Annotated in this window: 34 protein-coding genes; 19 read left to right on the top strand and 15 right to left on the bottom strand. The window is 72.2% G+C overall.

Annotated features, from left to right (window positions below):
• Window positions 1-101: 101 nt before the first annotated feature.
• Window positions 102-503 (bottom strand): VOC family protein, encoded by a 402-nt coding sequence (locus tag ACZ4NT_RS35880; protein WP_121404694.1) that lies wholly within the window; start codon window positions 501-503, stop codon window positions 102-104.
• A 14-nt stretch (window positions 504-517) separates the two neighbouring features.
• Window positions 518-877, bottom strand: coding sequence for a VOC family protein (locus ACZ4NT_RS35875; protein WP_121402536.1), 360 nt, complete (start codon window positions 875-877; stop codon window positions 518-520).
• A gap of 99 nt (window positions 878-976) precedes the next feature.
• Here ACZ4NT_RS35875 and ACZ4NT_RS35870 point away from each other — a divergent pair, with 99 nt between their 5' ends.
• The gene (locus ACZ4NT_RS35870; RefSeq protein WP_467729417.1) at window positions 977-1,477 is read left to right on the top strand and encodes a CGNR zinc finger domain-containing protein; all 501 of its coding nucleotides are present in this window, start codon (window positions 977-979) and stop codon (window positions 1,475-1,477) included.
• A 114-nt stretch (window positions 1,478-1,591) separates the two neighbouring features.
• On the opposite strand, the gene ACZ4NT_RS35865 is transcribed toward ACZ4NT_RS35870, so the two are convergent.
• Window positions 1,592-2,935 (bottom strand): UDP-glucose dehydrogenase family protein, encoded by a 1,344-nt coding sequence (locus ACZ4NT_RS35865; RefSeq protein WP_121404695.1) that lies wholly within the window; start codon window positions 2,933-2,935, stop codon window positions 1,592-1,594.
• 186 nt (window positions 2,936-3,121) lie between these two features.
• On the opposite strand from ACZ4NT_RS35865, the gene ACZ4NT_RS35860 reads away from it, so the two are divergent.
• Window positions 3,122-4,279: an acyl-CoA dehydrogenase gene (locus ACZ4NT_RS35860; RefSeq protein ID WP_121402538.1), complete on the top strand. Its 1,158-nt coding sequence runs from the start codon at window positions 3,122-3,124 to the stop codon at window positions 4,277-4,279.
• A 71-nt stretch (window positions 4,280-4,350) separates the two neighbouring features.
• Here ACZ4NT_RS35860 and ACZ4NT_RS35855 read toward each other — a convergent pair whose 3' ends face one another.
• On the bottom strand, window positions 4,351-5,610 hold the full coding sequence (locus ACZ4NT_RS35855) for an LCP family protein (RefSeq protein ID WP_121402539.1): 1,260 nt from the start codon (window positions 5,608-5,610) through the stop codon (window positions 4,351-4,353).
• Between the two features lie 107 nt (window positions 5,611-5,717).
• Here ACZ4NT_RS35855 and ACZ4NT_RS35850 point away from each other — a divergent pair, with 107 nt between their 5' ends.
• Entirely contained in the window at window positions 5,718-6,284 is a 567-nt protein-coding gene (locus ACZ4NT_RS35850; RefSeq protein ID WP_121402540.1) for an acyl-CoA thioesterase, read from the top strand.
• Between the two features lie 18 nt (window positions 6,285-6,302).
• Here the strand turns inward: ACZ4NT_RS35850 and ACZ4NT_RS35845 are convergent, their stop codons facing one another.
• Window positions 6,303-7,775: an LCP family protein gene (locus ACZ4NT_RS35845; RefSeq protein WP_183116826.1), complete on the bottom strand. Its 1,473-nt coding sequence runs from the start codon at window positions 7,773-7,775 to the stop codon at window positions 6,303-6,305.
• Window positions 7,776-7,900: 125 nt separating this feature from the next.
• Between ACZ4NT_RS35845 and ACZ4NT_RS35840 the strand changes: the two genes are divergently transcribed.
• On the top strand, window positions 7,901-8,929 hold the full coding sequence (locus ACZ4NT_RS35840; RefSeq protein ID WP_467729413.1) for a glycosyltransferase family 2 protein: 1,029 nt from the start codon (window positions 7,901-7,903) through the stop codon (window positions 8,927-8,929).
• Between the two features lie 61 nt (window positions 8,930-8,990).
• On the opposite strand, the gene ACZ4NT_RS35835 is transcribed toward ACZ4NT_RS35840, so the two are convergent.
• The 4 genes from ACZ4NT_RS35835 to ACZ4NT_RS35820 all read right to left on the bottom strand — a co-directional run bounded on the left by ACZ4NT_RS35835 (window position 8,991) and on the right by ACZ4NT_RS35820 (window position 15,085).
• Complete coding sequence (locus ACZ4NT_RS35835) at window positions 8,991-10,736, bottom strand: LCP family protein (protein ID WP_467729411.1); 1,746 nt, start codon at window positions 10,734-10,736, stop codon at window positions 8,991-8,993.
• 104 nt (window positions 10,737-10,840) lie between these two features.
• Window positions 10,841-12,580 carry an LCP family protein gene (locus ACZ4NT_RS35830; protein ID WP_467729409.1) on the bottom strand — a complete coding sequence of 580 codons (1,740 nt, stop codon included), beginning with the start codon at window positions 12,578-12,580 and terminating at the stop codon, window positions 10,841-10,843.
• Window positions 12,581-12,817: 237 nt separating this feature from the next.
• Entirely contained in the window at window positions 12,818-14,176 is a 1,359-nt protein-coding gene (locus ACZ4NT_RS35825) for an LCP family protein (RefSeq protein ID WP_467729407.1), read from the bottom strand.
• Between the two features lie 153 nt (window positions 14,177-14,329).
• Window positions 14,330-15,085: a TIGR03089 family protein gene (locus ACZ4NT_RS35820; protein ID WP_467729405.1), complete on the bottom strand. Its 756-nt coding sequence runs from the start codon at window positions 15,083-15,085 to the stop codon at window positions 14,330-14,332.
• A gap of 128 nt (window positions 15,086-15,213) precedes the next feature.
• Here ACZ4NT_RS35820 and ACZ4NT_RS35815 point away from each other — a divergent pair, with 128 nt between their 5' ends.
• Together ACZ4NT_RS35815 and manB are read left to right on the top strand one after the other, a co-directional pair.
• Window positions 15,214-16,527 carry a peptidoglycan recognition protein family protein gene (locus tag ACZ4NT_RS35815; protein ID WP_467729403.1) on the top strand — a complete coding sequence of 438 codons (1,314 nt, stop codon included), beginning with the start codon at window positions 15,214-15,216 and terminating at the stop codon, window positions 16,525-16,527.
• Window positions 16,528-16,645: 118 nt separating this feature from the next.
• Window positions 16,646-17,728: a mannose-1-phosphate guanylyltransferase gene (gene manB, locus ACZ4NT_RS35810; RefSeq protein ID WP_467729401.1), complete on the top strand. Its 1,083-nt coding sequence runs from the start codon at window positions 16,646-16,648 to the stop codon at window positions 17,726-17,728.
• A gap of 5 nt (window positions 17,729-17,733) precedes the next feature.
• Here the strand turns inward: manB and ACZ4NT_RS35805 are convergent, their stop codons facing one another.
• From ACZ4NT_RS35805 to ACZ4NT_RS35790, 4 genes are all read right to left on the bottom strand, one after another.
• Window positions 17,734-18,735, bottom strand: coding sequence for a DNA-3-methyladenine glycosylase family protein (locus ACZ4NT_RS35805; protein ID WP_467729399.1), 1,002 nt, complete (start codon window positions 18,733-18,735; stop codon window positions 17,734-17,736).
• 108 nt (window positions 18,736-18,843) lie between these two features.
• Complete coding sequence (locus ACZ4NT_RS35800) at window positions 18,844-20,169, bottom strand: coenzyme F420-0:L-glutamate ligase (protein WP_467729420.1); 1,326 nt, start codon at window positions 20,167-20,169, stop codon at window positions 18,844-18,846.
• A gap of 8 nt (window positions 20,170-20,177) precedes the next feature.
• On the bottom strand, window positions 20,178-21,137 hold the full coding sequence (gene cofD / locus ACZ4NT_RS35795; protein ID WP_121402551.1) for a 2-phospho-L-lactate transferase: 960 nt from the start codon (window positions 21,135-21,137) through the stop codon (window positions 20,178-20,180).
• 34 nt (window positions 21,138-21,171) lie between these two features.
• A complete protein-coding gene (locus tag ACZ4NT_RS35790; protein WP_121402552.1) occupies window positions 21,172-21,684 on the bottom strand; it encodes a cysteine dioxygenase in 513 nt (170 codons plus the stop codon).
• A 685-nt stretch (window positions 21,685-22,369) separates the two neighbouring features.
• Between ACZ4NT_RS35790 and ACZ4NT_RS35785 the strand changes: the two genes are divergently transcribed.
• The 3 genes from ACZ4NT_RS35785 to ACZ4NT_RS35775 all read left to right on the top strand — a co-directional run bounded on the left by ACZ4NT_RS35785 (window position 22,370) and on the right by ACZ4NT_RS35775 (window position 27,992).
• The gene (locus ACZ4NT_RS35785; protein ID WP_030377564.1) at window positions 22,370-22,633 is read left to right on the top strand and encodes a WhiB family transcriptional regulator; all 264 of its coding nucleotides are present in this window, start codon (window positions 22,370-22,372) and stop codon (window positions 22,631-22,633) included.
• Between the two features lie 182 nt (window positions 22,634-22,815).
• A complete protein-coding gene (locus ACZ4NT_RS35780) occupies window positions 22,816-26,496 on the top strand; it encodes a glycosyltransferase family 2 protein (protein ID WP_467729395.1) in 3,681 nt (1,226 codons plus the stop codon).
• Entirely contained in the window at window positions 26,493-27,992 is a 1,500-nt protein-coding gene (locus ACZ4NT_RS35775; protein ID WP_121402555.1) for a DUF5719 family protein, read from the top strand. The genes ACZ4NT_RS35780 and ACZ4NT_RS35775 overlap by 4 nt, the downstream gene beginning before the upstream one ends.
• Window positions 27,993-28,015: 23 nt before the next feature.
• Here ACZ4NT_RS35775 and ACZ4NT_RS35770 read toward each other — a convergent pair whose 3' ends face one another.
• On the bottom strand, window positions 28,016-28,465 hold the full coding sequence (locus tag ACZ4NT_RS35770) for a metallopeptidase family protein (protein WP_121402556.1): 450 nt from the start codon (window positions 28,463-28,465) through the stop codon (window positions 28,016-28,018).
• A 329-nt stretch (window positions 28,466-28,794) separates the two neighbouring features.
• Here ACZ4NT_RS35770 and ACZ4NT_RS35765 point away from each other — a divergent pair, with 329 nt between their 5' ends.
• The 9 genes from ACZ4NT_RS35765 (at window position 28,795) to ACZ4NT_RS35725 (ending at window position 39,149) form a co-directional block, all read left to right on the top strand.
• Window positions 28,795-29,169, top strand: coding sequence for a DUF3499 domain-containing protein (locus ACZ4NT_RS35765; protein ID WP_183116827.1), 375 nt, complete (start codon window positions 28,795-28,797; stop codon window positions 29,167-29,169).
• Window positions 29,170-29,326: 157 nt separating this feature from the next.
• The gene (locus ACZ4NT_RS35760; RefSeq protein ID WP_467729392.1) at window positions 29,327-30,943 is read left to right on the top strand and encodes an L-lactate permease; all 1,617 of its coding nucleotides are present in this window, start codon (window positions 29,327-29,329) and stop codon (window positions 30,941-30,943) included.
• 103 nt (window positions 30,944-31,046) lie between these two features.
• Complete coding sequence (locus ACZ4NT_RS35755; protein ID WP_121402558.1) at window positions 31,047-32,408, top strand: phosphomannomutase/phosphoglucomutase; 1,362 nt, start codon at window positions 31,047-31,049, stop codon at window positions 32,406-32,408.
• Window positions 32,409-32,821: 413 nt separating this feature from the next.
• Entirely contained in the window at window positions 32,822-32,992 is a 171-nt protein-coding gene (locus ACZ4NT_RS35750) for a Trm112 family protein (protein ID WP_121402559.1), read from the top strand.
• 28 nt (window positions 32,993-33,020) lie between these two features.
• Window positions 33,021-34,145: an SIS domain-containing protein gene (locus ACZ4NT_RS35745; RefSeq protein ID WP_121402560.1), complete on the top strand. Its 1,125-nt coding sequence runs from the start codon at window positions 33,021-33,023 to the stop codon at window positions 34,143-34,145.
• 114 nt (window positions 34,146-34,259) lie between these two features.
• Complete coding sequence (gene manA / locus ACZ4NT_RS35740) at window positions 34,260-35,411, top strand: mannose-6-phosphate isomerase, class I (protein ID WP_121402561.1); 1,152 nt, start codon at window positions 34,260-34,262, stop codon at window positions 35,409-35,411.
• 117 nt (window positions 35,412-35,528) lie between these two features.
• Window positions 35,529-36,506 carry a cation diffusion facilitator family transporter gene (locus tag ACZ4NT_RS35735; RefSeq protein ID WP_121402562.1) on the top strand — a complete coding sequence of 326 codons (978 nt, stop codon included), beginning with the start codon at window positions 35,529-35,531 and terminating at the stop codon, window positions 36,504-36,506.
• A 440-nt stretch (window positions 36,507-36,946) separates the two neighbouring features.
• Complete coding sequence (ahcY, locus tag ACZ4NT_RS35730; protein ID WP_121402563.1) at window positions 36,947-38,404, top strand: adenosylhomocysteinase; 1,458 nt, start codon at window positions 36,947-36,949, stop codon at window positions 38,402-38,404.
• Between the two features lie 130 nt (window positions 38,405-38,534).
• Window positions 38,535-39,149, top strand: coding sequence for a hypothetical protein (locus tag ACZ4NT_RS35725; RefSeq protein ID WP_467729388.1), 615 nt, complete (start codon window positions 38,535-38,537; stop codon window positions 39,147-39,149).
• 62 nt (window positions 39,150-39,211) lie between these two features.
• Here ACZ4NT_RS35725 and ACZ4NT_RS35720 read toward each other — a convergent pair whose 3' ends face one another.
• Window positions 39,212-40,294 carry an RDD family protein gene (locus ACZ4NT_RS35720; protein ID WP_467729387.1) on the bottom strand — a complete coding sequence of 361 codons (1,083 nt, stop codon included), beginning with the start codon at window positions 40,292-40,294 and terminating at the stop codon, window positions 39,212-39,214.
• Window positions 40,295-40,413: 119 nt separating this feature from the next.
• Here ACZ4NT_RS35720 and ACZ4NT_RS35715 point away from each other — a divergent pair, with 119 nt between their 5' ends.
• Entirely contained in the window at window positions 40,414-41,421 is a 1,008-nt protein-coding gene (locus ACZ4NT_RS35715; protein ID WP_121402566.1) for a stage II sporulation protein M, read from the top strand.
• Window positions 41,422-41,737 lie beyond the last annotated feature (316 nt).

Below are 41,737 nucleotides of genomic sequence, written 5' to 3'. Positions count from 1 at the left end.
CCCCCCCCCCCCCCCCCCCCCCCCCCCCCCCCCCCCCCCCCCCCCCCCCCCCCCCCCCCCCCCCCCCCCCCCCCCCCCCCCCCCCCCCCCCCCCGAGCCGGTTACGTGTGGTCGATCCGGCAGAGGCAGAACGGATGCCCCGCCGGGTCGGCGTACACGCGCCAGGCGCGCTTGCCGCCGTCGTCGTCGAGGTCGAGCGGGCGGGCGCCCAGGGCGAGGACCTTCTCCTCGGCGGCTTCCAGCGCCTCCTGCGTGCTGCCCGCGTCGAAGTCGAGGTGCAGTTGCTGCTGCTGGGCGCCGCCGTCCGTGCGGGGCCACTCGGGGGCGGTGTGCTCCGGTGCCTGCTGGAAGGCGATGCGGTGACCGCCGGGTGCGGTCAGCACGGCCCAGGTGTCGTCCTCGACGCTGATCTCGCCGCCCAGGACGCCGGCGTAGAACTCGGCGAGGGAACGCGGGTCGGGGCAGTCGAGTACGACGGAACGCATGCGTGCGGCGGGTGCCATGGCTTCCTCCTCGGTCAGCAGGCGCACAGGCAGAACGGGTGCCCCGCGGGGTCGGCGTACACACGGAAGGTGCGTGCGCGGTCCTCGGTGTCCAGCGGCCTGGCGCCGAGCGCCAGCACGCCCTTCTCGGCCGTGTCCAGGTCGTCGACGGTCAGGTCCAGGTGGAACTGCTGGGAGCCCTCGGCGGCGGGCCATTGCGGCGGTACGTGTCCGGGGGCGGCCTGGAACGCCAGCGACTGTCCGCCGGGCACGTCGAGGTCGATCCAGTCGCCCTCGCCCTCGACCGTGCCGCCGAGCACCGCGGCGTAGAACTCGGCGAGCGCGCGGGGATCGGGACAGTCCAGGACGACGACACCGAGTGCGGCGAGAGCCATGACTTCCTCCTACGTCACCAGGGGAGTGCGGTTACCGGTAAAGCCGAGTAACCAGTAACGGTTACTGCATGCTGCCCTATTGGAGGTAACGTCGCAACCATGAACGACCGTGCGCCCGCGCCCGGCGGCCTGGCCCTGGTCCAGTCCCTGGTGAACACCCTCGACCTCGAATCGGGTGCCGACGCGCTCGACACGGCCGAGGGCCGGGTGCCCTTCGGCCTCGCCGAGCGGGACGTGCCGGCCGCGCGCGAGCTGCGGGAGTCGCTGCGTGCGGTGTGCCTGGCCCACGCGGGCCATTCGCCGCACACCGAGGTGACCCCGCTCGACCCGCTGCTGGCCCGGGCGCCCCTGCGGGTGAGCGTGGACGGCGCCGACGGGGCGGCGTCGCTGGCACCCGTGGAGCCGGCGCCGCTGGTCTCCCGGGTGGCCGCCGCGATCGCGCAGGCGCTCGTCGAGGGCACCTGGCTGCGGCTGAAGGCCTGCGAGGCGCCGACCTGCCACTGGGCGTACTACGACCGCAGTCCGGCCTGCCGGGGCCGCTGGTGCACGATGTCGGTCTGCGGGGCCCGGGCGAAGATGCGCCGCTACCGCGCGAAGTGACGGCTTGTGGCCCCGTTCCGCGGCGCGGCGGGGGAGAATACGAAAAGGACGCCGGTCCGGCCGACTGAGCCTCGGCCGGACCGGCGTTCTCCTGTGCCGGGAGGGGACGCCGCGCTAGGCGGTGGGACGGCCCATCGCGCGGTAGGTCCAGCCCGCCCGGCGCCACAGCTGCGGGTCGAGCGCGTTGCGGCCGTCCAGGACCACGCGTGCGGTGACCGCCTCGCCGAGTATCGCGGGGTCGAGGTCGCGGAACTCCCGCCACTCGGTCAGGTGCAGTACGACGTCGGCGCCGCGCACGGCCTCGACCGCGGAGGCGGCGTAGCCGAGGGTCGGGAAGAGCCGGCGGGCGTTCTCCATGCCCTTGGGGTCGTAGACGGTGACCTGGCCGCCCTGGAGGTGGATCTGCCCGGCCACGTTGAGCGCGGGAGAGTCCCGTACGTCGTCGCTGTCGGGCTTGAACGTCGCTCCGAGCACGGCGACCCGCTTGCCGAGGAAGGAGCCCCCGCCGAGCGCCTCGCGCGCCAGCTCGACCATCTGGCCGCGCTGGCGCATGTTGATCGAGTCGATCTCGCGGAGGAAGGTCAGCGCCTGGTCGGCCCCCAGCTCCCCGGCGCGGGCCATGAAGGCGCGGATGTCCTTGGGCAGGCAGCCGCCCCCGAAGCCGATACCGGCCCGCAGGAACTTCTTCCCGATCCGGTCGTCGTGACCGATGGCCTCGGCCAGCTTCGCGACGTCGCCGCCGGCGGCCTCGCAGACCTCGGCCATGGCGTTGATGAAGGAGATCTTGGTGGCGAGGAACGAGTTCGCCGAGGTCTTCACCAGCTCGGCGGTCGGGAAGTCGGTCACCACGAAGGGCGATCCCTCGGCGACGGGCGTCGTGTAGACCTCGCGCAGCAGCTTCTCGGCCCGCTCGCTGCGGACGCCGACGACGATGCGGTCCGGGTGCAGCGTGTCCTGGACGGCGAAGCCCTCGCGCAGGAACTCGGGGTTCCAGGCCAGCTCGGCCTCCTCGCCGGCCGGCGCCAGCTCGGCCAGCCGGGCCGCCAGCCGGTCCGCCGAGCCGACCGGCACGGTCGACTTGCCGACGACGAGCGCGGGTCCTTGCAGGTGCGGGGCGAGCGACTCGAAGGCGGCGTCGACGTAGGACATGTCACAGGCGTACTCGCCGTGCTTCTGCGGGGTGTTCACGCAGACGAAGTGGACGTCGCCGAACGCGGCGACCTCGGCCCAGTCCATGGTGAAGCGCAGCCGCCCGGTGGAGCCCTCGATGCCCGCGACGTGCTTCTGCAGCAGCTCCTCGAGACCGGGCTCGTACATCGGGACCTCGCCCCGCTGGAGCATCTCGATCTTCTCGGGCACCACGTCGAGACCGAGGACCTCGTAGCCGAGCTCGGCCATGGCCGCGGCGTGCGTGGCGCCGAGATAGCCGGTGCCGATCACGGTGATCTTGAGGGCCATGCGGTGCTCCCGTGCTTCCAGGCGGACTTCGTTCGGCAGTGCGGGCCCGAGCATAGTCGGGGCGTGACGGGGCCCCTCACCGGGCAACTTCTCCGTTGTCACCAAGCTCACGTATCACTCGCGCGGGCAGACCCCTAAAATTCGGGTTACTTAACGGTAATTAGCATCCTTGGAGCGTGAGAGACCTTGGCCGGATCGGCTGATTTCGACCTGTACCGCCCGTCCGAGGAGCACGACATGCTCCGTGACGCGATCCGGGCGCTGGCCGAGGCGAAGATCGCGCCGTTCGCGGCCGCGGTCGACGAGGAGGCCCGTTTCCCGCAGGAGGCGCTGGACGCGCTGACCGCCAATGATCTGCACGCGGTGCACGTGCCGGAGGAGTACGGCGGCGCGGGCGCGGACGCGCTGGCCACGGTGATCGTGATCGAGGAGGTGGCGCGGGTGTGCGCGTCCTCGTCGCTGATCCCGGCGGTGAACAAGCTGGGCTCGCTGCCGGTGATCCTGTCCGGTTCCGAGGACCTGAAGAAGAAGTACATGACGCCCCTGGCCAAGGGCGAGGGCATGTTCTCGTACTGCCTGTCGGAGCCGGACGCCGGTTCGGACGCGGCGGGCATGAAGACCCGGGCGGTCCGCGACGGCGACTTCTACGTCCTGAACGGCGTGAAGCGCTGGATCACCAACGCGGGCGTGAGCGAGTACTACACGGTGATGGCGGTCACCGACCCCACCAAGCGCTCCAAGGGCATCTCCGCGTTCGTGGTGGAGAAGTCCGACGAGGGCGTCTCCTTCGGCGCCCCGGAGAAGAAGCTGGGCATCAAGGGCTCGCCGACCCGCGAGGTCTACCTCGACAACGTGCGCATTCCCGCGGACCGCATGATCGGCGAGGAGGGCACCGGCTTCGCCACGGCGATGAAGACGCTGGACCACACCCGCATCACCATCGCCGCGCAGGCGCTGGGCATCGCCCAGGGCGCGCTGGACTACGCCAAGGGCTACGTCCAGGAGCGCAAGCAGTTCGGCAAGCCGATCGCGGACTTCCAGGGCATCCAGTTCATGCTCGCCGACATGGCCATGAAGATCGAGGCGGCCCGTCAGCTCACCTACGCGGCGGCCGCGAAGTCCGAGCGCGGGGACAAGGACCTCACCTTCCAGGGCGCCGCGGCCAAGTGCTTCGCCTCGGACGTGGCGATGGAGGTCACCACCGACGCGGTGCAGCTGCTGGGCGGTTACGGCTACACCCGTGACTACCCGGTCGAGCGCATGATGCGCGACGCGAAGATCACCCAGATCTACGAGGGCACCAACCAGGTCCAGCGCATCGTCATGGCACGCAACCTGCCGTAACCGCGACCAGCGCACACGAAGGGCCCCGCCGGTGCGACCGGCGGGGCCCTTCGTGTGCGGTGCGGCCGGGCTCAGTTGTTGCCCGAGACCGTCACCTTCTCGTCGTTCTTCAGCTCGTTCACCAGGGTCTTGACCTTGGCCTTGTCCCAGACGAGGTTGCCGCCGGTGGAACCCGAGATCGGCATGTTCATGGACGTGCCGTCCCCGCCGCTGACGCTCTTCATGGCCCAGAACATGTCGCCGAGGTCGAACAGGCCCATGTCCTTGTCGACGATCAGGGTGTCCAGGCCGGCGCTCATCGTCGGGTAGAGCTTGAAGGGGTTCAGGATCGTGCTCGGGGTCGCCACCTGGTTGGCCAGCGCCGAGAGGAACTTCTGCTGGTTCTTCGTGCGGTCCAGGTCGCTTCCGGCGAGCGCGTACCGGGTGCGCACGAAGGCGAGGGCCTGCTGCCCGTCCAGGGTCTGCTTGCCCGCCTCGAAGTCGGCACCGGACTTGGTGTCCTTCATGCCGCCCTTGGGGATCTCGATCTCCACGCCGCCGACCGAGTCCACGATGTTGGCGAAGCCCGCGAAACCGATCTCCACGTAGTGGTCGATGTGCAGGCCGGTGTTGAACTCCACCGTGCGCACCAGGAGCTCCGGCCCGTCCTCGGCGTAGGCCGCGTTCAGCTTCACGTGGCGGCCGGTGCCCTGGTACGTCTTGCCGGACTCGGAGCCCTTGAACGTCGGGATCTCCACGTCGGAGTCGCGGGGGAGGGAGATCAGCGTGGAGCCGTTGCCGCCGGTGTGCAGGATCATCATCGAGTCCGTGCGCTTGCCCTCGGCGGACCCGGTGTGCAGCTTCTTCTTCTCCTCGCTGGACATCCCGGCGCGGCTGTCGGAGCCGACGATGAGGTAGTTCGTGCCCTCGCCCGCCTCCGGCCGGTCGATCACCTTGGAGAGGTCGACCTCACGGTTGAGCTTGGAGTCGGCCCAGAAGTAGGTGCCGACGGAGACCACGACCAGCAGCGTGACCAGCGTCAGCGCGGTCCACTTGATGCGCCGCCGCCAGTCCGGCGCGGAGCGCGGACCCCGGCCGCCCGGCCCCTGCGGGCCACCGCCGTAGACCTGGCCCGTGTTGTAGCCGTCGTCGTAGCCCTGCCCGTCGACGTACGTCGGCTGCTGCGGAACCCCGCCGCCGTACGGCGGTGCGGACTGGCCCGGACCCGGCGCCGCCGGGCCACGCCGTACCTGGCGCATCACGCGCGCGCTCTCGGGCTGGGCGCTCGCGCTGCCGCCGCCGTACCGGTTGCTGCGGTTGTCGTCGGACCACCCGTCGGGCCAATCGTTCATGCCGCCCAGTGTGCAGTGCCGGACCAGGTGCCTTACAAGGTTCGAAGGAAAATAGGACCAGGGCTGTTGCGAAGCTGACACAAATCGCCCCGGCATAAGGTGGGGCCATGACAGACCAGGTGCCCTCTCCGGAATCCGACGCTCCGGACGGCATTCCGGGCAAACCGACCTCGGCGTCCCGGACCACGCTCAGCCACATCATGACCCACGCCGACACCAACCTGCTGGGCACGGTGCACGGTGGCGTGATCATGAAACTGGTGGACGACGCCGCGGGCGCGGTCGCCGGCCGGCACTCCGGCGGCCCCGCCGTCACCGCCTCCATGGACGAGATGGCCTTCCTGGAGCCGGTCCGCGTCGGCGACCTCGTCCATGTGAAGGCCCAGGTGAACTGGACCGGACGCACCTCCATGGAGGTCGGCGTACGCGTCCTGGCCGAGCGCTGGAACGAGTCCGCCCCGGCGACCCAGGTCGGCTCGGCCTACCTCGTCTTCGCGGCCGTCGACGCCGACGGCAAGCCCCGCCGGGTCCCGCCGGTGCTGCCGGAGACCGAGCGGGACGAGCGCCGCTACCAGGAGGCGCAGATCCGCCGCACGCACCGGCTCGCCCGGCGCCGCGCGATCATGGAACTGCGGGAGAAGCGGGCCTCCGAGGGCCTGGACGACGCCCGCTAGGCCCCGGGGCGTGTCCGCTCACGGACACACCACCTGGTCGCCGGTCACCACGCCGAACTCGCCCTGGTACGGGTCCGCGGCCTTCACCCGCCGCACACCCCGGTAGTCCGCCCCCGTGATCACCTTCAGCGTCGGCCCCTGGCCGCGGACCGCCCGCAGCTCGCTGCCGGGCAGGGCGGCCGCCAGGGACTTCGCCGAGCGGTCCCAGCGCGGGTCGTAGGCGACGACGGTGCGCTTCAGGGTCCGGTCGGCCGCGTTCGCGGGCAGCCGGGTGGTGAGGAAGCCGGTACCGGCGAGCGCGCTGTCGACCCGCTTGCCGAGGCCCTCCGCCGGCGTCCCGTTCTCCACCTGGACGCGGATCTGCTGCGGTGCCACGTCGACCCGCAGCGCCTTCTGCCCGGCCCGGTGCCGGGCCAGCGGCCTGTCGTCCCGCAGGGCCCGGAAGAGCTTGGCCGCCCTGGCCCGGTCCCACTTCAGCGTCGAGCCGATGCCCTTCACGGCGTACGCCATCTCGCCGATCGGCACGGTGGTGAACTCGGAGGAGGAGGGCGAGAAGTTCCGCATCGCGCGCCCGAGGTCCAGCAGCTCGTCCGTGCCGAACGCCTTGTCCGCGCGCACCGAACCGAGCACGGCGTGAGTGATGTCACGGAACTTCATCGGGTTCAGCAGCACGCCGGACGACGTGGCCTTCTCGATCAACGCGGCGAGGAAGCGCTGCTGGCGCTGCATGCGGCCGAGGTCGGAGGCGCTGTCCACGTGCCGGGAGCGCACGTACTGCAGGGCCTGACCGCCGCGCAGCGCGTGCGAGCCGGCCGGCAGGTCGAGACCGGTGTACGAGTCCTTCAGCGGATGCGTCGTGCAGATCTCCACCCCGCCGAGCACGTCCACCGTCTTCATGAAGCTCGTGAAGTCGACCTCCAGATAGTGGTCGATCTTGACGTGCGTCATGTTCTCGACGGTGCGCACGGTCAGCTGCGGTCCGCCCTCCGCGTAGGCCGCGTTGAGCTTGACCGGGTGGGGGTCGTGCCGTTTGCCGGTGATCTGGTCGGTGTGCGCGGGCGTCTCCGCGTAGGAGTCGCGCGGCAGGCTCACGATGCTGGCCCGCTCCCGGTCCTCCGAGATGTGCACGATCATGACCGTGTCGGTGCAGTGGCAGGGGGCACCTCCCAGCCGGTACCTGGCCTTCTCCTCCGGCGTGATCCTGTCCCGGCCGTCGGTGCCGACGAGCAGGACGTTCATGCCGTTGCCCGCCTCCGGACGGTTCTTCATGTCCTTGAAGGGGTCGACCCGGGCGATGTCGGCGTCGAGGTTGGTGACCACCGCGTGCCCGATGCCGGCGGAGGCGAGGACCACCACGGACAGCGTGGTCACCGTCCGCATGGCCCAGCAGGGCTTCTTGCGCGGCACGGGAGGCCGCCGGGAACGGGGCGGCTTCGGTGGGCTGGGCTTCGGTGCAGCGGGCGAGCGGGGCGGCGTGGGCGGCGTGGGCAAGGGGGGCCTCCGCGAGGGCCGGGCGTGGGAATCCGTGAGCACCGTAGGCCGATACGATCTGCGGCCCGGTTCCGCACCCCCGCGGCGCGCACCGGTGTCCCCCGTTCGCGGTAACGTGACGTCCGATGAGCGAGAAGTCTGACGTGCGGCCCCCCGCCGTTTCTGTGATCATGCCCGTCCTCAACGAGGAGCGGCATCTGCGCGGGGCCGTCCAAGCGATCCTGGCGCAGGAGTACGACGGCGAGATGGAGGTGGTCATCGCCCTCGGTCCGTCATCGGACCGCACGGACGAGATCGCCGCCGAGCTCGTACGCGAAGACCCGCGCGTCCACACGGTGCCGAACCCGACCGGTCGCACCCCCGCCGCGCTGAACGCCGCGATCAAGGCGTCCAGGCACCCCGTCGTCGTCCGCGTCGACGGGCACGGCATCCTGTCGCCGAACTACATCGCGACCGCCGTGCGCCTGCTGGCGGAGACGGGCGCGCAGAACGTCGGCGGGATCATGCACGCCGAGGGGGAGAACGACTGGGAGCGCGCCGTCGCCGCCGCGATGACGTCGCGGATCGGCGTCGGCAACGCCGCCTTCCACACGGGTGGCGAGGCCGGCTCCGCCGAGACGGTCTACCTCGGCGTCTTCCGGCGCGAGGCCCTGGAGCAGCAGGGCGGGTACAACGAGGAGTTCATACGGGCCCAGGACTGGGAACTGAACTTCCGCATCCGGGAGGCGGGCGGCCTCATCTGGTTCTCGCCCGAGCTGCGGGTGTCGTACCGGCCGAGGCCCTCCGTGCGCGCCCTCGCCAAGCAGTACAAGGACTACGGGCGCTGGCGCCACGTGGTCGCCCGCTATCACGAGGGCTCCATCAACCTGCGCTATCTCGCCCCGCCGACCGCGGTGTGCCTGATCGCGGCGGGTGTGGTGGTCGGCCTCGCGGTGACGCCGTGGGGCCTGCTGGTGCCCGGCGGCTACCTCGCGGCGATCGCGCTCGGTTCGCTGCCCGCGGGCAAGGGGCTGCCGCTGAAGGCCCGGCTGCAGATTCCCCTCGCCCTCGCGACGATGCACATGTCGTGGGGCTGGGGCTTCCTCACCAGCCCGAAGGCGCTGGCGAAGAAGGTCATCGCCTCCCGCCGCCCGGCGGTGCCGAGCCCGAACTGACCCTCTCCGTCCGATGTTCCGGCCCCTCCCGCGGCGACCGCCGGGGAGGGGCCCCGCTGCGTCAGGACCAGGTGAAGTTCGGGTTCACGTGCATGCAGGCCCCGGCGTCCGCGCCGTTGAGGGCGTCCGCCGTCTTCGGCGTCTTGTCGTCGTCCGCCTTGGCCTTGTACGTCGTGCCCTCGCGCCAGTCGGCGCCGACCACGAGCGTGATGCCCGAGACGTCCGTCGACTTCTCCACCGAGCTGAACGGGATCTTCAGTGCCTTGGCGACCCGCTGTGCGTCGCCCTCCAGGTCCGCGCTGGGGTAGCGGATCACCGTCTCGTCCTCGGCGGTCGCCGTGGTGGTGTCCGCCGTGGTCCGGAGGAAGCCCTTCCCGGTGAGCAGCCCGCTCACCTGGCTCGCCCGGCCGGCGACCGGCGCCAGCGTGGACGTGCGCGTGCCGTTCTGCACGACGACGCCGATCCGGTCGTCTGCCGAGGCCGGGTCCGAGGACGCCTTCTCCCCGGCGTTCTTCTTGTTCTTGCCGTCCAGCGCGATGTCCTCGCGCACCAGGCGGAACAGCTTCGTCGCGTCGTCCGTCGGCTCGACCCGCGCGCCCACGTACCGGTTGGGCATCGTGGTCATCGTGATGCGCTCGGGCGAGACCTTCTTCAGCTCGTTGCCGAGGTCGTAGAGCTTCTTCACGGTGCCGAGGCCGTCGTCGACGGTGAGCGCGCTGGTGGCCGTCTCGGCGAGCTTGCGCAGCTTGTTGGGGTTGCTGACGGTGGCGTTCTCGCGCAGTTCGCGGACCATCGAGTTCATGTACTGGTGCTGGGCCCTGGCGCGGGCCAGGTCGCTGCCGTCCTCGAAGCCGTAGCGGGTGCGCAGCCACTGCAGGGCCTGCTTGCCCTTGATCGAGGTGGTGCCCTTCTCCAGCTTCAGCCCGGAGCCGTGCCCCAGGCTGTCCTTGGAGTGGATGTTGGCGTCCACGCAGACCGGAACACCGCCGATGGCGTCCGCCATCGACACCACACCCGCGAAGTCGATCTTCATGAAGTGATCGATGTGGATCTTGGTCAGCTTCTCCCAGGTGGCCACCGTGCAGCCCGGACCCCCGCGCCCGAGCGACTGGTTGGTCATCACCCGCCCGACGGTCGCCTGGTACACGTGCTGGTCGTCCGGGTCCGTGCACTTGGGTATCTGCACCAGGGTGTCGCGCGGCATGCTGACCACCGACATGTTGGTGCGGTCCGCCGAGAGGTGCAGCAGCATCTGGACGTCCGCCAGCGGAGTGCCGCCGAACGTCTCCTTGGCGCCGCCGAGCTTCTGGTTCTCCTTGGTGTCCCGCGCGTCCGAGCCGATCAGCAGGATGTTCAGCGGGGTCTGGCCGGCGGCGTTCGGCTTGGGGCTCGCGGCCCTGTCCTTGGCGTCGCCGATGTTCAGGTCGTCCTTCTCGATGTTGTCGTTCAGGTGCTGGTAGTAGAGATAGCCGGCACCCGCGGTGCCGAGTATCAGGACCGCCAGGACCGTCGCGGACCAGCGCAGGGCCCTGCGTCTGCGCCGCGGCCGGGAGTCCTCGCCGCCCGGGCCGCCCCGCCCGCCGTGCCGGCCGCCGCGTCCCTGGGTCTGCGGGGACGGCCCGTCGCCGTCCTCCCGGACCGCGGCGTCCGGCTTCGCCGCGACGGGTTCGCCGGCCCCCCGGACGGAATCGCCGCTCTCTTGAACAGGATCGCCGTTCTCGTCGTACAGACTGTCGTCCCAGCCCAGTTCACCCGCGTGCCGGGCACGTGACCGTGCCCCCTCCCCACGCACACCGCTCTGCGCCATCTCCCTGCCTCCCACCCCTGAACCTGACAAACGGGTCCGTCCCGCGTCCGGTTGGACGCACGAGCGCCCTGTTTGGTTGGACGCGTGACGGACCCGTCAGGTCATCAACTGGCGCACACTTGCTTGTCCGCCGTGGACTTGTCGACGTCCAGGTCCACCGAGGAACTCGTCAACGGCACCCCTGCGCCCTTGAAGTCCTTGCCCAGTGTCAACACGATCGCGGGCAGCCCCTGGGAGTTCTTCTCGCTCTTGCCGGGCTTCATCGCGGAAGCGGACAACCCCATGAGGTCGGCCAGCTTGCGCGCCTGATCCGCCTGGTCGGGAGAGTACTCCAGGGTCGTCCTGCTCAGCGCTTCGTCGGCGTTCCCGAGCTGGCTGGACTTCAGGACGCCCTCATCATTCTGCAGCCAGCTGAGAGTTTCCTGTGCGGAGCCGGCGGCGGCCCCTCCGTTGTAGATGTCGACCCGGATCTCGGAGGCCTTGGAGCGGGAGCCCTTGAGGCGCTTGGCCACGGCGGCCTTCTCCTTCTTCTCCTTCTGCTTGACCGCGGTCAGCGAGACGTCGTTCTTGATCGCCTCGAAGAGCGGCTTCGCCTTGGCCTCGTTGACCACGACCGTCGCCTTGACCGTCTCCGCGGGGTTGTCGAGCACCGGAAGCGTGGTGAAGGTGATGTTCTTCGGCGGCACCTTCTTCAGCTCCATGGCCACGTCCTTCAGCGTGCTGACCTTGCCGATGCCGGTGTCGACGGTCAGTGCCTTGGTGGCGGCCTCGGCCAGCTTGTAGAGCTTGGCGGGGCTGGTCAGGGTGTCGCTCGAGGACATCTTGCGCATCAGTGAACCGAGGAACTGCTGCTGCACCTTGATGCGGTCGAGGTCGCCCTGGTTGCCGAAGCTGTGCCGGGTGCGCACGAAGGCCAGCGCCTGCTCGCCCGCGACCGTCGACTTGCCCTTGGGGAGCTTGAGGTGCGACTCCTTGTCGTCGACCGGGTGGGCCACGCACACCTCGACGCCGCCCACCGCGGAGGTCAGTGTCTTCACCGCGTTGAAGTCGGCCATCATGAAGTGGTCGGGCTTGATGCCGGTGAGCTTCTTGACCGTCAGCATCGTGCAGCCCGCGTTGCGTTCGCTCTGCCCGAGGCTGGTGTTGAAGCGGACGTTCTGCGAGCCGTCTATGACCTTCTCGGACCCGTCCGGCTGGACCGTCGGGCAGTCCGGGATGTCGGTGATCAGGTCGCGCGGGATGCTCACCGCCGTCGCGTTCGTGCGGTCCTTGGCGACGTGCAGCAGGATGTTGGTGTCGGCGTGCCCCACGCTGTTCTTGTCGCCGTAGCCGCTGTTGCCCTTGCCGGTGCGCTTGTCGGTGCCGATGATCAGGATGTTGAAGGCCTCGTCCTTGCTGAAGCCGTCACTGCCCGCGCTGCCGACATCCGTCGTGTTGACGTTTCCCTCGAGGTGTTTGAGGTACAGGTAACCCGCGGCGGAGACACCGACCAGCACGAAGGCCATCGTGCCGCCCGTCCACAGCAGCACCTTCTTCGCCTTCGACGGCTTCGGCTTCCGGGCGGTCCGCGAGCGGCGCCGGCCCGGGGGCGGCGGAGGCTCTTCGGGCGCACCACGGCGCCGGCGCGGGCCGGGCAGCGTGTCCGGGGCGAGGGTGTCGCCGGCCCCCCGGCCGGGTGCGCTACGCGTGCGGGTTCCGCCGCCCGGCGTTCTGCGCGGTCTCGGGACTCCCGGTTGCGCTGAGGAAGGAGTCAGTCGCAGTTCGTATTCGCCGGTGTCCGGGTTGAGTACCCACTGGTCTGCGGGGTCGATGTCGTCCGCCCGCCCACGGCCTTGCGCGTCCACGGTTGTCTGAATCCTCCGTCGGGGCCACGCGGCGCCTTACCCCCCTCAAGAAGGCGCTCGGGTCTCGGTCAAGCAGTGCGCGACCCAGAGGGCTGACCTCGTGGCCGGGTGCACCGGATCGCTCACACTATCCGCCCAGTTCAGCGTGGAGCGACGACGGTGACAAATTCCACTTCCCTACAACTGGGCAATCCGCCGCATTTCTTGGGACTGGTGTTCCCCGACTTGGCGCGCGCTTTACTCGCAGCCGTCGTCGGCGGCGGTGTTGCCGCGGAAGGTCGGGGCCGGGTCGGGTGTGCCCGACGGACTGCCGGGCTGCCTTCCACCCTGTTCACCGTCGCCGCTCCGCTGCTGCGCGTAGTCGCGCGGCGACCCGCCGTGCGGGGCGCCGGGGGAGTCGTACGACTCTTCGCCCCTGCCCCCGTACGAGTTCCCGTCCTGCCGCGGCGCCGCCTCGCGGGCCTCCTCGGCGGAGTCCTCCGGAAGTTCTTTCGAGACCTCCACCGGCTCGTCCGCGCGCAGCCGGGCGAAGAGCCGGTCGGCCGCGGGTTCCACGAGCTGGTCGCGGTTGGCGTTGTAGGCGTACGAGGTCCGGGGCACCGTCAGGAACCGGACCCGGTCGGTGGGGATGTCGCGCATGCCGCGCACCAGCTGGTAGAGCCCGCGCAGGCTCGCCAGCCCGGGGTCGGTGGTGAGCGACGAGGTGGCCGCGTCCAGCAGCGGATACAGCTTCGTGGGATTGAGCAGGACGTCGTTGCTCTGCACCTTGTTGACGAGCGCGCCGAGGAAACGCTGCTGGCGGTCCATCCGGTCGGTGTCGCTGCCGTCGCCGATGCTCTTGCGGGCGCGCACGTAGCCGAGCGCCTGCTCGCCGTTGAGCGTGACCTTGCCCGCGGGCAGCCGCAGCTTGGCCGCCTTGTCGTCGATGGGCTCCTTCAGGCACACCCGGACACCGTCGACCGCGTCCACCATCTCCTTGAAGCCGCTGAAGTCCACGACCATGTGGTGGTCGATCCGGACGTTGGTGAGCTTCTCGACGGTGCGGATCGTGCAGGCCGAACCGCCGGTCTGGAAGGCGTAGTTGAACATCGCGAAGACCGGTTCGGTGCGGCTGCCGTCCGGTCGGCGGCAGCCGGGGACGTCCACCATGAGGTCGCGGGGCAGCGAGACGGCGGTCGCGTTGTGCCGGTCGGCGGCCAGGTGCAGCAGGATCGTGGTGTCGGAGCGCTCGGTGCCCGAGTCCCGGCCGTACTTGCGGTTGCCGTCACCCGAGCGCGAGTCCGATCCGATCAGCAGGATGTTCTGCGCGTCCCGTACGAGTGAGGTGGGCCGCTCCTTCTCGTACCGGGCGAGTTCGGCGGCGGCGTCGTTGTCCGCGGTGATGTTCGAGTTCAGCTTCTCGTACACGGCCCAGGCCGCTCCGGCGGCGCAGACCAGCGTGGCGGCGACCCCGATCGCGATGTGCCGCAGCCAGCGTCTGCGCCGGCGCACGAGTCCCGTCCCGGTGGGCGACGCCCCCACGCCCGGCCCCAGCGTGTCCGCCGGCTCGGGCGCGTCGTCGTCCGGTCTCCCGGAGGGGCCCGCGGTGTCGGTCACGTCTGGATCCACCCCTCCTGGCGTACGAGCGAACCGTGCTCCTACGACCATGGCCCGAAGGGGGGCGGGGGGCCCACGGACGATGGGCCGAACGGGGGACCGGGCGGACGCGGAGCCGCCGGGCGTCGCGGCCCGGGGCGATCCAAGCGCCTCCTACCGTGCCGTCGCCGTCACCTGCTCGCTCTCGATCCTCCTGGCCACGGCGTCCTCCCCGAGCCGGTCGAGGTTGCGGCACAGCACCACGGACCCGCCGGTCGCCAGGGGCGCGTACAGCCCCGCGCTCAGGCCCGTCCAGCTGTCGTACGGCAGCGCCGTCAGGATCCGCGAGCCGGGACCGGTCAGATCGAGTCCGGGAGCGTCGCCGCGGGCCCGCTCGACGACCTCCGCGCCGGTGTACTCCGCCCCGGCGACGATCAGCGCGGGCCCCTCCGGGTCCACCGGGGCGTACGGCTGGAAGCGGTCGCCCTGGCTCGGCACCTCGACGGCGTAGTCGGCGTACCCGGCCGGCGGAGTGGGGAACCGGCGGCCCAGCGGGGCGAGCGAGAGGGCCATGCGCTCGCCCCGGCAGGCGAGCCCTTGTTCGAACCGGTCCGGCCCCGCGACGACGAGGTCCGCCGCGGCCGGGTCGCCCCCGACGTCGGCGAGGACGCCCGCCGAGGAGCAGGCGAGGAGCCACACGGCCGTCTGCCAGTGCGCGGGCAGCAGCAGCGCCACCCGGTCCCCGGGTTCGGCCGAGAGCTCGCCCTGGAGCAGATTGGCGGTCTTGGCCACCCAATTGGCGAAGGTGGCCACGGACAGTTCGACACGTTCGCCCGTGGCGTCGTCGTAGAAGGTCACCAGGGGGCGCGCAGGGTCCGCGGCGAGCGCGGATCGCAGCAGGTCGGCAGGGGTGCGGTCGGTGGCGTTCACGCGGGAAAGCGTACGCGGGGGCGGCGGACGGGGCGGAGCTGACGGGTCGCCGGTTCGGGCGAGTGGCTCCGACGGGGCGTCAATTCCCCAATGGACAGATATGGATGGCTATGTCCACGATCGGTCGCATGCGTGGATTTCTTGCTTCCTCGATCGGTGTCACGTGTGCCGCGGTCCTGGCGCTTCCCGGGGCCCTGCCCGCTTCTGCCTCGCCCGCCCCCGCGGCCCCCGCGGTTCCCCGCGCGGCCGGAGCGGCCCTGCCCGGCAGCACCCAGTCCCTTCCTCTCGCCCCGCTCCCCGCCGACCGCGCCGTCGCAGCAGCCACGCCCCAACAGGGGCTGCTGCGCCGCGACGTACGGCCGTTCTCGCTGGTCGGTGTCATCTGGGACGACCCGGACGCCGAGCTGTACGGCCGGGTCCAGGTCCGTACCCGCGCCGCCGGCGACGGCCGCTGGTCCGGCTGGCAGGACGTCGAGACGCACAACCACGAGCACGCGGCCGACCCCGACACCGCCGAGCGCGCCTCGGGCCGGGTGCGCGGGGCCACCGCGCCGCTCTGGGTGGGCAACTCGAACGGCGTCGAGGTGCGGGTGCAGGCCCAGGCCGACGACCGGTCGTCCACCTCGGACGACTCGCCCTTCCCGCGCGGCCTGCACCTGGAACTCGTCGACCCCGGCGCGGCGCCCCCGACGCGCGCTCCGGTGGACGCCCCCCGCGCGGGAGCCACCCTGATCCCGGCGCTGTCCAGGAAGCAGACCGTCGCGGAGTTCCTGGCCGGGCAGGAGGGGCGGGCGGACCTCCGGGCCGTGCCGGCGGGCGAGCGGCGTGTGCAGCCGTACATCGGGCCGCGCCCGCGCATCGTCACGCGCAAGGGCTGGGGTGCCGACGAGGGGCTGCGGGAGCGGGGCTTCGTCTACACGAACAAGGTCAAGGCGGCCTTCGTGCACCACACGGCGTCCGGCAACAACTACCGCTGCTCCCAGGCCGCTTCGGTCATCCGCAGCATCTACCGCTATCACGTCAGGAGCAGCGGCTGGCGCGACATCGGCTACAACTTCCTCGTCGACAAGTGCGGAAACATCTACGAGGGCCGGGCCGGCGGGGCGGCGAAGCCCGTCATGGGCGCGCACACGCTCGGCTTCAACAGCAACAGCATGGGGATCGCCGTCCTCGGCAGCTTCGGCTCCGCCAAGCCGTCCGCCGCGGCGGTCAAGGCCGTCGCGAAGCTGACCGCCTGGAAGCTGGGCCTGTTCGGGGCCAATCCGCGCGGCAAGACATACCTGAAGTCCGGCGGTGGCAATCTCTACCGAAAGGGAAAGAACGTACGACTCAATGTGATCTCCGGCCATCGGGACGGGTTCGCCACCGAGTGTCCGGGACGCCGTCTCTACACCAAGCTCGGCACGGCCCGTTCCGCGGCGGCCCGCTACCAGGGGCGATGAGGACCGGAGACACCGAGCGGCGATGGGAGCGGCCGTCGGATCGGCCGTCGAACGGTCTGCATACACTGGCCGGCCGCACCACAGTTCGGCCGGCCCCAGCAGGAAGCAGAGACGACAGGTGACAGAAGCGATCCTCCTGGTCGGCGGCAGAGGCACCCGGCTGCGTCCGCTCACCGTGCACACCCCCAAGCCGATGGTCCCGGCGGCCGGGGTCCCGTTCCTCACGCACCAGCTGGCGCGGGCGAGGGCGGCGGGCGTGGAGCACATCGTCCTGGCGACCTCGTACCTGGCCGAGGTCTTCGAGCCCCACTTCGGCGACGGCTCGGCGCTCGGTCTCCACCTGGAGTACGTCACCGAGGAGGAGCCCCTCGGCACCGGCGGCGCCATCCGCAACGTGGCCTCGCGCCTGCACTCCGGGCCCGACGAACCGGTCCTCGTCTTCAACGGCGACATCCTCACCGGCCTGGACATCCCGGCCCTGGTCCGCACGCACGAGACCTCCGGCGCGGACGTCTCCCTGCATCTCACCCGCGTCGAGGACCCCCGGGCGTACGGTCTGGTGCCCACCGACGCGACCGGCCGGGTGACCGCCTTCCTGGAGAAGCCGCAGACCCCCGAGGAGATCGTCACCGACCAGATCAACGCGGGCGCGTACGTCTTCCGCCGGTCGGTCATCGACACCATCCCGGCCGGCCGCCCCGTCTCGGTGGAGCGCGAGACCTTCCCGGAACTCCTCGCCACCGGCGCCCATCTGCAGGGCATGGTGGACTCGACCTACTGGCTGGACCTCGGCACCCCGCAGGCCTTCGTCCGCGGCTCCGCGGACCTCGTCCTCGGCCGCGCACCGTCCCCGGCCGTGCCCGGCCGCTGCGGTGACCGGCTGGTCCTGCCCACCGCGTCCGTCGCGCCGGACGCCAAGCTGACCGGCGGCACGGTGGTCGGCGAGGGCGCGTTCATCGGCGAGGGCGCCCGGATCACCGGCAGCACGGTCCTGGACGGCGCCGTCGTGGAGCCGGGAGCCGTCATCACGGACTCCCTGATCGGCGCCCGGTCCCGCATCGGTCAGCGCTCGATCCTGACGGGCACGGTCGTCGGCGACGGCGCGACGATCGGCGCCGACAACGAGCTCCGCGAAGGCGTCCGCGTGTGGTGCGACGCGAGGATCCCGGCGGGCGCGCTCCGCTTCTCGTCTGACCAGTGACCCGGTTACAGCCGGCCGATGTCCCACACGGGCATCTTCGGCACCCGCCGCGGCGGTGTGCGGCCCGCCAGCAGGATCAGCCGGGCCGCACGGTGCCGCTGCCCCGCGTACGGCTCCAGCAGCGAGAGCATGACGGAGTCGTCCGCGTCCCGGTCGCCCGCCAGCGCGTATCCGACGATGCCCGGCAGGTGGAGGTCCCCGACCGTCACCGAGTCCGCCGCCCCGTGGCTGCGCTGCACCACTTCCGCGGACGTCCACGGCCCGATCCCGGACACCAGCTCCAGCCGGGCCTGCGCCCGCACGGGGTCCATCCGGACGGCCTCCTCCAGCCGCCGGGCCACCCGCACCGCACGCAGGATCGTCGACGCCCGCTTGTCGTCGACGCCCGCCCGGTGCCACTCCCAGGAGGGGATCAGCGCCCAGGTCCGCGGCGTCGGCATGATGTGCATCCGCCCGGCCGCGGGGCCCGGGGCGGGCTCCCCGAACTTGCGCACGAGCAGCCGCCACGCCCGGTACGCCTCGTCCGTGGTGACCTTCTGCTCCAGGATCGACGGGATCAGCGACTCCAGCACCAGGCCGGTGCGAGTCAGCCGCAGGCCCGGCCGGCGGTGCCGCGCCATCGCCACCAGCCGGTGGCGCGGGGCGAAGGCGTCCGGATCGTCGGCCGCGCCGAGCAGCTCCGGCAGCTGCTCCAGCAGCCACTCGGCGCCCGGTCCCCAGGCCTCGGCCTCGACCGTCCCGCCGCGCAGGGCGACGCGCAGGGTCCCGGGGCCGGCGGGCGTCCGGCTGGCGCGCCACACCGACCCGTCCGGCGTCGCCCGGAAGGTCGGGTCGGCCGGTCCACGGCGCAGCGGGCCGAGCACCAGACCGAGGTCGAGCGGCCCCTCGGGGGTCCAGGTCCGTCGGCGGCCGGGCTCGGCCGCGGGCCGCGGCACACCGCCGGGCACGACGACATGGCCGCCGCGCACGGTGGTACGCGTCGGTCCGGGTGTGAAGCGTCCGGCCACTGATGAGGTCCTAGGGGTGCTGGAGGTGCCCTACGAGAGTAGGCGGTCCGGCGGCCGGGACGGGACGGTTTCCCCGGGCGCCCCGGCCCGCCCGGGACCGTACCCCGTTCAGCGCACCTCGAGGAACGCGGCGGCGTCCCGTGCGGGCCGGGCCTTCGGCTCCTCGGCCGGGTGCCCCACCGCGACGGCGCCCATCGGGTCCCACCCGCCGGGCAGCTCCAGCACCTCGCGTACGACGTCCCGGCAGAACATGGTCGAGGACACCCACGCCGAGCCCAGCCGCTCACCGGCGAGCGCGACCAGGAAGTTCTGCACGCCGGCGCCCGCGGCGACGACGAACATCTCGCGCTCGGCGCCGTCCCGGCGGGGGTCGCCGTAGGTGTGGGAGCCATCCATGACCAGACACGGCACGACCAGGTAGGGCGCCCGGCGCAGCACGTCCCCGCGCCGCACCCGCTTGGCGATCGACTCCTCCGTCTTGCCGTCCCGCCGCAGATCCTCGATCCACGCGTCCCGCATCGCGTCCAGCAGCCGCGTCCGGGACTCCGCGGACTCCAGCAGCACGAACCGCCAGGGCGTGGTGTGGTGCGGCGCCGGAGCGGTCACCGCCGCGGCCACCGCCCGCCGGACCGCGCCCGGGTCCACCGGTTCGTCGGTGAAGGCCCGCACCGTCCGGCGCTGGGTCACCGCCTCCCGTACGGCCTCCGAGGTGCCGAGCCGGAACATGTCGTCGCGGGCGCCCCGGACCATGGCCCGCGTCCCCTCGCCGTCGTCCTCCGCCACCACGTGCGCCAGCCCGCGCACGACGGCGACAGGCAGCCCGGCGGCCTTGCCCTTGACCAGGTCGCCCGCGGCGGCGAGCTCGTCGGCGGTGGCGACGACGGTCGCGCTCAGCGGATTGCCGTACGCGTCCGTGCCGCCGCGCAGGTCGTCGAGCACCCGCACGCCCGCGGCCCCGATGGCGACGTCGGTGAGACCGGTGCGCCAGGGCCGCCCGAACGTGTCGGTGACGACGACGCCGACCTCGACCCCGAGCGCGTCCCGCAGCCCGTCGCGCAGGGTGCGCGCGGACGCGTCGGCGTCCTCGGGGAGCAGCAGCACGGTCCCGGAGGGCGTGTTCGAGGCGTCGACCCCGGCGGCGGCCATCACGAGCCCCTGCCGGTTCTCGACGATCCGCAGCGGCCCGCGGCGGGCCACGACGCGGACGGTCTCGGCGTCGATCGCCGCCTCGCGGTCGGCCGCCTCCACCACCCGGCCCTCGGCCTTGGAGACGATCTTCGAGGTGACCAGCAGCACGTCGCCGTCGGCGAGCGCCGGCTCGGCCGCGGCGATGAGCTTGGCGAGGTCGTCGCCCTGCTGCACCTCCGGGAGACCGGGCACGGCCCACACCCGGTAACCGCCCGCCGCGGCGGGCGGGGTTCCGCCCGTGGACAACGCCTCGCTCAAGCGCCCCGCACCTCCTCCGCCAGCGTCAGCGCCTCGCGCGCCATCTGCGCCGTGGCGTCGAGGTCGGACATCAGCAGCGGCACGGCCCGGCAGCGGATGCCCGCGGCCTCGACGCGCTCCACGGCGGACGCGTCCACCGTGTCGACCAGCCAGCCGTCCAGGAGCCCTGATCCGTAGTGCTCGGCGACCGCCGCGGCCGTCGACTCGACCCCTACCGCAGCCAGGACCTTGTCGGCCATGCCCCGCACGGGCGCGTCCCCGACGATGGGGGAGAGGCCGACCACCGGGACGCCCGCGTCGGCGATCGCCTCGCGGATGCCGGGCACGGCGAGGATCGTGCCGACGGACACGACGGGGTTGGAGGGCGGGAAGAGCACGACGTCGGCCTCGGCGACGGCTTCGAGCACTCCGGGCGCGGGCTTCGCCTGCTCCGCCCCGACCGGCACCACGGCCAGCGCCTCCACGGAGGCCCGCAGCCGCACCCAGTACTCCTGGAAGTGGATCGCCTTGCGCTCGCCGTCCACCTCGACGGCGACATGCGTCTCCACGCGGTCGTCGGACATGGGGATCAGCCGGACGCCGGGCTGCCAGCGATCGCACAGCGCCTCCGTGACGGCGCTGAGCGAATAGCCCGCACCCATCATCTGGGTCCGCACGATGTGCGTGGCGAAGTCGCGGTCGCCGAGCCCGAACCACTCGGGCCCGACCCCGTACGCGGCGAGCTCCTCCTTGAGGTGGAAGGTCTCGTCGGCACGCCCCCAGCCCTGTTCCTCGTTGATGCCGCCGCCGAGCGTGTACATCACCGTGTCGAGGTCCGGGCAGACCTTCAGCCCGAAGAGGTGGATGTCGTCCCCGGTGTTGCCGATGACCGTGATGTCCGCGTCCGGCACGGCCCGCTTCAGACCGCGCAGGAACCGGGCACCACCGATGCCGCCTGCCAGAACCACAATGCGCATGAGGTTCAGTCTGGCAGGCGGGGCCGACAGCGCGTCAGGCGGTCACGACATCCTCCGCGCCGTGCGCGGCACCTCCGGCGCACTGGACGCCGTGCATCGGCATCTCGGTCAGCCCCGGGTAGTAGATGTGCAGGCTTATGGCCGGCTCCAGCGCCGCGTTGACGACCTCGTGGACGTAGCCCGGGGCGAAGACCCGCTGCGCGCCCGCGCCCAACGCGCGCGTGCCGCGCTCGGTGCGCTCGGTGAGGGCGCCCTCCAGGACCGTGAGTACGCCGGAGGAGCGGCCGTGGTCGTGCAGTCCGCTGCCCTGGCCGGGCACCCAGGACAGGAGCCACACCTCGTAACCGGGGCCCGTCCGCAGCCGGTGGTACCAGCGGGTCGTGGCGTCGTACTGGACGAGGTGCTCCCACTGGGAGCGGTCGCCCGCGATGGCCCGGGCGAGACCGGCGAACTCGGCCACCGTGACCGGGTGCTCGCGCGGCGGCTGGAGCAGGTGCGGGACTTCGAGGATGTCGCCGGCGATCTGGAGGTCGCTGTCGCTGTTCATGGGTGCGGTGGTTCCTCGGCGGGAGAGTGCTGGGGTGTCGCAGACGGTTTCCGTCCGGGTCACGGACGGGAGGGGGCGCCCTGGTGGGGGCGGGCAGTCGCCTCAGTGCGGTGAGGCAGCCGGAGCGCGGTGAGGCTCAACAGCTGGGACAGCAACAGCTACAGCGAGCGCGGGCAGCACCGTGCGACCCGGCGGTGCGGGTCGTGGTGAGTGCCAAGTTCGCGAGCATGCCCACAAGGAGATCGGCTCACACCTCGACTGTCAACTTCGTGTCCGCCATGTGGGAGATGTTTCACCTCATCCGGTCCAACCGGAAGGCGAAAGGTTTGTTCACCCGCTTCCCCGGACACATGGCGCACAACCGGGAGCACAAACCTCGCCGCGAACCCGTGATCCAACTGTGATCATGCTCGCTTCGGTGTGCGTGTCGGAACGAGCTCGAACTCCTGGACGTCATCCCCCTCATAGGGGTGGTGGTCCGGTGCGGGTCCCGCGCTGTGTCAGGGTTTATGCCGATATGAACACTTTCCGCAAAGCCTTGGTTCCGCAGAGTGAATAAGGGGCCCAATAGCAGATCTCGGCTTGACTGGCCCGGATCGGCACACTTGTAATTTCACTCGTGTCGTTCAGCCGAAATCGGTAGCGACAGCATCACGGGGACGCGAAAGACGGACGAGGGGCGCACATGACCGAGCTGGTGGAGCAACTGCTGGTCGACGACGCGGACGAGGAACTCGGCTGGCAGGAGCGCGCCCTGTGCGCGCAGACCGACCCCGAGTCCTTCTTTCCGGAGAAGGGCGGCTCCACCCGCGAGGCCAAGAAGGTCTGCCTCGCCTGCGAGGTCCGCTCCGAATGCCTCGAGTACGCACTCGCCAACGACGAGAGATTCGGGATCTGGGGCGGTCTGTCCGAACGGGAACGCAGGCGGCTGAAGAAGGCCGCCGTCTGAACGAACGGCACCGGGTCCTCCGTACAGAAGCGTCACGACCGGCCCGTCGCACGTGGGTTGTCCACAGGCGGCGGGCCGCCGTGTTGCTCAGCCGTTAGTGTGGGCCCTCGTCCGAGACGTCCCGCTGTCCCCGCCGGACACAGACGTCCACCGCAGTCCACCGAACCGGGGCCCGTACCTCGATGTCCGTGCACAGTCACTCGGCAGGCCAGTACGACGCTGCCACCGCGCCGTTCGACCCGGCCCGCCCGCCCGAGTTCCCGCGTCACGTGGTGACCGCGGTGCTCGTCTCCCACGACGGCGCCCGCTGGCTGCCCGAGGCCCTCGCCGGGCTGCTCGGCCAGGAGCGCCCCGTGCAGAACGCGGTGGCGGCCGACACCGGCAGCGCGGACGACTCCGCCCAGCTCCTCACCGACGCGCTCGGCGCCGACCGGGTCCTGCACCTCGCCCGGCGCACCGGCTTCGGCCAGGCCGTCGAGGAGGCCTCCCGGACCGCCGGTGTGCTCACCCCGGACGACCTGCCCTATCTGAAGCGCCCCAGCGGCTGGGACCCCGTCAGCCGCACCTGGCGCGACGACGCCTACGACCTGCCCGAACTGCCGCACGGCGAACCGCAGCAGTGGCTCTGGCTTCTGCACGACGACAGCGCCCCCGAGCCCGACGCCCTCGCCCAGCTCCTCCAGGTCGTGGAGAACGAGCGGGAGTTCGGCCGGGACGTGGCCGTCGTCGGCCCCAAGCTCCGCGGCTGGTACGACCGCAGGCAGCTCCTGGAGGTCGGCGTCACCATCGCCCACTCCGGCCGCCGCTGGACCGGCCTGGACCGGCGTGAGCAGGACCAGGGGCAGCACGACCACGTCCGTCCGGTCCTCTCCGTCTCCACCGCCGGCATGCTGATCCGGCGTGACGTCTTCGAGGAGCTCGGCGGATTCGACCGCCGCCTCCCCCTGATGCGGGACGACGTCGACCTGTGCTGGCGTGCCCAGGCCGCCGGGCACCGCGTCCTGGTCGCCCCCGAGGCCGTCGTCCGGCACGCGGAGGCCGCCTCCCGCGAGCGCCGCACCGTCGACTGCGTGGGCCGCACCTCCGCGTCCCCGCACAAGGTCGACAAGGCGGGCGCCGCCTACACCCTGCTCGTCAACGCGCGGACGGCACAGCTGCCCTGGATCCTGTTCCGGCTCGTGCTCGGCACCCTGGTGCGCACCGTGGCGTATCTGGTGGGCAAGGTTCCCGGCCAGGCCCTCGACGAGATCCGCGGCCTCCTCGGCACCCTGCTGCGCCCCGAGCGGATCATCGCGGGCCGCCGCAGGCGGGGCGCTCCGCAGATCGACAAGGGCGAGCTGCGGGCGCTGTTCCCGCCGCCCGGCGCCACCGTACGGGCCACCGTCGAGCAGGCCGCCGGCAGCCTCGTCGGCCGCTCCGACCCCGAGGTCACCACCGGGGCCGGACGGCACGGCGGCGCGGTCGAGTCCGGACCCGGCGGCGACGACGCCGACTTCCTGGAGGTCGAACAGTTCGCCCGGCTCAAGCGGGCTGCGCGCAAGCCCGGCCCGATGCTCTTCGTCGTCCTGCTGTTCGTCTCGCTCATCGCCTGCCGCGAACTGTTCGGCGGTGGCGCGCTGGCGGGCGGCGCACTGCTTCCCGCGCCCGCCGACTCCTCCGGACTGTGGTCGCGCTACCTGGACGGCTGGCACACGGTGGGCACCGGGGGCACACAGTCCGCGCCGCCCTATCTCGCCCTGGTCGCCATGCTCGCGAGCGTGCTGCTCGGCTCCACCGGGCTCGCGGTCACCGTGCTCCTCGTCTGCTCCGTGCCGCTGGCCGGATTCGCCGCGTACTTCGCCTCGCGGCCCCTCGTGGAGTCGCGGCTGCTGCGCGCCTGGGCCTCCGTCGCCTACGCCTTCCTGCCCGCCGCCACCGGCGCGCTCGCCGGCGGCCGCATCGGCACCGCCGTCCTCGCGATCCTGCTGCCGCTCATCGCGCGCGCGGGCATCGCGGCGAGCGGCCTCGCCCACCCCTCCGGCGGGCGCGGCAGCTGGCGCGCCACCTGGGCGTACGCACTGCTGCTGACCTTCACGACCGCCTTCACCCCGATCGTGTGGCCGATCGCGCTCGTCCTCGGCCTCGTCCTCCTCGTCGTGCGGCGCGGCGAGATCACCGCCTACGGACCGCGCTTCCTGGCCCAGCTCGGCACCCCTCTCCTCGTCCTCGCCCCCTGGTCGCTGACACTGCTTCCGTTCGGCTTCTTCCGGGAGGCCGGTCTGGAGTACGGCGCCGGCGCCGCCTCCGCGCTCGACCTGCTCGGCGCCGGCCCGGGCGGCCCCGGCACCGTCAGCGGACTGATGCTGATCGGCATCGTCCTCGCCGCGCTGGCCGCCCTGCTGCGCGCCGACCGGCAGCGGGCGGCCCGTGCGGCCTGGGCGGTCGCCCTGGTCGCCCTGGTCTTCGCCGTCCTGTCCAACCGCTCGGCCTGGGCCGGCCCCGCCACCCTCGTGTACGGCATCGCCCTCCTCGGCGCCGCCGTGATCGGCGCCGACGGGGCACGCGCCCGCGTGGCCGAGCAGAGCTTCGGCTGGCGCCAGCCGGTGGCCGCGCTCATCGCGTTCACCGCCGTGGCCGGCCCGCTGCTCGTCGCCGCGGGCTGGATGATCCGCGGCGCCGACGGACCCGTGGAGCGACGCGACCCGGTGCAGGTGCCGGCGTTCGTCGCCGAGGAGAGCGGCACCCGCGACCAGGCCCGCACCCTCGTCCTCGACAGCGACTCCGCCGCACGCGTGGGCTACAGCCTGGTGCGCGGCTCCGGTGCCCGCCTCGGTGACGCCGAACTCGCCGCCGCCGGCGGCGAGAACACGGCGCTCGGCAAGGTCGTCGCCAACCTGGTGGCCGGCTCCGGCGCCGACCAGGCCGACCAGCTCGGCGGCTTCGCCGTGCGCTACGTCCTCGTCCGCAAGGGCGCGCCCCGCGAGGTCAGCCGCGTCCTGGACGCGACGCCCGGCCTGAGCAGGCTCAGCCAGCAGGACGGCAGCGCCCTGTGGCGCGTGGACCGCCAGGTCTCGCGTGCCGCCGTCGTCCCCGCATCCGGCGAGCCGCAGGCCGTCGCCGCCGGTCCCGTCGACGTGCACGCGACCCTCCCCGCCGGTGCGGCCGGCCGCGTCCTGCGCCTCGCGGACACGGCCGACGAGGGCTGGACGGCCACTCTCGACGGCCGGCCGCTCAAGTCCACCACCGTCGACGGCTGGGCGCAGGGCTTCGAGCTGCCCGCCGGCGGCGGCAGGCTGGACGTCACCTTCGAAGCACCGGTGACGCATACCGCGTGGCTGTGGACCCAGGGCGCGCTGGCCGTCGTCCTCGTGGTCCTCGCGCTGCCCGGCCGCCGCCGTGACGTCGACGACGACCTCCCCGAGGAGGAGGTCGCCGTCCCCGCCCAGGAGGTGGCGGGCGAGGGTCGCCGCGCCCGACGGCTGCGCGCCCAGGCGGAGGCCGAGGCGGAGCAGGCCGACCAGGACGGCCCCGTGATCCCGGCTCCCGCCACGGCTCCGCAGGAGGTCCCGGCCGCCGTCCCGCAGCAGCAGTCCTACGACGAGTGGGACGCGTCGACCTACGCGAACGCGGAGTACGGCACATACGGCGGCGAGCACTACCAGGGCGCCCCGCAGCAGTACCCGGCGGGCACGTACGAGCAGCCGTACCAGGCCGACCCCTACCAGGGCGGCCAGTACGACCCGTACGCCTACGGGGGCTCGACGGCGTACGACCAGACGTACCACCAGGGCTACGACGAGGCGTACGACCCCGCGCAGCCGCCGATGCCGCCGCAGCCGCCCCGCGGCACCGACAGTGAGCGCCCCGACGGGAGCCAGCAGTGAACCGCACCACCCTGTCCCTGATCGCGGGCACCACCGCGCTCGCAGCCGTCACCGGTTTCGCCGCGCTCGGCGCGCCCGACGCCTCGGGCGGCGACGCGACATCGGCCGCCCGGCTGCCCGTCGAGCGCACCAGCCTGCTCTGCCCGCAGCCCAGCACCTCCGACCTGGCCGAGACCGCGTACACGTCCTTCACCCCCGTCTCCAAGGGCACCGGCAGCCGCGGCCGGGCCGAACTCCGGTCGGCCGCCGGGGAGTCGGACGGCGACGCCGAGTCCGGCAAGGAGAAGAAGAAGCGGGAGGACAAGCCGGTCCTGTCGCCGAAGGAGCCCGGCAAGCCGGTCACCGGCGAGTCCTCCGGTGCCGACGCACCCGCCCTCGTCGGCAGCGCCGACGGCAGGTTCGCTCCGGGCTGGACCGTCCAGGAGACCACCGAGGTCGCCGCGGGCACCGGACGCGGTCTGCTCGGCGCCAACTGCACGGCCGCGGACACCGAGTTCTGGTTCCCGGGAGCCAGCACGGCCGACGACCGCACCGACTACGTGCACCTGACCAACCCGGACGACTCGGCCGCGGTGGCCGACATCGAGCTGTACGGCAAGGACGGCGCCCTCAAGTCCACGGTGGGGGAGGGCATCACGGTTCAGCCGCACGCCAGCGAACCGATCCTGCTGTCCACGCTCACCGACAAGCCGCAGACCAACCTGACCGTGCACGTGACCGTCCGCAGCGGCCGGGTCGCCGCGGCCGTCCAGGCCCTGGACGACAGGCTCGGCGGCGACTGGCTGCCGGCCGCCACCGACCCGGCCGCCGGTCTCGTCCTGCCGGGCATCCCCAAGGACGCCACGTCGGTGCGTCTGATCGCCTTCACCCCCGGTGACACCGACGCCGACCTGAAGGTGCGGCTCGCCTCGCCGTCCGGCCCGATCACCCCCGCCGGACACGAGACCCTGCACGTCAAGGCCGGGATGACCGCCGCCGTCGACCTCGGGGACGTCACCCGCGGGGAGGCGGGCTCCCTGGTGCTGACGCCCAGTGACGGCTCGGTGCCGGTGGTCGCCGCGCTGCGGGTGGTGCGCGGCAAGGGCGACGAGCAGGAGACGGCGTTCATCCCCGCCACCGCCCCGATCGCCGCGCGCGCGACGGTCGCCGACAACCGCTCCAAGGGCAGCACGCTCGCGCTGACCGCGCCGGGCCGCACCGCCAAGGTCAGGGTGACCGCGTCCGCGGGCAGCGAGGGCGGCTCGGCGGTGACGAAGACGTTCACGATCAAGGGCGGCTCCACGCAGAACGTGGCCGCCCCCGTCCCGAGCGGTCTCAAGGGCACGTACGCGCTGACGGTGGAGCCCCTCTCCGGGGGGTCCGTCTACGCCTCCCGGATGCTGCAGTCCGAGGTCGAGGGGGTGTCGGCCTTCACCGTGCAGACGCTTCCGGACGACCGCGGCACGGTCGCCGTGCCCCGGGCCGAGCAGGATCTGTCGGTACTGCAGCAGCGGTGACCCCGGGGCGGGCGGCGGGGCGGTCAGTCCTCGCCGTACCGGGGGTCCACCGTCTCCGGTGTCAGGCCGAGGATCTCCGCCACCTGTTCCACGACGACCTCGTGGACCAGGGCCGCGCGCTCGTCGCGGCCCTTGGTGCGGATCTCCACCGGCCGGCGGTAGACGACCACGCGCGGGCGGCGGCCGTCGCGGGCCGCGATCGTGCCGCCCAGGGGCACCGCCTCGTCGTTCCAGTTCTCGCCGGGCGCGTCGAGGCGCGGCACCTCCAGGACCAGGAAGTCGATCTCGGCGAGCTGCGGCCAGCGCCTCTCCAGGCGTTCCACCGAGTCCTGCACCAGGTCCGCGAACACCTCGGCGCGGCTCGCGGCGAGCGGCACCTGGGGCGGCGCGACGGGGCCGCGCATGCCCCTGCCGTGGCGGTCGCGGCGGCGGGGCCCGGGGGCGGTGGCGCGGGGCGGTACGGGGTTGTCCATCACTGACGAAGCGTAGTCCCCGCGGAAGCCGCGTGCCGGGCTCCACGCCCGTTCCGAAGACGACGCGGCATGTCGCCGGATGACCATTCCGGCCAAGCTTGGGCTCGATTCCGTATCCCTCCGCGACCGTCGGCCTCATGACAATTGACCTGGTTTGCACCGGGAGGTGACCGGATCCGGATCGCGCCCGTGTCTCCCCGAAGCGTGTACTCCCAGGTCAGTGACGGGTGTTCGGAGATCGAAGTGAGCCGTCTCACAACACGACACGGTGGGGTGACCTGGGGGAGAGTCGTCGCGGCCCGCTCAAGAGTGCGGTACCGTCCAACATCGTGAGCCCTGTACGTCGCTGTTCGCGCACCGCCTGCGGCCGTCCCGCCGTCGCGACGCTGACGTACGTCTACGCCGACTCGACCGCGGTCCTCGGCCCCCTCGCCACCTACGCCGAACCCCACTGCTACGACCTGTGCGCCGAGCACTCGGCACGCCTCACCGCGCCCCGCGGCTGGGAAGTCGTGCGGCTGTCCGACGGTTCGGCCCCCTCCCGCCCCAGCGGCGACGACCTCGAGGCGCTCGCCAACGCGGTACGCGAGGCGGCCCGTCCGCAGCAGCGCACGGCGGAGGCCGGTGGCGGCGCGCGGTCGGCGGACCCGATGGAGGTCGGCCGCCGCGGCCATCTCCGGGTGCTGCGCTCCCCGGACAACTGAGGCCCCACGAGCCGGTCTTCGCGGCTCCCGGGCCGGACCTTCCCGTACGTGTCCCACCGAGCGGCGCACACCCATTGACGTGACGTTGTCGCGGACACGACCATTCCGGAATCCGTGAGGCATCACTTTCCGCATCCCGGAATCCGGGGAGGCGCCCGTGTACGTCCAGGAACTGGAACCCGTCGCCAACTCGCTCGGCCTGTCCGCGCTCGTCGCGGCCCTGCCCCTCGTCGTCGTCCTGGTCCTGCTCGGCGGCGTCCGCATGAAGGCGCACCACGCCGGCGCGATCGGGCTCCTGGCGGCCGCCCTCGTCGCCTGCCTCGCCTACGGCATGCCGGTCGGCCAGGCGCTGTCCGGCGCGGCCCAGGGCGCCCTCTTCGGCCTCTTCCCCATCCTGTGGATCGTGGTCAACGCCCTCTGGGTGTACCGGATGACGGTCCGCACCCGGCACTTCGACATCCTGCGCCGCTCCTTCGGCCGGCTCTCCGACGACCCGCGCATCCAGGCACTCGTCGTCGCGTTCTGCTTCGGTGCCCTCCTGGAGGCGCTCGCCGGTTTCGGCGCACCCGTCGCGATCTGCTCGGTGATGCTCGTCGCGCTCGGTTTCGACCCGGTGCGCGCAGCCGTCGTCGCCCTCGTCGCCAACACCGCGCCGGTCGCCTTCGGCGCCATGGGCACTCCGGTCGTCACGCTCGCCCAAGTCACCGGTCTGCCCCTGGACTCCGTGGCCTCCGTGGTGGGCCGCCAGACGCCGCTGCTGGCCCTTGTCGTGCCCCTCGTACTGGTCTTCCTCGTCGACGGCAGGCGCGGGCTGCGCGAGACCTGGGTGGCCGCCCTCGCCTGCGGATGCGCCTTCGCGGCGGCCCAGTTCGCCGCCTCCAATTTCCTCTCCGCGCAACTCGCCGACATCGGGGCCGCGTTGGCCGGGGCAGCGGCTCTCGTCGCGGTCCCGCAGTCGCGCAGGCCCGCCGCCGAGCCCGTACGCGCCGCCGTCCTGACCGGAACGCGCAGCCAGGACCTGGACGAGGACGACCCGCGCTCCGAAGTGGTCCGCGCCTACGCCCCGTACGCCCTCATCGTGGCGATCTTCTCGATCGCGCAGGTCCCCGCGGTCAAGGAATGGCTCGCCGGGGCCACCCGGGTCTTCGACTGGCCGTTCCTGGACGTCGTCGCCCCGGACGGCGAACCGGTGGGCGGCAACGTCTTCACGCTCCCGCTGGTGTCGACCGGCGGCACCCTCGTCCTGCTCGCCGGGCTGTGCACGGCCGCCGTCCTCGGCGTGCGGGCGCGCGACGCCGCCGGGGAATGGGCGTCCACCGTGCACGAGTTGAGGTTCGCCGTCCTCACCGTGACGTCCGTCCTGGCCCTCGCCTACGTCATGAACCTCTCCGGACAGGCCGCCACCATCGGGCACTTCGTCGCGGCGGCCGGCGCCGGACTGGCGTTCCTCTCCCCGGTCCTGGGCTGGTTCGGGGTCGCCGTGTCCGGCTCCGACACCTCCGCCAACGCCCTCTTCGGCGCCCTCCAGGTGAGCGCGGCAAGGGAGTCCGGACTCTCACCCGAACTGCTCGCCGCCGCCAACAGCTCCGGCGGGGTCCTCGGCAAGATGATCTCGCCGCAGAACCTCACCATCGCCTGCGCGGCGGTCGGGCTCGCGGGGCGCGAGGGGGACCTGCTCCGCAAGGTGCTGCCCTGGAGCCTCGGACTGCTCCTGGTCATGTGCCTGATCGTGGTCGGCCAGAGCTCGGCGGTCCTGGGCTGGATGCTGCCCTGAGCCTCGGGGCGCCGGGCACGCGTCCGGTCGGCCCCTTCGCCGCTGGTGGTCGGTCCGTGCGGGTAGTTTGGGGGCCACTGCTCGAATTCCAGGAAGGTTGGCCGTGGCTGCTGATCTGTCGCAGATCGTGAAGGCGTACGACGTCCGCGGAGTGGTCCCGGACCAGTGGGACGAGACGCTGGCCGAGTTGTTCGGGGCGGCCTTCGTCCGGGTGACCGGTGCGGACGCGATCGTGACCGGCCACGACATGAGGCCCTCGTCGCCCGGCCTCTCCCGTGCCTTCGCGCGCGGTGCCGCCGCGCTCGGCGTCGACGTCACCGAGATCGGCCTGTGCTCGACCGACCAGCTCTACTACGCCTCGGGCGCCCTCGGCCTGCCCGGCGCCATGTTCACGGCGTCGCACAACCCCGCCCAGTACAACGGCATCAAGATGTGCCGGGCGGGCGCGGCCCCCGTCGGCCAGGACACGGGTCTCGGCGAGATCCGTGAACTCGTGCAGACCTGGGCCGACTCCGGCGCCCCGGCCTCCGACGCCACCACGGGGACGATCGGCCGGCGCGACACGCTGCGGGACTACGCGGCGCACCTCCGCGGCCTCGTCGACCTGACCTCCATCCGTCCGCTGAAGGTCGTCGTCGACGCCGGCAACGGCATGGGCGGGCACACCGTGCCCACCGTCTTCGCCGGGCTGCCGCTGGACCTGGTCCCGATGTACTTCGAGCTGGACGGCACGTTCCCGAACCACGAGGCCAACCCCCTCGACCCGAAGAACCTCGTCGACCTGCAGAAGCGCGTCCGCGAGGAGGGCGCCGACCTCGGCATCGCCTTCGACGGCGACGCCGACCGCTGCTTCGTCGTCGACGAGCGGGGCGACCCCGTGTCACCGTCCGCGATCACCGCCCTGGTCGCCGCCCGCGAGCTGGCCAAGCACGACGGCGGCACGGTCATCCACAACCTGATCACCTCGTGGTCGGTGCCGGAGGTCGTCCGGGAGAATGGCGGCAAGCCCGTCCGCACCCGTGTCGGCCACTCCTTCATCAAGGAGCAGATGGCGAAGACCGGCGCGATCTTCGGCGGCGAGCACTCCGCGCACTACTACTTCCGCGACTTCTGGAACGCGGACACGGGCATGCTGGCCGCGCTGCACGTCCTCGCCGCGCTCGGCGGGCAGGACGGTCCGCTCTCCGCCCTCGTCGCCCAGTACGACCGCTACGCCGGGTCCGGCGAGATCAACTCCACGGTCGACGACCAGACGGCCCGGGTCGCCGCGATCAGGACGGCGTACGAGAGCCGCGAGGGCGTCACCCTCGACGAGCTCGACGGCCTGACCGTCACGGCCGAGGACTGGTGGTTCAACGTCCGCCCGTCCAACACGGAGCCGCTCCTGCGCCTGAACGCGGAGGCACGCGACGAGGCGACGATGGCACGGGTGCGGGACGAGGTCCTGCAGATCATCAGAGGCTGATCCGCCGGCCGGCACGGGGCCGGCGGCGTCCTGCGGCGTGCGCGGTTCCCGCCCGGAGTGCCGGGTGCCGGGGCTCCGATGGTCCGGACCTCCGATCATCCGGGGTCCGTTGATTCGGGGGTGTACTGCGGGGCGTGCGGCCTCCCGGCCGGGGGCCGCGCGTCCGTTGGGCCGCGGCTCTCGTCCGAGGCGCCGGTCGTCCGGGACCCGGAGCGGGCCGCGGGCCTCGTACGCCTCACGGCTCCGCCCACCCCGTCCCCCGCCCGGACCCGGTCCCCGCCTCGGCCCGGTGCCCCCTCGTCCGGTACGAGGTCCGCCACGAGCCACGAGCCACGTGCCTCCCGGGCCCGGCACCCCGCCGTCCGCGGCGGTACCCTGACCAGGCCGCATCCACCTGTTCGGAAGGACATCCCATGCCGCTCGAAGCCGGCCTCCTGGAGATCCTCGCCTGCCCGGCCTGCCACGCCCCGCTCACGGAGCAGGAGAGCGAGCTGGTCTGCACCGGACAGGACTGCGGCCTCGCCTACCCCGTCCGGGACGGCATCCCCGTACTCCTCGTCGACGAGGCCCGCCGCCCCGCCTGACGACGACGGCGATCGGAGGCTGCCGCCCATGCTCGACGAATCGCTGCTCGACACACCCGAGGCGCTGACCGAGGCGGACCGCCGGGGCTGGCTCCGCGGTGCCGCCGAGGCGGGCGCCCGGGTCCGCACCGCCGTCCGGCTCGCCGCCGAGGCCGGTGTCACCGAGCTGAAGCCCGACGGCCGCCCGCGCGCCGTCCTGATCGCGGGCCCCGGCACCGGGTCCGCGGGCGTCGCCGACCTGCTCGGCACCCTCGCCGGCGCCGGCTGCCCCGTCACGCGCCTGCACCCCACGGGAGTGGCCCCCGCCGCCGGCGCCCTGCGCTGGGAACTGCCCGGCTGGGCCGGCCCCGTCGACCTCCTCCTGGTCGCCACGCCCGACGGCAGCGAACCGGGCCTCGGACTCCTGATCGAACAGGCCTACCGCCGAGGCAGCACCGTCGTCGCCGTGGCCCCCGCCGAGAGCCCGCTGGCCGAGGCCGTCGCCGGAGTGCACGGCCTGTTCGTACCGATGGCGACCGCCCCGTACGAGAGCGACGAACCCGCCGCCTCCGCCCCCGGCGTGCTGTGGGCGCTGCTCACCCCGCTGCTCGCCATCCTCGACCGGGCCGGGCTGCTCACGGCCCCGCCCGACGCCCTGCAGAAGGTCGCCGACCGCCTCGACCGCGTCGCCGAACGCTGCGGTCCGGCCATCGCGACCTACAGCAATCCCGCCAAGACCCTCGCCGCCGAACTCGCCGAGGCCCTCCCGGTGATCTGGACCGAGGGCACCTCCGCGGGCCCCGCCGGCCGTCGCTTCGCCGCCGCGCTCGCCGAGCTCGCCGGGCGCCCCGTGCTCACCGCCGAACTCCCCGAGGCACTCGCCGCGCACAGTGTCCTGCTGTCCGGCGCGCTGGCCGCCGGCGCCGACCCCGACGACTTCTTCCGCGACCGGGTCGAGGAGCAACAGGCCCTGCACGCACGCGTGGTGCTGCTCCGCGACCGTCCCCTCGGCGGCCTCAGCGCGGCCCCCGCCGCGCGCGAGCTGGCCCTCGGTCACGACACCGCGATCAGCGAGCTCGAACCGGAGGAGGGCCCCGAGCTGGAGACCCTCGCCGAACTGATCGCCATCACGGATTTCGCCGCCGTTTACCTCGCGCTCGTTTCGAGGGCCTGACCTTGAGCGGGCCGGATTCCTCCGGCGAGCGACCGCGCCCGCCCCACCGCCGCACAGACACCCGCGACTGACGGCCGGCGCCGCCGAGCAGCGCACGTACGGAGAAGACACGCGATGGACCGCCTCGACAACACCGTCCGCCCCTACGCCTGGGGTTCGACCACCGCCATCCCGCGGCTGCTCGGCGTGGAGCCGACCGGGGAGCCCCAGGCGGAGATGTGGATGGGCGCCCACCCGGGCGCCCCCTCGGGCACTCCGCGCGGCCCGCTGAACGAGGTCGTCGAGGCGGCCCCCGAGAAGGAACTGGGTGCGGCCGCCGTCGCGAAGTTCGGTCCCCGGCTGCCGTTCCTGCTGAAGCTCCTCGCCGCCGGCGCCCCCCTCTCCCTCCAGGTGCACCCCGACCTCGCGCAGGCGCGGGCGGGCTTCGAGGACGAGGAGACCCGCGGCATCCCGATCGACGCGGGCCACCGCAACTACAAGGACGCCAACCACAAGCCCGAACTGATCTGCGCGCTCACGGAGTTCGACGGCCTGTGCGGGTTCCGGGCCCCCGAGGCGACCGCCGAGCTGCTGGCCGGCCTCGACGTCGACTCCCTCAAGCCGTACGTCGACCTCCTGCACGCGCACCCCGAAGAGGCCGCGCTGCGCGAGGTCCTGACGGCCGTGCTCACCGCCGACCGCGAGGAGATGGCCCACACCGTCGCCGAGACCGCCGCCGCCTGCGACCGCCTGGGCGACGCCTACACCCCTTACGCGGCCATCGCCCACCACTACCCCGGCGACCCCGGTGTCATCGCCGCGATGCTCCTCAACCACGTCCGGCTGCAGCCCGGCGAGGCCCTGTTCCTCGGCGCCGGCGTCCCGCACGCCTACCTCGACGGACTCGGCGTCGAGATCATGGCCAACTCGGACAACGTCCTGCGCTGCGGCCTCACCCCCAAGCACGTCGACGTCCCCGAACTCCTGCGCATCGTCCGCTTCGAGGCGAGCGACCCCGGTGTGCTGCGCCCGGAGGCGGCCCCGGACGGCGAGGAGGTCTACGAGACGCCCATCGACGAGTTCCGCCTCTCGCGGTACGTGCTGCCGCAGAGCACCGCCCCGCACGACCTCACCCGTCCGACCCCGCAGATCCTGCTGTGCACGGCCGGTTCCGTGCGGGCGGGCGCAGTCACCCTCTCCCCGGGCGGGTCCGTCTTCGTACCCGCGGGTGAAAAAGCCGAAGTATCCGGACCCGGCACGGTCTTCCGCGCCACCGTGGTGGCCTGATCGCGTTCGCGCGACGGGCGGACGGGCACTAGTCGCAGCGGGCTGCAACAATGGCCCATCGCAAAGGGCGGGCAAAGGCCCGGTGACTGGCAGAGGGCGAAGGGACACCCCGGACACATGAGCGCGTCAGGCGGCACCAAGGCGATCGTGGCGGCACTCGGCGCCAATCTCGCGATCGCGGCATCGAAGTTCGTGGCGTTCCTCTTCAGCGGTTCGTCCTCGATGCTCGCCGAGTCCGTGCACTCGCTCGCCGACTCCGGCAACCAGGCGCTGCTCCTGGTCGGCGGCAAGAAGGCCCAGCGCGAGGCGACCCCCCAGCACCCGTTCGGCTACGGACGCGAGCGCTACATCTACGCCTTCCTCGTCTCGATCGTCCTCTTCTCGGTCGGCGGCATGTTCGCCCTCTACGAGGGTTACGAGAAGATCAAGCACCCGCACGCGATCGAGCACTGGTACTGGCCGGTGGGCGTCCTGGTGTTCGCGATCATCGCCGAGAGCTTCTCCTTCCGCACGGCCATCAAGGAGTCCAACCCGCTGCGCGGCAAGGACTCGTGGAAGGAGTTCATCCGCCACGCCAAGGCCCCCGAGCTGCCCGTCGTCCTGCTGGAGGACTTCGGCGCCCTGGTCGGGCTGGTCCTGGCACTCGGCGGTGTGGGCATCGCCCTGGCCACCGGCGACGGCGTCTGGGACGGCATCGGCACCCTCTGCATCGGCGTCCTGCTCATCCTGATCGCGCTCGTGCTCGCCGCCGAGACCAAGTCCCTGCTGCTCGGCGAGGCCGCGGGCCTGGACACGGTCAAGAAGATCGAGACGGCCACCGTCGACGGCCACACGGTCACCGGCATCATCCACATGCGCACGCTCCACCTCGGCCCGGAGGAACTGCTGGTCGCCGCCAAGATCGCGGTCCAGCACGACGACACGGCCGCCGAGGTGGCCTCCGCGATCAACGCCGCCGAGGCCCGCATCCGCGAGGCCGTCCCGATCGCCCGCGTCATCTACCTGGAGCCGGACATCTACAGCGAGACCGAGGCCGCCAAGGGCGCCGACCGCGAGGCGACGCCCGGGGGCCCGCCGCAGGTCACCGAGCACTGAGCCCACCACCCGACGAACGCCCGCCGGGCATCACCGCCCGGCGGGAGCCTGCCGGGCAGCACTACGCCGCTCCCGGTGCGCACACTGCCGACGGGGCCCGCCCGAACCCCGGGCGGGCCCCGTCCGCGTCCCTACGACGGGCCGGTGAACGGGACGCCGGCCGACCCACCGGGTCCGCCGCGGGCAGCGGCCGGCACCGATGTGCCCGGGAGGCGGACTGGGGCCGCCGGGCCCACCGGTGTAGCTTGGTGACTGAGCCAGACGTCGCTGCTGATGGCGGTCGGGCGGCCCCTGCGAGGGCCGGCCGAGGGAGAGAGGGCCTCCGACGGACTGCGCTGCGCGGACCGAGGCATGCCCGTGACCCACTCGGGCAGGCGTGTGCCCGACGCCGCGCAGACCAGCCGTACCCACCTCGCCCCAATCCCGAGGAGCAGCTCCTTATGACCACTGTCGACAGCCGACAGGACTTCAAGGTCGCCGATCTCTCCCTGGCCGCGTTCGGCCGCAAGGAGATCACCCTCGCCGAGCACGAGATGCCCGGCCTGATGTCGATCCGCAAGGAATACGCGCAGGCGCAGCCCCTGGCGGGCGCCCGCGTCACCGGCTCCCTGCACATGACGGTGCAGACCGCCGTCCTCATCGAGACCCTCGTCGCCCTGGGCGCCGAGGTCCGCTGGGCCTCCTGCAACATCTTCTCCACCCAGGACCACGCGGCCGCCGCCATCGCGGTCGGCCCGAACGGCACGCCCGACAACCCGCAGGGTGTCCCGGTCTTCGCCTGGAAGGGCGAGACCCTGGAGGAGTACTGGTGGTGCACGGAGCAGGCGCTGACCTGGCCGAACACCCCCACCGGCGGCCCGAACATGATCCTGGACGACGGTGGCGACGCCACCCTCCTGGTCCACAAGGGCGTCGAGTACGAGAAGGCCGGCAAGGTCCCCTCGGTCGAGACCGCCGAGTCCGAGGAGCACCGCGCCGTCCTCGAACTGCTGCACCGCACCATCACCGACGGCTCGCAGAAGTGGACCCAGCTCGCCTCGGAGATCCGCGGCGTGACCGAGGAGACCACGACCGGCGTCCACCGCCTGTACGAGATGCACCGCGACGGCACCCTGCTGTTCCCGGCGATCAACGTGAACGATGCCGTGACCAAGTCGAAGTTCGACAACAAGTACGGCTGCCGCCACTCCCTGATCGACGGCATCAACCGCGCCACCGACGTCCTCATCGGCGGCAAGACCGCCGTCGTCTGCGGCTACGGCGACGTGGGCAAGGGCTGCGCGGAGTCCCTGCGCGGCCAGGGCGCCCGCGTGATCATCACCGAGATCGACCCGATCTGCGCGCTGCAGGCGGCGATGGACGGCTACCAGGTCGCGACCCTGGACGACGTCGTCGAGCAGGCCGACATCTTCGTGACGACCACGGGCAACAAGGACATCATCATGGCCGCGGACATGGCCAAGATGAAGCACCAGGCGATCGTGGGCAACATCGGCCACTTCGACAACGAGATCGACATGGCCGGTCTCGCCAAGATCCCCGGCATCGTCAAGGACGAGGTCAAGCCGCAGGTCCACACCTGGACCTTCCCCGACGGCAAGGTGATCATCGTCCTCTCCGAGGGCCGCCTGCTGAACCTGGGCAACGCGACCGGCCACCCGTCGTTCGTGATGTCCAACTCCTTCGCGGACCAGACGCTGGCCCAGATCGAGCTGTTCACCAAGCCCGACGAGTACCCGACCGACGTCTACGTGCTGCCCAAGCACCTCGACGAGAAGGTCGCCCGTCTCCACCTCGACGCGCTCGGCGTGAAGCTCACCAAGCTCCGCCCCGAGCAGGCCGCGTACATCGGTGTCGAGGTCGACGGCCCGTTCAAGTCGGACCACTACCGCTACTGAGCACCCCTCGGCAGTCGAGCGCGTCCGTGCACTGACGCGCCGACCCGCAGCAGGTCCCAGGCAGGCCCCCGCACCCCGGTGCCGGGGGCCTGCCCGTTGCCGGACCGTTCCCGGAGGATCCAGGACCCCCATGCCCCGCGGCCGCTATTCGCTCCACGATCCGCACGATCACACCCCCCTCGCCGAAGAACACTTCCACTGCGCGCCCGGCCCCTCGGGCTGGCGCTACGTCTCCCAGCTCACCACCCCCTCCGGCGACCACGCCGGCTCCGTCGACCTCGCCCTCGACGAGCTCGGCCGCCCCATCCGCCTCGAACTGCACGCCGCGAGCTGGCAGGTCCGCGGTGCGGCGCTCGACGGCGTCACCTGGGTCCGCACCGACCCCACCGGAACCGAGGCCACCGAAGGCAATGTCCGCGCCCACGCCTTCACCGGCACCTCCCCGGCGTTCCTCGTCGCCACCGCCCGGCTGCTGCGCCTCACCCCCGATTTCTCCGCGACCCGCGTACGCCTCGTCGCCTTCACCGACCCGGTGCTCGCCCCGCGCACCCTCGACCAGTCCTGGGCCTTGATCTCGAGAGAAACACACGGCACCGACAACGGCCCGCTGACCGTGGACACCTACCAGGTCACAGCCCTGGACACCGGCGAACAGAGCACCGTTCACCTCGCGGGCGACGTGGTCCTGGCCGCACCCGGCATCGAGCTGGAGCACCTGGAGACACCGCCGTCGACCTTCGCCTGACGCGGCGAGGAACGACGGCGGTACGGAAACGACGGCGGTACGGAGAGGGAGCGCGGCGACGCTCAGGCGGGCGGAGCGAACCCGGTCGCGGGCTGCTCGGCCTCCTGGCCCGGGCGGCCGGGGGGCGCATCCGACACGGACCGCCCGGACGGCTCCGCGACGGGGACGGCCGGCCCCCACGCCTGTGCCGGGGGCGCGGGCCGGCCCGACGGCCCTGCGGCAGGTGCGACGGGCTGCCCCGACCGGTCGGCCGCGGGTACGGACTGCCACGGCTGCCCGGTGGGCACGGCCGCCGGCGGCGTCGCCGGGGTACCGCCCGCGCCCGGCATCGCCATGGCGCCGACCGCCGGCGGGAACGGCCCGCTGCCCCACCCCGGCCCCCCGGGCATGCCACCGCGCGCACCACCCGTGCGGCGGACCTCCCGCGCCTGCCGCTCCTGAACCACCGCCGCCAGATAGGCGGCAGGCCACACCCCGTGCGGGGGAGGCGTGCCCGTGCACTGCGCCAGATCTCCGGCGAGCCGCTGCGCCATGGCCCCGCCGACCTGCGGGTCCAGCTGCTGCATCCGCGTCAGGTACTGGCGGATCGCGAGCCACAAGCCGTCGGGCACGGCGGAGAGGTCCAGCTCCGAGAACCGCCCCACCAGCCAGGGCGGCGGCGGCGGAACGAAGGCCGCCCGCCCGGTCGGCACCCGCTCCCGCACGACCAGCGTGCCCGCGAACACGTCACCGAGCCGCCGCCCCCGCTCCGACACGAGCGAGGCGATGCACGCCACGATCCCGAACGTCATCAGGATCTCGACGATGCCCACCGCACCCCGTACCAGCGCATGCCTGAACCGGATCGGCCCTCCGTCGTCCCGCACCACCCGCAGCCCGCACGCGAGCTTGCCGAGCGAGCGCCCGTGACTGAGCGTCTCCACCGCGATCGGCCCGCCCACCAGCACCAGCAGGAACGAGGCGATCGACACGGCGATCCGCGCCGCCTCGTCCAGGCCCGCGGTGGATATCGCCAGGACGATGGTCACCAGGATGTAGACGACCATGGCCACGACCAGATCGAGCAACACCGCCAGCGCCCGGCTCGGCAGCTTTGCGGGACGCAGCTCCAGCGCCACCGCCTCGCCCGTCACTAGCTCACTCACGATCGCCGTCCTTCCCCTGACCTGCCCCGAGAACCGCCAGTCTGCCAAGCTGAGGGCGCATCGTGCCGCAGTACGACAAGCTCACACGCAGTACGAGAGGACGAGGAGCAGCAGAACCGATGGACCTCGACGTCTTCGTGTCCACCCACCGTGCCGAGTGGGACCGCCTCGAAGCCCTGCTGAGCCGTCAGCGCCGACTCAACGGCGCCGAGGCCGACGAGCTCGTCGCCCTCTACCAACGCACCGCCACCCACCTCTCCCTGATCCAGTCCAGCGCCCCCGACCCCCAGCTGACCGGACGCCTGAGCAGGCTCGTGGCCCGCGCGCGCAGTGCGGTGACGGGAACCCGCCGTGCCTCGTGGCGCGACGTGACGCGCTTCCTCACGTACGGGTTCCCCGCCGCGGTCTACCGCTCGCGCCACTGGTGGGTCCCCACGGCCCTGCTCTCCACGCTGGTCGCGGCCCTCCTCGGCTGGTGGATCGGTACGCACCCCGAGGTGCAGGCCTCGATCGCGGCCCCCGAAGAACTGCGCCGGCTCACTCGCCCCGGTGGAGAGTACGAGACGTACTACTCCAGCCATCCGGCGGCGTCCTTCGCCGCCCAGGTCTGGACGAACAACGCCCAGGCGGCCGCGATGTGCCTGGTCCTGGGCGTCTTCCTCGGGCTCCCCGTCATCTGGATCCTCTTCCAGAACATGCTCAACCTCGGCGTGGGCATCGGGCTGATGTCGTCGGCCGGACGCTTCGACACCTTCCTCGGACTGATCCTTCCGCACGGCCTGCTGGAGCTGACCGCCGTCTTCGTCGCCGCCGGCACGGGGCTGCGCCTCGGCTGGACCCTGATCGACCCGGGCCCCCGGTCCCGCCGGATCGCCCTCGCCGAGGAGGGAAGGGCCGCCCTGGGCATGGCCATAGGGCTGGCCCTCGTCCTCTTCGTCTCCGGCGCCATCGAAGGCTTCGTCACGCCCTCGGGTCTGCCCACCTGGGCCCGAATAGGCATCGGCATCGTCGCTGAACTGGCATTCCTCGCGTACGTCTATGTCCTGGGTGGTCGGGCGGCCCGTTCCGGTGAGACGGGTGACGTCGAGGCCGCCGAGCGCAGCGCCACCGTGCCGACCGCGGCCTGATGTGCGTTCACCCCCGCTGAGCTGCTAGTCTCCTCTTCGCCCCAGGGGACCTGTTGACACAGGGCTGATGGGGAGGTAGATTCGAACAGTTGCCTAGAACTGGACAAGTCCAGTGGCGACGGCTAGTTTCTAGCTGCTTCCGGAGACAATCGATTTCCGGGAAGCCACTCCCGATGATTCAGAAAAGGTCGCCGGTAAGTCCGGCCCAAAACTTCTGATAAAGTCGGAACCGCCGGAAAGGGAAACGCGAGAGCGGGAACCTGGAAAGCACCGAGGAAATCGGAACCGGAAACGGTCTGATAGAGTCGGAAACGCA

The sequence above is a fragment of the Streptomyces sp. NPDC026417 genome (assembly GCF_055567695.1).
The sequence above is the reverse complement of the archived record's forward strand: the minus strand, read 5'-3'. Positions and strand labels throughout refer to the sequence as shown.

Bases quoted from the DNA above. Each gene is read 5' to 3' on its own strand.
- ACZ4NT_RS35880 (WP_121404694.1), bottom strand. From the start codon at position 503: ATGGCACCCGCCGCACGCATGCGTTCCGTCGTACTCGACTGCCCCGAC.
- ACZ4NT_RS35850 (WP_121402540.1), top strand. From the start codon at position 5,718: ATGACAGACCAGGTGCCCTCTCCGGAATCCGACGCTCCGGACGGCATT.
- cofD (WP_121402551.1), bottom strand. From the start codon at position 21,137: ATGCGCATTGTGGTTCTGGCAGGCGGCATCGGTGGTGCCCGGTTCCTG.
- ACZ4NT_RS35745 (WP_121402560.1), top strand. From the start codon at position 33,021: ATGCTCGACGAATCGCTGCTCGACACACCCGAGGCGCTGACCGAGGCG.
- ACZ4NT_RS35780 (WP_467729395.1), top strand. From the start codon at position 22,816: ATGTCCGTGCACAGTCACTCGGCAGGCCAGTACGACGCTGCCACCGCG.
- ACZ4NT_RS35875 (WP_121402536.1), bottom strand. From the start codon at position 877: ATGGCTCTCGCCGCACTCGGTGTCGTCGTCCTGGACTGTCCCGATCCC.
- ACZ4NT_RS35790 (WP_121402552.1), bottom strand. From the start codon at position 21,684: ATGAACAGCGACAGCGACCTCCAGATCGCCGGCGACATCCTCGAAGTC.
- ACZ4NT_RS35770 (WP_121402556.1), bottom strand. From the start codon at position 28,465: ATGGACAACCCCGTACCGCCCCGCGCCACCGCCCCCGGGCCCCGCCGC.
- manA (WP_121402561.1), top strand. From the start codon at position 34,260: ATGGACCGCCTCGACAACACCGTCCGCCCCTACGCCTGGGGTTCGACC.
- ACZ4NT_RS35870 (WP_467729417.1), top strand. From the start codon at position 977: ATGAACGACCGTGCGCCCGCGCCCGGCGGCCTGGCCCTGGTCCAGTCC.
- ACZ4NT_RS35840 (WP_467729413.1), top strand. From the start codon at position 7,901: ATGAGCGAGAAGTCTGACGTGCGGCCCCCCGCCGTTTCTGTGATCATG.
- ACZ4NT_RS35835 (WP_467729411.1), bottom strand. From the start codon at position 10,736: ATGGCGCAGAGCGGTGTGCGTGGGGAGGGGGCACGGTCACGTGCCCGG.
- ACZ4NT_RS35715 (WP_121402566.1), top strand. From the start codon at position 40,414: ATGGACCTCGACGTCTTCGTGTCCACCCACCGTGCCGAGTGGGACCGC.
- ahcY (WP_121402563.1), top strand. From the start codon at position 36,947: ATGACCACTGTCGACAGCCGACAGGACTTCAAGGTCGCCGATCTCTCC.
- ACZ4NT_RS35785 (WP_030377564.1), top strand. From the start codon at position 22,370: ATGACCGAGCTGGTGGAGCAACTGCTGGTCGACGACGCGGACGAGGAA.
- ACZ4NT_RS35815 (WP_467729403.1), top strand. From the start codon at position 15,214: ATGCGTGGATTTCTTGCTTCCTCGATCGGTGTCACGTGTGCCGCGGTC.
- ACZ4NT_RS35865 (WP_121404695.1), bottom strand. From the start codon at position 2,935: ATGGCCCTCAAGATCACCGTGATCGGCACCGGCTATCTCGGCGCCACG.
- ACZ4NT_RS35750 (WP_121402559.1), top strand. From the start codon at position 32,822: ATGCCGCTCGAAGCCGGCCTCCTGGAGATCCTCGCCTGCCCGGCCTGC.
- ACZ4NT_RS35735 (WP_121402562.1), top strand. From the start codon at position 35,529: ATGAGCGCGTCAGGCGGCACCAAGGCGATCGTGGCGGCACTCGGCGCC.
- ACZ4NT_RS35725 (WP_467729388.1), top strand. From the start codon at position 38,535: ATGCCCCGCGGCCGCTATTCGCTCCACGATCCGCACGATCACACCCCC.
- ACZ4NT_RS35855 (WP_121402539.1), bottom strand. From the start codon at position 5,610: ATGAACGATTGGCCCGACGGGTGGTCCGACGACAACCGCAGCAACCGG.